General features: G+C 66.4%; 35 protein-coding genes, 3 tRNA genes and 1 pseudogene. 25 read left to right on the top strand and 14 right to left on the bottom strand.

What is annotated here, in order from left to right; all coding sequences use genetic code 11:
* Positions 1–1,603 (top strand): apolipoprotein N-acyltransferase (lnt, locus tag WA983_RS01240; RefSeq protein ID WP_424311504.1); only part of this gene is annotated, 1,603 nt, incomplete at its 5' end.
* A gap of 38 nt (positions 1,604–1,641) precedes the next feature.
* Here the strand turns inward: lnt and WA983_RS01245 are convergent.
* The 4 genes from WA983_RS01245 to WA983_RS01260 all read right to left on the bottom strand — a co-directional run bounded on the left by WA983_RS01245 (position 1,642) and on the right by WA983_RS01260 (position 5,078).
* Positions 1,642–4,539, bottom strand: a complete 2,898-nt coding sequence (locus WA983_RS01245; RefSeq protein WP_424251795.1) for an EAL domain-containing protein — start codon at positions 4,537–4,539, stop codon at positions 1,642–1,644.
* Positions 4,540–4,807: 268 nt separating this feature from the next.
* A tRNA-Asp gene (locus WA983_RS01250) sits at positions 4,808–4,884 on the bottom strand.
* A 20-nt stretch (positions 4,885–4,904) separates the two neighbouring features.
* Positions 4,905–4,980 (bottom strand) — tRNA-Glu (locus WA983_RS01255).
* Between the two features lie 22 nt (positions 4,981–5,002).
* A tRNA-Ala gene (locus WA983_RS01260) sits at positions 5,003–5,078 on the bottom strand.
* 331 nt (positions 5,079–5,409) lie between these two features.
* Between WA983_RS01260 and bioB the strand changes: the two genes are divergently transcribed.
* Positions 5,410–6,396 (top strand): biotin synthase BioB, encoded by a 987-nt coding sequence (gene bioB, locus WA983_RS01265; protein ID WP_424248361.1) that lies wholly within the window; start codon positions 5,410–5,412, stop codon positions 6,394–6,396.
* Positions 6,384–7,301: an EamA/RhaT family transporter gene (locus WA983_RS01270; RefSeq protein ID WP_424248362.1), complete on the top strand. Its 918-nt coding sequence runs from the start codon at positions 6,384–6,386 to the stop codon at positions 7,299–7,301. Before bioB ends, WA983_RS01270 begins: the two co-directional genes overlap by 13 nt.
* Here the strand turns inward: WA983_RS01270 and WA983_RS01275 are convergent.
* Entirely contained in the window at positions 7,269–8,639 is a 1,371-nt protein-coding gene (locus WA983_RS01275) for an MFS transporter (RefSeq protein ID WP_424248363.1), read from the bottom strand. The two genes, WA983_RS01270 and WA983_RS01275, sit on opposite strands and share 33 nt — an antisense overlap.
* A gap of 163 nt (positions 8,640–8,802) precedes the next feature.
* On the opposite strand from WA983_RS01275, the gene moaC reads away from it, so the two are divergent.
* From moaC to glp, 4 genes are all read left to right on the top strand, one after another.
* On the top strand, positions 8,803–9,297 hold the full coding sequence (gene moaC / locus WA983_RS01280) for a cyclic pyranopterin monophosphate synthase MoaC (RefSeq protein ID WP_424248365.1): 495 nt from the start codon (positions 8,803–8,805) through the stop codon (positions 9,295–9,297).
* Entirely contained in the window at positions 9,278–9,529 is a 252-nt protein-coding gene (locus WA983_RS01285) for a MoaD/ThiS family protein (RefSeq protein WP_424248367.1), read from the top strand. Before moaC ends, WA983_RS01285 begins: the two co-directional genes overlap by 20 nt.
* Before the next feature lie 18 nt (positions 9,530–9,547).
* Positions 9,548–10,018 (top strand): molybdenum cofactor biosynthesis protein MoaE, encoded by a 471-nt coding sequence (locus WA983_RS01290; RefSeq protein ID WP_424248369.1) that lies wholly within the window; start codon positions 9,548–9,550, stop codon positions 10,016–10,018.
* Between the two features lie 127 nt (positions 10,019–10,145).
* Positions 10,146–11,354, top strand: coding sequence for a gephyrin-like molybdotransferase Glp (glp, locus tag WA983_RS01295; RefSeq protein ID WP_424248371.1), 1,209 nt, complete (start codon positions 10,146–10,148; stop codon positions 11,352–11,354).
* Positions 11,355–11,533: 179 nt separating this feature from the next.
* Here the strand turns inward: glp and moaA are convergent, their stop codons facing one another.
* From moaA to WA983_RS01315, 4 genes and pseudogenes are all read right to left on the bottom strand, one after another.
* Positions 11,534–12,613, bottom strand: a complete 1,080-nt coding sequence (gene moaA, locus WA983_RS01300; protein WP_424311505.1) for a GTP 3',8-cyclase MoaA — start codon at positions 12,611–12,613, stop codon at positions 11,534–11,536.
* 43 nt (positions 12,614–12,656) lie between these two features.
* Positions 12,657–13,118 (bottom strand): universal stress protein, encoded by a 462-nt coding sequence (locus WA983_RS01305; RefSeq protein ID WP_376811725.1) that lies wholly within the window; start codon positions 13,116–13,118, stop codon positions 12,657–12,659.
* 71 nt (positions 13,119–13,189) lie between these two features.
* Positions 13,190–13,552 (bottom strand): TIGR01244 family sulfur transferase, encoded by a 363-nt coding sequence (locus tag WA983_RS01310; protein ID WP_424247754.1) that lies wholly within the window; start codon positions 13,550–13,552, stop codon positions 13,190–13,192.
* A gap of 66 nt (positions 13,553–13,618) precedes the next feature.
* Positions 13,619–14,440 (bottom strand): annotated as a pseudogene (locus tag WA983_RS01315) (ChbG/HpnK family deacetylase); the annotation flags it as partial.
* Here WA983_RS01315 and WA983_RS01320 point away from each other — a divergent pair.
* Entirely contained in the window at positions 14,400–14,792 is a 393-nt protein-coding gene (locus tag WA983_RS01320; RefSeq protein WP_424248238.1) for a GtrA family protein, read from the top strand. The pseudogene WA983_RS01315 and the gene WA983_RS01320 overlap by 41 nt on opposite strands.
* Here WA983_RS01320 and WA983_RS01325 read toward each other — a convergent pair.
* Both WA983_RS01325 and WA983_RS01330 read right to left on the bottom strand, forming a co-directional pair.
* Positions 14,752–16,398, bottom strand: a complete 1,647-nt coding sequence (locus WA983_RS01325) for an ArnT family glycosyltransferase (protein ID WP_424248240.1) — start codon at positions 16,396–16,398, stop codon at positions 14,752–14,754. The two genes, WA983_RS01320 and WA983_RS01325, sit on opposite strands and share 41 nt — an antisense overlap.
* Positions 16,395–17,480: a glycosyltransferase family 2 protein gene (locus WA983_RS01330; RefSeq protein WP_424248242.1), complete on the bottom strand. Its 1,086-nt coding sequence runs from the start codon at positions 17,478–17,480 to the stop codon at positions 16,395–16,397. The genes WA983_RS01325 and WA983_RS01330 overlap by 4 nt, the downstream gene beginning before the upstream one ends.
* A gap of 200 nt (positions 17,481–17,680) precedes the next feature.
* Here WA983_RS01330 and WA983_RS01335 point away from each other — a divergent pair, with 200 nt between their 5' ends.
* From WA983_RS01335 to WA983_RS01345, 3 genes are read left to right on the top strand one after another with little or no spacing between them, the layout of a single operon-like run.
* Complete coding sequence (locus WA983_RS01335) at positions 17,681–18,103, top strand: group III truncated hemoglobin (RefSeq protein WP_424248244.1); 423 nt, start codon at positions 17,681–17,683, stop codon at positions 18,101–18,103.
* A complete protein-coding gene (locus tag WA983_RS01340; protein ID WP_424248245.1) occupies positions 18,081–19,385 on the top strand; it encodes an NnrS family protein in 1,305 nt (434 codons plus the stop codon). Before WA983_RS01335 ends, WA983_RS01340 begins: the two co-directional genes overlap by 23 nt.
* Before the next feature lie 25 nt (positions 19,386–19,410).
* Positions 19,411–19,860, top strand: coding sequence for an RrF2 family transcriptional regulator (locus WA983_RS01345; RefSeq protein ID WP_424248247.1), 450 nt, complete (start codon positions 19,411–19,413; stop codon positions 19,858–19,860).
* A 55-nt stretch (positions 19,861–19,915) separates the two neighbouring features.
* Here the strand turns inward: WA983_RS01345 and serA are convergent, their stop codons facing one another.
* On the bottom strand, positions 19,916–21,115 hold the full coding sequence (serA, locus tag WA983_RS01350) for a phosphoglycerate dehydrogenase (protein WP_424248249.1): 1,200 nt from the start codon (positions 21,113–21,115) through the stop codon (positions 19,916–19,918).
* A gap of 284 nt (positions 21,116–21,399) precedes the next feature.
* Between serA and WA983_RS01355 the strand changes: the two genes are divergently transcribed.
* From WA983_RS01355 to WA983_RS01390, 8 genes are all read left to right on the top strand, one after another.
* Positions 21,400–22,338, top strand: coding sequence for a helix-turn-helix domain-containing protein (locus tag WA983_RS01355; RefSeq protein WP_424248251.1), 939 nt, complete (start codon positions 21,400–21,402; stop codon positions 22,336–22,338).
* A gap of 175 nt (positions 22,339–22,513) precedes the next feature.
* Positions 22,514–23,026, top strand: coding sequence for a TRAP transporter small permease subunit (locus tag WA983_RS01360; RefSeq protein WP_424248253.1), 513 nt, complete (start codon positions 22,514–22,516; stop codon positions 23,024–23,026).
* Positions 23,023–24,351: a TRAP transporter large permease gene (locus WA983_RS01365; RefSeq protein ID WP_424248255.1), complete on the top strand. Its 1,329-nt coding sequence runs from the start codon at positions 23,023–23,025 to the stop codon at positions 24,349–24,351. The genes WA983_RS01360 and WA983_RS01365 overlap by 4 nt, the downstream gene beginning before the upstream one ends.
* A gap of 76 nt (positions 24,352–24,427) precedes the next feature.
* The gene (locus WA983_RS01370) at positions 24,428–25,474 is read left to right on the top strand and encodes a TRAP transporter substrate-binding protein (protein WP_424248257.1); all 1,047 of its coding nucleotides are present in this window, start codon (positions 24,428–24,430) and stop codon (positions 25,472–25,474) included.
* 75 nt (positions 25,475–25,549) lie between these two features.
* The gene (locus WA983_RS01375; protein WP_424248258.1) at positions 25,550–26,932 is read left to right on the top strand and encodes a glutamine synthetase family protein; all 1,383 of its coding nucleotides are present in this window, start codon (positions 25,550–25,552) and stop codon (positions 26,930–26,932) included.
* A gap of 39 nt (positions 26,933–26,971) precedes the next feature.
* Positions 26,972–28,357: an aldehyde dehydrogenase family protein gene (locus WA983_RS01380; RefSeq protein ID WP_424248259.1), complete on the top strand. Its 1,386-nt coding sequence runs from the start codon at positions 26,972–26,974 to the stop codon at positions 28,355–28,357.
* Between the two features lie 24 nt (positions 28,358–28,381).
* Complete coding sequence (locus tag WA983_RS01385) at positions 28,382–29,545, top strand: iron-containing alcohol dehydrogenase (protein ID WP_424248279.1); 1,164 nt, start codon at positions 28,382–28,384, stop codon at positions 29,543–29,545.
* Between the two features lie 19 nt (positions 29,546–29,564).
* The gene (locus WA983_RS01390; protein ID WP_424248261.1) at positions 29,565–31,025 is read left to right on the top strand and encodes a M81 family metallopeptidase; all 1,461 of its coding nucleotides are present in this window, start codon (positions 29,565–29,567) and stop codon (positions 31,023–31,025) included.
* Between the two features lie 29 nt (positions 31,026–31,054).
* Here WA983_RS01390 and hisN read toward each other — a convergent pair whose 3' ends face one another.
* Positions 31,055–31,855 (bottom strand): histidinol-phosphatase, encoded by an 801-nt coding sequence (hisN, locus tag WA983_RS01395; RefSeq protein ID WP_424248263.1) that lies wholly within the window; start codon positions 31,853–31,855, stop codon positions 31,055–31,057.
* Positions 31,856–32,240: 385 nt separating this feature from the next.
* On the opposite strand from hisN, the gene WA983_RS01400 reads away from it, so the two are divergent.
* The 6 genes from WA983_RS01400 (at position 32,241) to ovoA (ending at position 39,987) form a co-directional block, all read left to right on the top strand.
* Positions 32,241–33,260 (top strand): ABC transporter substrate-binding protein, encoded by a 1,020-nt coding sequence (locus WA983_RS01400; protein WP_424248265.1) that lies wholly within the window; start codon positions 32,241–32,243, stop codon positions 33,258–33,260.
* Positions 33,261–33,324: 64 nt separating this feature from the next.
* Positions 33,325–34,335 (top strand): ABC transporter ATP-binding protein, encoded by a 1,011-nt coding sequence (locus tag WA983_RS01405; RefSeq protein WP_424248267.1) that lies wholly within the window; start codon positions 33,325–33,327, stop codon positions 34,333–34,335.
* 31 nt (positions 34,336–34,366) lie between these two features.
* On the top strand, positions 34,367–36,064 hold the full coding sequence (locus tag WA983_RS01410; RefSeq protein WP_424248269.1) for an ABC transporter permease subunit: 1,698 nt from the start codon (positions 34,367–34,369) through the stop codon (positions 36,062–36,064).
* A 1-nt stretch (position 36,065) separates the two neighbouring features.
* On the top strand, positions 36,066–36,830 hold the full coding sequence (locus WA983_RS01415) for a DeoR/GlpR family DNA-binding transcription regulator (RefSeq protein ID WP_424248271.1): 765 nt from the start codon (positions 36,066–36,068) through the stop codon (positions 36,828–36,830).
* A gap of 175 nt (positions 36,831–37,005) precedes the next feature.
* Positions 37,006–37,719: a ferredoxin--NADP reductase gene (locus tag WA983_RS01420; protein WP_424248273.1), complete on the top strand. Its 714-nt coding sequence runs from the start codon at positions 37,006–37,008 to the stop codon at positions 37,717–37,719.
* A gap of 108 nt (positions 37,720–37,827) precedes the next feature.
* On the top strand, positions 37,828–39,987 hold the full coding sequence (ovoA, locus tag WA983_RS01425) for a 5-histidylcysteine sulfoxide synthase (RefSeq protein ID WP_424248275.1): 2,160 nt from the start codon (positions 37,828–37,830) through the stop codon (positions 39,985–39,987).
* A 97-nt stretch (positions 39,988–40,084) separates the two neighbouring features.
* On the opposite strand, the gene WA983_RS01430 is transcribed toward ovoA, so the two are convergent.
* Positions 40,085–42,112: a TonB-dependent copper receptor gene (locus WA983_RS01430; RefSeq protein WP_424311506.1), complete on the bottom strand. Its 2,028-nt coding sequence runs from the start codon at positions 42,110–42,112 to the stop codon at positions 40,085–40,087.
* Positions 42,113–42,167: the final 55 nt, after the last annotated feature.

The raw sequence follows: 42,167 nt of genomic DNA on the forward strand, positions 1-42,167 counted from the left end.
CGCCTGGCGCGCGCCCCTGGCGGCGCTGCTGGCCGGCAGCCTGCAGGCACTCTGCTTCGCGCCCGGCCCTCTGCCGGCCTGGTGTCTGCCTTTCGTCCAGATCGCCACACTGGCCGTCCTGGCCGCCCTGACCTTCGGCGCCACCCGCCCACGCCAGGCGGCAGGCCTGGGCTGGCTGTTCGGCCTGGCTCAGTTCGGCATCGGCGTCTACTGGCTGACCATCAGCATGCACACATTCGGCGGCCTGCCTCTGCCGCTGGCCATCGCCGCCCTGCTGCTATTCGCGGCGGCCATGGCAGCCTATGCAGCGGGAGCCTGCGCCCTGACCGCCTGGCTGTGCGCCGGTCACAACCACCCCGAACGGCGCGCGCCACGCCAGATCCTGAACGCCGTCGCCTGGGCTTCAGCCTGGACACTGGCAGAATGGCTGCGCGGCACGCTGTTCACCGGTTTCACCTGGCTGAACGCCGGCTACGCACATGCCGAAGGCATGTTCGCCGCCTGGGCGCCCTTCACGGGGGTCTACGGCCTGGCCTGGCTGGCGGCATTCGCCGCCGCCGCCGTCGCACTGATGGCCCGCGCCAAGGACACCACCTACGATCGCAGCGCGGCCGCCGTGGTCGGTCTGGCGCTGCTGACCGGACTGCTGGGTATTGCATGGGGCTACATCCACTGGGCCCGCCCCCTGGGCGAGCCCCTGATGATGCGCCTGGTCCAACCGGCCACGCCCCAGTCCGACAAATTCCAGCCTGAACTCTTCCTGCCCACTCAGACCCGCATCCAGCAACTGGCCGCGCTGGCGCCCAAGAGCGAGGCGGACCGCCCCGCCGTGGTCATCCTGCCGGAAACCGTGCTGCCGCTCTTCCAGGACCAGGTGCCCGAGCCCGTCTGGCAGTCATGGCAGGCCGCCGCCGAGACGATGCAGGCCACCTTCGTGCTGGGCGTGCCGCTGCACCTCGCCGCCCCGACTGGCGAACGCCATACCAACGGCGCCATCGCCCTGCGCCCACAGCGCGCGGGCGCATCGACCGCCGGCCCCGCCTGGCATTACGACAAGCATCATCTGGTGCCCTTTGGCGAATTCATTCCGCCCGGCTTTCATTGGTTCGTGCGCGCGCTGAACATTCCCCTGGGCGACTTCGACCGAGGTCCGGCGCGCCAGCCGCCGCTGGCAGTCGGTGGTCAGTTCCTGGCCATCGACATCTGCTACGAAGATGCCTTCGGCGAGGAAATCGCCGCCACGGTGGCGCCTGACGACCCCGCCGCGCCGGGGGCCAGCATCCTGGTGAACCTGAGCAATCTGGCCTGGTTCGGCAATAGCTGGGCGCTGCGCCAGCATCTGTGGATCGCCCGCATGCGGGCCCTGGAAACGGCGCGCCCCGTCGTGCGCGCCACCAATACCGGCGCCACCGCCGTCATCGACGCCCGTGGCCAGGTGCTGGGCGCCCTCGATCCGGGCCGCCCGGGCGTGCTGGACGCCGAAGTCCAGGGCACCCAGGGGCTGACGCCCTACGTGCGCTGGGGCAATCTGCCGATCCTGATCTGGACGCTGCTGGGCCTGCTGCTGGCCGTCCGGGCGCGGCACCGTCCGGACCCGGCGTGATCGGCGGCCCAGACTGAAACCCTGAAGAGGACAGGAGGCTACGAGCGGCCTTCGCTGTCGGCCTGACCCCGCAGCCGCTGCTCGAACGCGGCCTCATCCAGGGGCTCGTCGAACCAGTAGCCCTGACCCTCGTCGCAGCCCGCCGCACGCAGCAATTCATATTGAGCCTGCCGGGTGATGCCTTCGGCGGTCACCCTCAAGCCCAGCCGATGAGCCAGCGTGATGATGGCTTCGCTGACCATGGAGGCGGATTCGCCGTCCAGCAACCGTTCGGTCGTCGCGCGCTCGAGCTTGAGGGTCTCGAACGGCAGTTCGTGCACCGCCAGCAAGGCCGGCATGCCGATCGACACGGCCCCGACACTGAAACGCAGCCCGGAGTCATGCAGACGCCGCAAGCGGTCCTGCACCTGGGGGTCTTCGGTCATCAGCATCTGCTCGCTGAGTTCCAGCACCAGGCAGTCGGGTGGCAGGTTCAGCGCATCGAACAAGCTGAATACCGCATCCAGGCCGGCGTCCTCCAGGCCAAGCTGGCCGGGCGACACATTGATCGTCAGGCGCAGATCCGGTGCCAGACTCTGACGCCAGCGGGCCAACTGGCGAATCGCCTCGCGGAACACCCAGTCGCCCAGCGGCCGGATCAGCAGGCGCTCCTCGGCGAAGGGAATGAAATCCGCAGGCGCGATCACACCGAATTCCGGATGCCGCCAGCGCAGCAGAACCTCGGCCTGAACGATGCGCCCCGTCCGGAAGGCATGGATGGGCTGGAACAAAAGGAAGAACTGCTCCTCCTCGATGGCCTGCGGCAGGGCGTACATCAAGTCGCGTTGCATGTGCGCGCGTTCACGCATGCTGCGGTCGAAATAGTGGAAGCAGTTCCGGCCGGAGTCCTTGGCGACGTACATGGCCATGTCCACGTGGCGCATCAAGGCCTCGGCATCCTCGGCGTCCTGAGGATACAGCGCCACCCCCAGGCTGGCCGAGATCCGCAGGGGGTCGCCACCCAGACGGTAAGGCTCTGTGATCCGGTCGAGAATGCTGCCGCACAGCGCGTCGATCTGCGTCTTGTCGGGCGTGTCCCCCAGGATGACGACGAACTCGTCCCCGCCCAGACGCGCCACGAAACTGGTCTCCGGGGCCGCGCAGGCCTGCAGGCGCCGGGCGACCTCGACCAGCAAGCGGTCACCCGTCGCATGACCCATGGAATCGTTAATTTCCTTGAACAGATCCAGGTCCAGGAACATCAGCGCCAGGGACTGCCCCGACAGATCGGCGGACTGGACAGCGGCCTGCAGGCGTTCGTTGAAATATTGTCGATTCGGCAGGCCCGTCAGGGGGTCGTGGTGCGCCTGGTTCCAGATCTGGGTCTCGACCTGCTTCTTCTGGGTCACGTCGCCAAGCATCGCCACCCGGCAATTGACCGAACCGTCGTGGTTCCAGGCGGTGTCCATGACCACGCGCTCGGCGTAGTCCTCGCCCGATTTGCGCTGGCTCCAGTATTCGCCTTCCCAGCGTCCCTGGGTATTGATGGCATGCCACATCTCATCGTAAAAATCGCGGTTGTGGCGGCCCGGGCGCAGCAGAGGCAGCAGTTCACCGGCGATCTCGTCAGGCCAGAAACCCGTCATCCGGGAATAGGCGGGATTGACGTCGATGACCACGCCGGCCGAATCGGTGATGGCGATGGCTTCGCTGCTGTTCTCGTACGCGATGGCGGCCAGTTGGGCCGAAGATTCGGCCTGCTTGCGCTCGGTGATGTCCTGGACGATGCCGATGATGGAGACTTGTTCACCCACCCGCACGGTCGAACTGAACACCTCGATGTCGATCTCCGAGCCGTTCTTGCGGCGGCCATGGCGTTCGAAACGCAGCGTGCCGTCCCGCCGGCTCTGGCTGGCCTTGATCGATTCAGCCATCAGGAAACGCTCGCGCGGCACCACGATGCTCAGCAGCGTCATGGTGTCGATCATCTCGCGCGGTTCGTAGCCGAAGATCTCGGCCATCTTGTGGCTGACGAACGTGAAGCGCTCGTTTTCGACCAGGAAGATCCCCACGATCGAATTCGACGTCAGGCCCTGGAAAATGGTGTTGGCCCGCAGCAGCCCGGCCTGATCCTCGCGCATCTTGGCCAGCAGGTCGTGGACCTGCCGGATGCCGTCGTTGAAATCCCGCGCCACCTGGCCGAGTTCGCCTCGCCCCCGGTAAGCGATCCGGGTGTCGTAATGCCCCCGGACCAGTTCGCGGCTCGCGATCCGCAATTCACGCAGCGGTTGGACCAGATGACGGCGCAGCATCAGGTACAGGCCCAGCAACAGGATCAGATCCAGCAAGGCCAGCCCGCCGCTGATCAACAACGCGCGGTCTTTGCCCTGGCGCAACAAGGGCAGCAGGACATCGGCGCAGGCGTCCAGCGTACCGAGCATGGTTTCGGCATCGTCGGCCAGCCACTGGCGCTGGACGGCCTGCGGCAGTTCCTGCCCCTCGGACGGGTGTTCGTCGCGCACGTAGGTGCCCAGCAACGCAGTCTGCAGCCGGCCACGCAGCGTGGCCCAATCCCGCCGAATCCGGGGCAGAAAGTCGCGCGCGGCCGAGTGCGTCAGCCCGGGAATCTCGCGGCCGCCGACGACGCCTCCCTGGTCCAACGCCTGCAAAGCGCGGTCCATGACATCCATTTCCTGGCTGATCTGGCCGGCTTGCACCACGGCACCATCGGACATCCGCATCGCCCGGACCGCCAGTTGCTGGCTGACGGCCCGCATGCGGTCCAGCGTGACGACCTGATCGAGCGCGCTTTCGTAACGCGACAGCAGGGAATTCACGGCAATGGCGTTGCCCAGCACGAAGACCAGCATGAACAGGGAGAAGACAGCCGCTACCGTCCCAGCCCCGAAAAGGCTCTGGGCCGCCGGCCAGACTGCGCGTGATGTATGAGGGCTCATGCCTTCCCTGTGAAATGAATGACGGCGGTGGCCTGTGTGCGGCCGGGGTCACCATTCTCTAGCATGTTACTGGATGCAGGGGAAAGAACAATCCGCTAACAAACGGAATCCTCGGGCGGATATCGGGGTTTTGACGATTGGGGAAAAAGCCCCCACGCCGCGCCTTCGCGCTTGCCGCCCCTTCCCACGGGGCGGGCCTTGGAGCGGCCCGGCGGCAAAAGAAAAAAGCCTGATGGCTCATTGAGCGATCAGGCTTTTTTTGAATCCTTGGCGGAGCGGACGGGGCTCGAACCCGCGACCCCCGGCGTGACAGGCCGGTATTCTAACCAACTGAACTACCGCTCCGCAGCGGTGCCAGAAAATCCTGGCGTCCCCTAGGGGATTCGAACCCCTGTACTCACCGTGAAAGGGTGATGTCCTAGGCCTCTAGACGAAGGGGACAGGACATTCGACAACGAAAGTTTGGTGGAGGTAAGCGGGATCGAACCGCTGACCTCTTGCATGCCATGCAAGCGCTCTCCCAGCTGAGCTATACCCCCAAACAAGGTCTTCGTTAACGAAGAAACGAGATTATGCACGAATTTTTTTTGGCGTGCAAGCGACGTGAAGATTTTTCGTTTTTGCCACGATTTTTCAGCCCGGCCCCAGACAGTCCGGCAATCCGACACCTCCTGAATCACAACTCTTTACATCTCCGCTTCCGGACCAAGATCGCGGCCGAAGCCCGTGGCGCTTGCCTCGCCAGCCCGGAGTACGCGTCAAAATCGCCTTACTACCGCCAATTTTCGCGCCGATCGCAAGGCGTTCGCGCTTGCCGGACAGCGGCCCGAACACCTACGATCCGGGCTGTTCTCGACTCTGGAGCCTGCCATGCATGCCCGCGTCCTTCACGAAACCCTGACGCCCTCCTGGTCGGTCCAGGCGATCCTGGACCTGTTCGCCCTGCCCTTCAACGATCTGCTGCTGCGGGCACAGACCGTACACCGGGCGCACCACCCGGCCAACGCCGTACAGCAATCCAGCCTGCTGTCGATCAAGACCGGCGCCTGTCCCGAGGACTGCGCCTACTGCCCGCAATCCTCGCGCTACACCACCGGGGTGGAAGCGGCGCCGCTGATGCCGCTGGACCAGGTGCTGGCGGCGGCGCGCAAGGCCAGGGACGCGGGCGCGCAGCGCTTTTGCATGGGCGCTGCCTGGCGTTCGCCGACCGAGCGCCAACTGGATCAGGTAATCGAACACGTGCAGGCCGTGAAGGCGCTGGGCCTGGAAACCTGCGTCACCCTGGGCATGCTGAAGGACGGTCAGGCCGAACGCCTGAAGGCCGCCGGCCTGGACTACTACAACCACAATCTGGACACCGCGCCGGAACACTATGGCGAAATCATCCGCACCCGCACGTTCCAGGACCGGCTGGATACGCTGCATCGCGTACGCGATGCCGGGCTGAAGGTGTGTTGCGGCGGCATCGTCGGCATGGGGGAATCGCGTGAGATCCGCGCCGGCCTGATCGCCGCCCTGGCCCGTCTGGCCCCCTATCCGGAATCCGTGCCCGTCAATCAATTGGTCAAAGCGCCGGGCACGCCCCTGGCCGACGCGCCCGACCTGGACCCGATTGAATTCGTGCGGACGATCGCGGTCACCCGCATCGTCATGCCCCGCGCCGTGGTGCGACTGTCGGCGGGCCGCGAAAGCATGCACGACAGCACCCAGGCCCTGTGCTTCATGGCCGGCGCCAACTCGATCTTCCACGGCGAGCGCCTGCTGACCACGCCGAACCCGCAGGCGCAGGCCGATGCACGGCTGTTCGAACGCCTGGGACTGGTGCCGATGCCGGAGGCCGAAGCATGCACACCCTGATACTCAGCATCTCCTTCAGCGTCGCCGTCTCGATCTTCCTGAAGCTGGCCCGTGGCGGCGGCATCCGCGTCGACCAGGCCATCGCGGTCAACTACGCCACGGCCGTGGCGCTCAGCCTGTGGCTGCTGCGCCCCCCCCTGGACACCTTGTTCGAGCGCCCGCCTGCCGCCTGGCTGATCCTGGGCCTGCTGGGCATCCTGCTGCCCAGCGTGTTCCTGGTGATGGCGGCCGCCGTACGCCAGGCGGGAATCGTGCGCAGCGACACGGCCCAGCGCCTGTCGCTGATTCTGCCGATTCTGGCGGCCTTCCTGGTGTTCCACGAGGCCGTGTCGGGCCGCAAGGCCCTGGGCATCGCCCTGGCGCTGTGCGCCCTGGCCTGCCTGCTGGCGCGCCCCCGGCACACCGGAACCGGCTCGCCGTCGGGCACAAGCCCGTCGGCCAGCGCCGTGGCCACGTCCGCAGCCGACGACGAAGCGCGGGGATCAGCGGCGCGCGGCTGGCTGACGCTGCTGGGCGTCTGGGCGGGCTACGGCTGCATCGACATCCTGTTCAAGCAGATGGCGCGCATGGGTGCGGGTTTCACGGGCAGCCTGTTGCTGAGCTTCACCCTGGCCGGCCTGCTGATCGGCCTGTGGCTGCTGGCTCGGCGCACCCGCTGGCACGCCCGCAGCCTGGCATCCGGCATCCTGCTGGGCGGGCTGAACTTCGGCAACATCTACTTTTACATTCGTGCACACCAGACTTTCCCGGATAACCCCACCCTGGTGTTCGCCGCCATGAACATCGGCGTGATCTCGATCGGGACGCTGGTGGGCGCGGGTCTGTTCCGCGAACGCCTGAGCGCCGTGAACCTGCTGGGGATCGGCCTGGCCCTAGGCGCGATCGTGCTGCTGTTCCCCCGCTGAGGGCGCTGCAGCCACGTCCGGTACCTGCCCGGAGTCTGAATCCGCCCCGGGCGCCGGGGCGGCCAGAGGATCATCGATGACCGGATCGTGCGAAATGTCACGCTGCGGATCGACGCGCGGGTCCAGCACCGCCATTACGTTGGAGTTCTGCAAAGTGTCGGTCATGGGCACGAACTGGGTGGGCGCGTCCTCGCTGCGGTGCGTACCCTTGACACGGCGTTCGCGAATGAAAATCACCAGCAGCGCGGCGCAGGCCGACACGAAGACGAAATACACGTCCGGCCCCCAGACCCGCATCAGCCCCCCCGCCGCCAGCGGTCCCAGACAGGCCCCCAGGCCATAGACCATATACAGCAGCGCGCTCAGGCCCACCCGGCGTTCGGGATCGACGTTGTCGTTGGCAAACGCCGCCCCCATGGGGTAGAGCGTGAACTGGACGATGCCCAGCACGCCGGAAAAAGCCACCAGGGCCGGATAGGGGAAATCGAACCAGCCCCACAGCGGCACCCCCAGGCACAGCAGGAGCAGCGCGCCGATCCGGATCAGACGCACCCGGCTCATGTGGTCGGCCAGCCAGCCCAGGGGCCACTGGCACACCAGGCCGGCGGCCACGGACACGGCCAGAAACACCCCGACCTGACGATTGTCCATGCCATGCTGCAGGCCGTAGACGGGGGCCAGGCCGTAGAACGCGCCCGTCAGCATGCCGGCCAGAAACAGTACCGTCAGCGACAGCGGCACCCGCGCCACATAGTATTTCAGCGCCAGGGGGGCCGGCACCTGCAGGGCCGGGTGCAGGCGCCGCGTCAGCGTCACCGGAATCAGGCTGAGCACGCTGCAGATCGCCACGAACACCAGCGGTCTGGAATCCAGTTCCGGGAACTGCCCCAGGGCCAACTGACCCAGCACGGTGCCCAGGCAGGACGCGACCATGTAGAAGCCGAACACGGTCCCCCGCGAGGTGTTCTCGGTCTGCTCGTTGAGCCAGCTTTCGATGGCGATGAACAGGCTGACCATGGCGACGCCCGCAACGAAACGCAGCGCCAGCCAGACCCACAAGTCATCGATCAGGATCATCACCAGGACGGTGACGGTGACCATCGCCGCGCAGGCCGCGTAGGCGCGGATGTGGCCTACGCCGATGATCAGCCGGTGCCCGATCCGGGCGCCCAGCACCAGCCCCAGATAGTACGCGGCGATCATCGCCCCGACCCAGACCTCGGACACGGACAGGGCCGTCAGCCTCAGGCCCAGGTAGGTATTGAACAGCCCCGAGCTGAGCAACAGAATCAGCGTCGCCAGATACAGGGAGAAGAATGCGCCGATCGTCTTGGCCATGCAAAAAATTCCGGTCGGAGGCAGCCGTGTCCTCCGCAAACTGAGAATGCCCTGACCCGGCCCATGTGCACGGGGTACCCGGGAGCCGATCAGGGCATGAACTGAAATCATAGCAGTGGCGCAGGGCATGTCGTCCGGCGGGCTCCTCGTTTATCATAGGCCCATGAGCCAGACAGACCTCTCCCCCACCCTCAGCCACCTGGATGAAAACGGCCAGGTCCGCATGGTCGACGTCGGGGCCAAGGCCTCGACCGACCGCACCGCCGTGGCCGAGGGCCGGGTGCGCCTGAACGCCCATGCCTGGGGCCTGCTGTCGGCCCAGGCCAACGCCAAGGGCGAGGTCCTGAACACTGCCCGCATCGCCGGCATCCTGGCGGCCAAGCGCTGTGCCGAACTCATCCCCCTGTGCCACAGCCTGCCGCTCAGCTTCGTCGGGGTGGACTTTTCCGCCGACGACGCCAGCCGCACGCTGACGATCCGCGCCACCAGCCGCACCCACCACCAGACCGGGGTCGAAATGGAGGCCATGATGGCCTGCTCCGTTGCCGCCCTGACGGTCTACGACATGTGCAAGGCCGCCGACAAAGGCATCATCATCGAGCAGGTTCGCCTGCTGAGCAAAACCGGAGGCAAAAGTGGTGACTGGCGCAACGATTGAAGTCCTGTATTTCGCCCAGGTCGCCGAACACATGGGTCTGCGGCGCGAGACCCTGCCCCTGGACGCACCTGTCCAGGCGGGCGCCTGGCTGGACGCTCTCGCAGCGCGCTGCCCCGCGTTGGGACCGGCGGCCCGCCTGAAACTCGCCATCAACCAGGAACACGCCGGGCGCGCCGCCACGATCCACCCGGGCGACGAGGTCGCCGTGTTCGAACCCGTCACCGGCGGCTAGAGCCGGTCCGCACACATCATGATCCGCATCCAGACCGAACGCTTCGACACTGCCGAATTGACCGCGCTGCTGCAAGCGCGTGCGGACGGCCGTGCCGGCGCCCTGGTGCATTTCCTGGGCATGGTGCGCGACTACAGCCCCGAGGCCGGGTCGCGCAGCCTGTTCCTGGAGCATTACCCGGGCATGTGCGAACGCGAGATCCAGACGCTGTGCGACCATGCGAAACAACGCTGGGACATCCTCGACACGGTGGTGGTCCACCGGGTCGGCGAACTGCCGCTGGGCGACCCCATTGTCTTCGTCGGCGTGGCCGCCGCCCACCGGGGCCAGGCCTTCCAGGCCTGCGAATACATCATCGACGCCCTGAAGACCCGCGCACCTTTCTGGAAACGCGAGACCCTGGCCGACGGCCACGCCTTCTGGGTCGAACAGCGGACCGCCGACGCCGAAAAAACCGCCCGGTGGGACACGCCCCCGGACACACCATGAAAGCCGACCGGTGTCCTGCCTGCCCGGCTCCACCGGCGCCAGCCGGCCGGCCTGGGAAAACAACCTGCTGTCCCAGTTCGACAGCCGCCAGCGCCTACCGCGCACAGCCGCATACGGAAACCTGATCATGCTCGATTTCGATACCGCCCAGGCCCGCCTGGCGGCGCGCGGACGCGGCCCCACGGGCCGCGAAACCGTCCTCCTCGACGCACTGCCCGGCCGTGTGCTGGCCACTGACATCGACGCCGCCCTGGACCTGCCGCCCGCCGACAACAGCGCCATGGACGGCTATGCGCTGCGCGCGGCCGACGCGGCGACACCCGGCGCGACACTGCCGGTCCAGCAGCGCTGCTTTGCCGGCCAGACCCCCGATCCCCTGCTGCCCGGCCAGGCCATCCGGCTGTTCACCGGCAGCGTGATTCCGGCGGGCGCGGACACCGTCGTCATGCAGGAAGACTGCCGCGAAGAAGACGGCCGGGTCACCATCCTGACACCGCCCCCGACCGGGCAGCACATCCGCCGTCGGGGCGAGGACATGAGCGCGGGGCGGCTGGTCCTCAACCAGGGCACCCTCCTGAAAGCCGGCCACATCGCCATCCTGGCATCCCAGGGTCATGACCGCGCGTCCGTCTTTCCCCGCCTGACAGTCGGCATCCTGACCACGGGCGACGAACTCGTTCCCCCGGGCCAGCCCCTGCCGCCGGCCGCCATCTACAATTCCAACGCACCGATGCTGGCCAGCCTGTGTGTCGGGCTGGGCACTGCCACGCCCGTCCTGCGCCATGCCCGCGACGACGCGGAAGCCACCCGCCGGGCGCTGGCCGAACTGAACGAGATCTGCGATCTGGTGCTCAGCGTGGGCGGCGCCTCGGTCGGCGAAAAGGACCTGGTCAAGCCTGCCATCGAGGACCTGGGCGGCACGCTGGACCTGTGGCGGGTGCGTATGAAGCCGGGCAAACCGGTGGCGCTGGCCGAACTCAAGGGCCGTCCGCTGGTCTGCCTGCCCGGCAATCCGGCGTCGGCTTTCGCCGTGTTCACGCTGCTGGTCAGCCCCTTGATCCGGGGCCTGCAAGGCCGCCGCGACGCCTTGCCGCCGATCCGGCGCGGGATCCTGGACATGATCCACCCCGTCGGCGGCGATCGCGATGACTTTCTGCGCATCCAGACCACACAGGGTGCCGCCGGACTGCCCCGCCTGACACCGCATCCGCAGCAAAGCTCAGGCGCGATGAGCAGTCTGGCCTGGGCACACGGCCTGGCCCGCATTCCGGCGGACACGCGGCTGGAAGCCGGCGCAGAAGTTGACTGGATGGCGCTGTCCGACTGGTTATCCTGACGCCCGGGCTCGGATTCGGTCCCGGATCAAGACACCCCTCCACCTCGCGCCTTGCAAGGCGCTCGGATTCGATCGGCACGGAGCATCTTCAGCCGTAGCATCCCTCCACCTCGCGCCTTGCAAGGCGCTCGGATTCGATCGGCACATGAAGGCCCGCAGGGGCCTTCATGTGTCCGATCTCATCCACCTATATAACTCATCTCGATTTTGTGGTCGCGGTGGGCCTCGCCGCGGAGTTCGGAATAACGGTCGTCGCGCGCCTGCCAGACACCTGCCAGACGCCGCGCCAACGCCGCATCGTCAGCCCCGGCGCGCAGCAGGCTGCGGATGTCGTGGCCCTGTTCGGCGAACAGACAGGTGAACAGCCGCCCTTCGGGCGACAGACGCAACCGCGTACAGTCCCCGCAGAAAGGCTGGGACACGCTGGTGATCAGGCCGATCTCGCCGGCACCATCGTCGTACGCCCAGCGGGCGGCGACCTCGCCCCGGTAGCGGGCCTGGACCGGCCGCAGCGGGAATTCGTCGCCGATGATCCGGACGATTTCAGCGCCGGTGACGACCTCGTCCATGCGCCAGCCGTTGGTGCTGCCGACGTCCATATATTCGATGTAGCGCAGCGTATGGCCCGTGCCCCGGAAGTGCCGCGCCATCGGCAGGATCTGGCCATCGTTCATGCCCCGGCGCACGACCATATTGACCTTGACGGGGGCCAGCCCCGCAGCAGCCGCGGCCTCGATGCCCTCCAGCACGGTGGCGACCGGAACCCCGCTGTCGCTCATGCGTTCAAACAAGACGTCGTCCAGTGCGTCCAGGCTGACCGTCACCCGCGTCAGGCCCGCATCGGCCAGAGCGCGGGCCTTGCGAGCCAGCAGCGTGCCGTTGGTGGTCAGGGTCAGGTCCGGCGCTGCGCCGTCCGGCGTGCGCAAGTCGGCCAGCATCCCGACCAGGATTTCGATCTGCTTGCGCAATAGCGGTTCACCGCCCGTCAGGCGGATCTTGCGCACCCCACCTGCCACCGCGATCCGGGCGAATCGGGTGATTTCCTCGAAGGTCAGCAAGTCGCCATGGGGCAGGAAGGCGTGATCCGCGCCGAACAATTCACGCGGCATGCAGTAGGTGCAGCGGAAATTGCAGCGGTCCGTGACGGAAATCCGCAGATCACGCAAAGGCCGCCCCCGGCCGTCGCGCACCGGCTCGCCCGGCGCGCGAACCACGTCCCGGCCCACCGAAGCGGGCCGGTGATGGATCACGCTGGGCATGGCATCAGGGCCTGTTCATACGCATCAGAAAATCGCGCGGGATCTAGTCGTTTTCCTTGACCCGGTAGACCAGGGTGGCGACCTTGGCCAGGCCCAGGACCTTGACCGTGACGCTGCCCAGCAGCAAACGCGACAGGCCGCTGCGGCCGTGGCTGCCGATGAAGATCAGGTCGCAGCCTTCGGACTGGGCGGCATGCACGATCCCGTCGGCAACGTTGAAATTGGACACGGCCAGGGGCGTGGCCTTGACGCCGGCGGTCTCGGCCCGGTCGAGCACGGCCTGGAGGTATTTCTTGGACTGCTCGGAAGCGGTGCGATCGTAGTCTTCGTCCGTGATGGCATAGGCGGCGGCCATGCCATCGAAGCCAACCGTGGCGGCAAACGGCTGGGTCACGTGCAGCGCGACGACCTCGGCGCCAATGGTCCGGGCGAAGCAGACGCCTTTGTTGGCAGCCTGGGCGGAAAGCTTGGAGCCATCCGTGGGAATCAGGATTTTCTTGAACATGCTCGGATCATCCAAAAACACTAATAGGAAACCCCAGCATAACCGCTGGTCCCCCGAAAGGACAGTCGGGATCAGCCCTGGGATTGATCTGTGCCATATTCCTGGGCTGCCAGGAACAGATTCGTGCAGCGCGTGCCCGAACGGCAGAAGGCCAGCACCGGTGCAGGCAGGTCCTGCAGCAGGCCGGCGAACTCGGCCACGTCGGCCGCCGTCATGGCGCCGCTGACCACGGGCTGGTAGCGCGCCTGCAAACCGGCGTCCCGGGCTGCCTGCAGCACGTCGTCGGACCGGGGCTGCTCGGGGCCGCCTTCGCCGTCCGGCCGATTGATGATGACGGATTTGAACCCCGCATCCGCCAGGGCCTGCATGTCGGCGGGCTGCAACTGGGGGGCGACGGAGAAATCCGGGGTCAGGGTCTGGTAGGTAAAGTTCATATGGGCTCCTCGGGACGGCCGGCTGTCCCTTCCTTCTATAGTCAGGTGATGTTCCGCCAGCAACCGCCCCATCAGAGGGCCCGCCAGCACTTCGTGTTCGGCCTGGCGCTGCGCCGACAGGGCGTCGGCGCCTTCTGTGCCCAGCGCGGGATGGCACATCAGTACGTCACCGTCGCGGCACGACGCCAGCCAGCGGCGCATCCAGCGCTCGTAAGCCGGGACGCCACCCTGGAAATCATACACGCCCAGAAAGCCCGGATTGAACGCATGGCCACGCGCCCGCGCCCGCTGCCGCAAGCCGGCCGCGCCCAGCCCGGCGATGACGGCGGCCTTGAAGCGCAAGCGCGGCGGCAGGCCCGCCATGCGGGGCCGCCCGACGTCGCGTATCCAGGGTCGGCCGTTGCGGGGTTCGGGCAGGGATTCGAGCAACGCATCGCGAATGCACGGCAATTGATGCACGTGCTGGTGACCGTCGACGTAATCAGGCGCCCGGCCCATGATGTCCTGGAACAGCGCCAACTGCCGCCGCACGGTCTCGCGCACGGCGTCGGCGGGCAAGCGCCCCAGCCAGGCCGTGCGGATCAGCGTCCCCAAGGGCAGGCACAGGCCCGGCTGGCCAAAGGATTCCGTGAAATTCAGGTGCAGGCCGACCTGCAGACCGGATGTCCGCAGCGCCGGTACATCCTGACGCGCGGCCGGGCCGTCGACCAGCAGGCTGGTGGCCGACAGACGGCCGCGTCCGGCCAGCGACAGAATGCCGGCGTTCACCGCCGGGTTCATCCCGAAATCATCGGCGCACAATACAATGCGCCGGTACTGATGCCCTGATGCGTGTGAATCCGGATCCATGTTCAAGAAGCTCGCTGCCCAGATCGGCTGGTTCGTCATTGTAGGCTGCGCGGCGGCCGCCACCCACTGGGCGGTCGCCGTGGCCTGCGTGGCCCTGGGGGGCCTGGCACCGCTGGTGGCCAACGTCGCCGGCTGGCTGGTGGCCTTTGGTGTGTCCTTCGCAGGCCACTACCGCCTGACCTTCCGCCACCACCAGGCGCCGCTGCGGCGCGCGGCGGCGCGGTTCTTTCTGGTGTCGGCACTGGGCTTTGCCGTCAACGAAGCCGCCTACGCCACGCTGCTGCGCCTGACGGCGATCCGCTACGACGTGCTGCTGGCCCTGGTGCTGATCGGCATCGCCGGGATGACCTTCATTCTGGGGCGCTACTGGGCGTTTCGCCGCAGCCATTGACGGTTTCGGCAGCCGGGACGCGCCACAGCCCCATCCTGGACGTGCGCGCCAGGGGGTCACGGTCCTTCAGCGCCGGATAGCGGTCGGCCTCGTCCAGCCAGGCCAGCATCCAGGTCGTCGCATGGCCCGGATCGCACAGATAGGATTGCAGTTGTGACGGCAGCCACAGCCGGTCGGCTCCCTTGTCGGACGTGAAGCTGGCCGCATCTGCCAGTTCACGGCGCCAGTCATCGCCCCGCATGACGTCCGGGTCGTCCCAGTGCGCGACGGCCACGACCGGGCCGCGCCAGCCGGCGTACATCGGCACGTCGTAGGCATACTGATCCAACATCACCAACTGGTCGCCGGGCGTCGCCTCGACGGCCAGGACATGGGCCAGGCTTTTCGTGCTGCGCTGCGGGAACAGCACCAGCGCCGCCACGGCCAGCAGACACAAGCCACCGGCAATCAGGGCGTGGCGCACCAGACTGCGGCCGGCCCCCGGGGCGGTGGATTCTTCACGCTGCTCGAAGGTTTCCTGGATGAACCAGGCCAGCGGCGGCAGCACGGCGATCACATAGCCCACCAGTTTCGAGGTGGGAATCGAAAAGAACACCAGCACCACGGCCAGCCAGGACAGCATCAGGCCGCGCAGCACCCGGCGGTCGACCTGCTCGACCCGATGGGCGGGCGGCACAAAGGCCGGCTGCAGCGGTCCCCGGGGCTGGAACCAGCGCCACAACTGGATCGACCATGGCAGTGTCAGGCCCAGCACCACCGGCACGTAGAACCAGAAGGGATGCGGATTGTTGAAGCCGGATTCCAGGAAGCGCTGGAAGTGCTGATAGACGATGTAATAGTCGAAGAAGCCGGGATGGCGCGTTTCCATGACCACCATCCAGGGCAGGGTCAAGGCCAGGAACAGCAGAATGCCCGGCCACCACAGCAGGCGCCCCATCGCACGGTAGCGGCGCCGGCCCAGCAGCCAGAAGAACAGCACCCCGCCCGGCAGCACGACACCGATCAGGCCCTTGGCCAGAAAGCCGGCCGCCGCAGCGACGTACATGGCGGTCAGTGCCCCCGCATCCGGACGCTGCTGTTCACGGCGGAACACGGCGTCGGCGCCCGCCATCACGGTCAGCCCCATCAAGGCGGCCACCAGCATGTCCAGGTTGGCGTAGTGCGCCGCGCCGAACAGAAACGGCTGCACCGTCAGGATCAGGGCCGCGCGACCTGCGGTACGGCCACTGACATAGCGGCGCAGAAACACGTAGAAGACCGTCACCAGCGCCGTGGCGGCCAGCACCGAGCACAGCCGCCCGGCCCAGGCGTTGTCGCCAAACACCGCCAATGACCCCGCCGTCAGCCAGTAGAACAGCGGCGGCTTGTGAAAGAAGGGCATGCCGTCCAGGCGCGGCGTCAGGTAGTCCCCCGAAGCCAGCATGTGCCAGGCCACCCCGACGTAACGGCCTTCGTCAGGCAGCAGCAGCGGGTACATCCAGGTCGTGGCCGCCAGCCAGAGAAAGGCGAACAGCGCCACCCAGGGCCAGGCGCGCCGCGTCTGCAGGCGCTGCCAGACGGATTCGCCGGCATCCACCAGCCGCGTGCAGAAAACAGGGGCTTTCATGCCTTGCGTCCTTCTGATGAAAGCGATCCATCGGCCGTCGGGGCGGCAGCCGCGTCAGCCTGCGCATAGCGCGGCGGCGGGACGTCCAGACCGGGACGGTCAGGCCCGGTGCCCTGGCCGGGGTCCGGAATGACGCTGCCCAGCCCCGTCCCCGCGCGTTCGCGCAGCAGGTAGACGGGTCGGCCCTTGACCTCGGTGAAGATGCGGGCGATGTATTCGCCCACCACCCCCAGCGACATCAGATTGACCCCGGCGAAAAACAGGATCACGGTGATCAGGGTGGCCCAGCCGCGCACCGCATCGCCATAGAGCAGATGCCACACGATGATGAGCAGACCGTACATGAAGGCCAGCAACGCGATGCAGGCGCCCATCAGGCTGAGCAGGCGCAACGGCCAGGTGGTGAAGGCCGTCAGCCCGTCCACGGCGAAGCGCAGCAGCTTCAACGGCCGGAAACGGCTGACGCCGTGCAGCCGCTGAGGCGGCGTGTAAGCCATGGCCTCGGACTGAAAACCGACCCAGGCGAACAGGCCCTTCATGAAGCGGTCGCGCTCTGGCAGTTGCTTCAGGGCGTCGACCACGGCCCGATCCATCAGGCGGAAGTCACCCGCGTTGGGCGGCACGCCCAGGCCGTCGGACGTTCGCATCAGGGCGTAGAACAGCCGGGTGCCGACCCGCTTGAACCAGGTCTCGTCGTCGCGCGTGGCACGCACGGCGTAGATCATGTGCACCCCGGCGCGCCAGCGCGCCAGCATGGCGGGGATCATGTCCGGCGGGTGCTGCATGTCGGCGTCCAGGCAGACCACGGCATCGCCGCGCGCGGCCTCCAGGCCGGCGGTCAGGGCGGCTTCCTTGCCGAAATTGCGCGACAGGCGCAGATAGACGATTTCCGGATGCAGGCTGGTCCAGTGGCGCATCAGGTCCGGCGTGCCATCGGTGCTGCCGTCGTCGACGACGATGATTTCCGGCGTGCAACCCTCCTGGCGCGACAACATGGCCAGCAACTCCGGCAGCAGCACGCCCAGATTGGCCTGTTCGTTCAGGCAAGGAATGACGCAGGACAGAGTGACGGGTTCGGGCATGATAGAGGAGCGCCGATGAGACGCGTGCGACGAAAGCCAGGAGAACGAATGAAGGTTTCGATGATAACTGAACGCCAGGGCCAACGGGCACCCCGCCGCTGGCCGACCGGTTCTTATTTTTGAAGGAATACAGCGACCTTTTGCGATTCGCCATTAAGATAACTACAATATGAATCTTTAAAACCTCACCCAGCCGCCGCATGGAAGACACGCCCGCCTGCACCGAGGACGAAATCACGACCCTCGTCCACCATTTCTACCGCCGCGTCCGCCAGGACGCGGTCCTGGGGCCGATCTTCGACGCCCACATCGACGACTGGGACGAACACCTGGAACGCATGGTGCGCTTCTGGTCGTCGCTGCTGCTGCGCACCGGCACCTACAGTGGCACGCCGATGCCGCGTCATATCGCCCTGCCGGGCCTGGAAGGCCCGATGTTCGTGCGCTGGCTGGACCTGTTTCGCGACACACTGGGCGAATTCGACAATCCGGCCTTCGTCGCCCAGGCCGAGGATTTCGCCCAACGCATCGCCCGCAGTCTCTGGTACGGCTATCAGATCAGCCGCCAACCCGACCAACCCGTGACGGAGTTCGACGCCCATGTCCCGCCTGCTCAACATTGAGGAACCGGCCGCCGCCCCGTCGCGGCCGTCCATGACGGCCTTTCTGGCCCTGGGGTTCCGGCCGCTGTACCTGGCCGGCGCCGCCTGGGCGCTGATCTCCATCGCCTTGTGGATCTTCGCCCCGCAGGTGCTGAACGGCCCCCTGCCCCAGGTCTACTGGCACGCCCACGAAATGCTGTGGGGCTTCATCATCACCATCGCGGTCGGCTTCCTGCTCACCGCCAGCGCCACCTGGACCGGCTTCAATCCTCTCGCCGGCCGCGCCCTGGGCGGGCTGTGCCTGCTGTGGCTCGTCGCCCGCGTCGGCTTCCTGACGGGCGGACTGGCGGGCTTCTGGATCGCTACCGCAGCCGAAGTGCTGTTCTTCCTGGTCGCCGCGATCAGTCTGCTGCGCGTCATGGTCAAAGGCCGCAGCCGCCGCAACTACGGCCTGCCGGTGCTCATGCTGGCGCTGGGCGCTGCCGACCTGCTGTACCTGCTGGCGGCCCTGCGCGGCGACTACGTGCTGCTGATGCAGCGCTTCGACCTGGGCCTGATCGGCATGGCGGTGATCGCCCTGCTGATCGCCCGCCGCGTCATTCCCTTCTTTTCCATGCGCATGGTCCAGGGCCTGCAGATCCCCATGCTGACCCGCTCCGGCCATGTCCAGATGGTCTTCAGCGCCCTGGCGCTGGTGGCCGGGGTGCTGATGCAGATCGTGCCGCCTGCCGCCGGCGGGCCGGCCTTCCTGCCGCTGCTCATGGCCTTCAGCCTGGCGCTGACCGGGCTGATCAGCCTGGGCCAGTTGCTGGCCTGGAAGCCGCTGGCGGTGCTGCGCAAGCCCATGCTGTGGATTCTGTATCTGGGCTACGCCTTCATCGGCATCGGCTTGCTGGTCGCGGCGGTTCAAGTCAGCGGCCTGCTCGATCCCGCCCTGCTGCGCGGCCTGCTGGCACGCAGCGCCACCCACGTCCATCTGATCGGCATGGCCGGCTTCTGCATCCTGATCATCGGCATGCTGACCCGCACGGCGCTGGGTCACCTGGGGCGTCCGCTGGCCCTGGACCGCAGCATGCTGGCCAGCTACTGGCTGATGATTGCCGCCGTCGTCTTCCGGCTGGCGGCGCTGTGGCCTTCGACCGCCAGTCAGCCCCTGCTGCATCTGGCCGCCTGCGCCTGGATCCTGTGCCTGGGCCTGTATCTGTGGCGCTTCGCACCGATGCTGATCCGCCCCCGGCCGGACAAGCCTGCGCCCACCGTCGCGCCGCCCCAGGCCGCCGCCCAGCCGACCCAGGCGCGCTGATGCCGACCCCGATCCAGGACATGCCATGCGCCTGACCAACATGAGCGACTACGCGGTGCGGCTGCTGATCCACCTGGGCCGCCACCGCGATCGCCTCTGCACGATCGCCGAGATCGCCCAGGTCTACGGGATTTCCGAACCGCACCTGATGAAGATCACGCACCGCCTGGCCCAGCGCGGCTGGATCCGCACGGTGCGCGGCAAGCATGGCGGCATGGAACTGGCCCACGAACCCGGCGACATCCGCCTGGGGGCGCTGATCCGCGACATGGAAAACGACCTGGCGCTGGTCGAGTGCATGGGCGCCGACAACCACTGCATCCTGAGCGGCTGCTGCGGCCTGACCCCCATCGTCGCGGGCGCACTGAAGGCCTTCATGGACCATCTGGACGCCCATACCCTGGCCGACGTGATCCCGCCCGCGACGCCCGGCGTGATTCGCATCACGCCGGAACGCAAGCCCGCTCGGGCTTAGTGGGCGCGACCCTTTTGCCGCCGGGCCGTCCCAAGGCAAAAAGCGCCCCCTCGGATCACACCCGATCGCAGCGAATCGTGATCGGGTGGCGCCGCAGACCCTCGATGACCTGATCGGTGGCCTCGCCGTCGACGTCGGTGATGGCATAGCCGATCTTGCCGCGCGTCTGCAGTTGCTGGCTGACGATGTTCAGGCCGTATTCGCCCATCAGGTTGCTGAGCGCGCCCATGGCGCCCGGCACGTTCTGGTGGATGTGGATGATGCGCGCCGCGCCCGCCTGCTCGTGGTAGGCGATTTCCGGAAAATTGACGGCACCCTTGGTCGTGCCGCTGCTGATGAAACGCTTGAGCTTTTCGGCGACCTCGCGGCCGATGTTTTCCTGGGATTCCTGGGTGCTGCCGCCGATGTGCGGCGTCAGGATCACGTTCTGCAGGCCGCGCAGGGGGCTGTCCAGCGCTTCGTCGCGGCTCTTGGGTTCGGTGGGGAACACGTCGATGGCGGCGCCCGACAGGTGGCCGGATTTCAGCGCGCGCTGCAGCGCGGGGATGTCCACCACCGTGCCGCGCGAGGCATTGATCAGGATGCTGCCCGGACGCATGGCGGCGATGGCGTCGGCGTCGAGCAGGTTGGTCGTGTCCTTGCCGCCGGGCACGTGCAAGGTCACCACATCGGCCTGGGCCAGGAATTTCTTCAGCGAGGACGTGGCGTGGGCGTTGCCCAGGGGCAGCTTGGCCTCGATGTCGTGGTAGATCACCCGCATGCCGAAGGACTCGGCCAGAATGCCGACCTGCGAACCGATATTGCCGTAGCCGACGATCCCCAACGTCTTGCCGCGCGCCTCGTAGGCGCCATCGGCGGTCTTGTCCCAGAAGCCTTCGTGCACGCGGGCGTTCTTTTCAGGGATGCGGCGCAGCAACAGAATGGCCTCGCCCAATACCAGTTCGGCCACCGAGCGGGTATTGGAGAACGGCGCGTTGAATACCGGAACCCCCTTCAAGGCGGCGGTTTCCAGATCCACCTGGTTGGTGCCGATGCAGAAGCAGCCGATGGCGCGCAGATCCGGCAGATCACTCAGCACGGCCTGGTCGAGATGGGTCCGGGAACGGATGCCGACCGCGTACGCGCCCTGAAGCGCCTCGCGCAGGGCATCGCCCGAGAGCGCCCCCGCGTGCGAGACGACATCGTCGAACCCCGCTGCGACGAAGACTTCCCGGGCGCTGGCGTGTATGTTTTCGAACAGGACTATGCGTGGCATCTTGACCCTTTCCCAAGCAATGAAAAATGGCCCCCCACGCTGCGCCTGCGGCTTGCTGCCCCCGAGGGGGGCGCTTTTCATCTTGGGGCGGCCCGACGATGAAAACGTCCATTGTGCAATATTTCAAGCTTCACGTCAGGGTCATCCCTAATCGAAGCAGGGTCAAACCCCCCGATTTTTCCAGGTATGCTTTTCGGGTTCAGTAGCCTCTGTGCCCTTTTCAGGAGAACCCGGTGGCGCCCCCGACCTCTGAGCCCGCTGTCCCGCCCAGGAAACCGCGTCTGTTGCGGCGGGAACGCGTTGCGCACGATGCCGAGGACCATGCACACAACCTGAGCCAATGGGAACAAAGCTACAGCCAGTTCTCGTCGGGGCGCTTCGAGGGGCGCCTGACCGAACTCTGGCTGCCCGGCCTGCAGATTTTCCAGGAAACGGCCAACCAGGCCCTGCGCCAGTCCTGCGCCGCCTGGAACGACGCGCTGTGGTTCGGCCTGCCCGCCCCCGGCGTGCCGGCCTCGCGCCTGGATGCCCAGCCAGTCCAGGGCGACACCCTGCTGTTTCGCCAGGGCGGCTGTGAATTCGAACTGAGCACGCCCGAACACTGCCAGCTTTTTGGCATCGTCATCGACAGGACGCTGTTCGACGAGCACTTCCCCTACGCCGACGCCATGCGCCTGCCCGGTCAGGGCGGCACTCTGGGCGTGCCGCCCGAGCATTTCCAGCGCATCCTCGGCACGCTGCGCCAGGCGCTGTTTCCGCCCGACACGCGGCCCCCTTCCACCCCCGAGCAGATCCTCGATCTGCAGGAAACCGTGCTGGATCAACTGGGCACCGCCCTGGCGCACGGCAGCGCTCCGCCCCGGGGGGCCCATTATTCCCGCATCCGCCACAGCCACCAGGTGGTCGGCCAGGCCTGCGAACTGGTGCTGGCACAACCCAGCCAGCGTCTGTCGATCGCCGACCTCTGCCGCCAGATGCACGTCAGCCGCCGCACGCTGCAATATTGTTTCCAAGAGGTAGCCGGCCTGTCGCCGCTTACCTACCTGCGCATCCTCAAGCTGAACCAGGTCCGCCGCAGACTGCGCAGCACCGACGACCTGGCCAACCGGGTCACCCAGGCCGCCACGACCTGGGGCTTCGAGCACCTGGGCCAGTTCTCCCGCGATTACCGCCGACTGTTCGGCGAACTGCCGTCCAGCACCCTGCGCCATCCGGCCGACTGAGCCCTCGACGCACTAGGGACATCCCTGATTTTGCCGAAATCCGATAAAGCGGTGCCGAAAACCGATGTCCGGCTGCCGCTTTTGGATAGCCGCGCGCGCGCCGCCGGCGCACCATCCTCTCAAAGAACCCCGGCAGAGTCCAAGCACCGGACCGACCGCCGACCAGGAGGAGCGCGTGCCCCACTTCATCAGGCTCTATGTACGCTGGGTGGACCGGATCAACCGGTTCATCGGGCGCTTCGCCATGTACTTCGTGCTGATCATGATGATCGGCTTTCTGTATGCAGCCGTCGTCCGTGTGGGTTTCAACATCTACACCAACTGGATGATGGAAAGCGCCCAGTTCCTGCTGTCGGCCTACTACCTGCTGGGCGGGGGCTATTCGATGCAGCTCAACGCCCACGTCCGCATGGATCTGTTCTATTCACGCTGGTCGCCGCGCACGCGGGCCACGGTGGACATGATCACGATCTGGATGGTGATCGTCTTCCTCGTCTTCCTGCTGCTGGGCGGCATTTCCAGTTCTGAATACGCCCTGGTCCACCATCAGCGCAACTACACCGCCTGGGCGCCGCCGCTGGCCCCCATCAAGATCATCATGACCTTCGGCATCTTCATGATGCTGCTGCAAACCATCGCCACGTTCTTTCGAGATCTGGCCGCCGCCTGCGGCAAGGAGATCGAATGAGCCACGAACTGATCACCCTGACCATGTTTTCCTCGCTGCTGATCCTGATGTCCACAGGGCAGCGGGTCTACGGCGTGGTGGGTTTCATCGGCGCCACGGCGGCCTACTTCCTGTGGGGCGGCAACGACATCGAAATGCCGTTCAACGCCACCTTCACGGTCCTGAACTGGTTTGCCCTGCTGACCCTGCCCCTGTTCGTCTTCATGGGTTTCATGCTGTCGGAATCGGGCCTGGCCGACAGGCTCTACCGCATGTTCCACGTCTGGATGGGCTCCATGCCCGGCGGCCTGGGCATCGGCACCATCGGCCTGATGGTGATGATTTCCGCCATGAACGGGCTGAGCGTGGCCGGCATGGCCATCGGCGCCAGCGTGGCCCTGCCCCAGATGATGCGGCGCGGCTACGACAAAGTCATGATCACCGGCGTGATCCAGGCGGGCAGTTCGCTGGGCATCCTGATCCCGCCCAGCATCGTGCTGGTGCTGTACGCCATGATCGCCCGCCAGCCCGTGCTGCAACTGTGGCTGGGCGGCATTCTGCCCGGCCTGCTGATGGCACTGCTGTTCACGGTGTACATCTACGTACGCTGCCGGATCAGCCCGGAACTGGGCCCGCCGCTGTCCGAAGAAGAGCGCCGCGCCGCCGAACCCGAAAAATGGCGTCTGCTGGCCGAAGGCATCCTGCCGCTGGTGATCTTCGCCGTCATGATGGGCTGCTTCATCACCGGCGTCACCAGCCTGGTCGAGACCTCGGCCCTGGGTGCCGGACTGGCCACCCTGGCGGCCGCCCTCAAGCGCCGCCTGAGCAAAGCCGTCATGGAGTCCTGCCTGCGCCAGACGCTCAGCGTGAGCTGCATGTTCATGTGGATCATCCTGGCGGCGCTGTGCTTCGGCGCGGTCTACGACGGACTGGGCGCCATCAAGGCCATCGAGAAACTGCTGCTGAACGACCTGGAACTGAGCCGCTGGACCATCCTGATCATCATGATGCTGTCCTTCATCGTGCTGGGCATGTTCCTGGACGACACCGCCATGCTGGTGATCGTCGCGCCGCTCTACATCCCGCTGATCAAGGTCCTGGGCTTCAGCCCGATCTGGTTCGGCATCCTCTACACCATCACCTGCCAGCTGGCCTACATCATTCCACCCTTTGGCTACAACCTGTTCCTGATGCGGGCCATGGCGCCGCCTGAAATCACCATCGTCGACATCTACAAATCCATCGTGCCCTTCGCGCTGCTGATGATGATCACCCTGGCGATCATCATGATCTTCCCGCAGATCGCGCTGTGGCTGCCTGACCTGTATTCCAACCGCGCCCGATAGGCCCTGGCGCCCATCGGATCACACAACACGGGCAGCGGCGCGCGGGTCGCCCGCCCGACACCGGAGGACAGCACCCATGACACAACGACGACAGTTTCTGAAACTGGCCGGAGGCGCGGCCCTGGGGGCCGGCGCGATCGCCGCGCCCACCATCGGACGCGCCCAGGCGCCCATCAAGTGGCGCCTGCAGACCTACGCGGGTCCGGCGCTGGCCGACCACGTGATCAAACCGTCCATCGACGCCTTCAACAAGGCCGCCAACGGCCAGATGGAAATCGAACTCTACACGGCCGACCAACTGGTGCCGCAGGGCGAGCTGTTTCGCGCCGTGCAGAAAGGCACGATCGACGCCGCGCAAAGCGACGACGATTCCATGGCCGCACCGGTGGACGTCGCCATCTTCGCGGCGTACTTCCCCCTGGCCTCGCGCTACGGCCTGGACGTGCCCGCCCTGTGGAACTGGTACGGCCTGAACAAGATCTGGGAAGAAGCCTACGCCGAGGTCAAGAACGTCACCTGGCTCGGCACCGGGGCCTGGGACCCCTGCAACATGGCCACCACCAAGCCCATCCGTTCGCTGGACGACCTGAAGGGCCTGCGGCTGTACACCTTCCCCACCGGCGGGCGTTTCCTGTCGCGCCTGGGCGTGGTCCCCGTCACCCTGCCCTACGAGGACGTGCAGGTCGCTCTGCAAACGGGTGAACTGGACGGCGTGTGCTGGTCGGGCATCACCGAGGTCTACACGGTCGGCTGGGCGGACGTCACCAAATACTATCTGACCAACAACATCTCGGGCGCCTGGGCGGGCTCCTACATCGCCAACACTGAAAAGTGGCAGGCCGTGCCCGAACACCTGAAGACCCTGTTCCGCCTGTGCATGGACAGTTCCCACTACTACCGCCAGCACTGGTACTGGTGGGGTGAGGCCCACTACCGCACCCAGGGCGGCAAGCTGGAACTGACCAGCATCCCCGACGCCGAATGGAAGAAGGTCGAGGCCGAGGCCCAGAAGTTCTGGGACGAGATCGCGGCACAAAGCCCACGCAGCGCCAAGATCGTAGAGATCCTGAAGCAATACACAGGGGTCATGGAAAAAGCCGGATCTCCGTACCGGAGCGCCTGACCCTGATTTTGCGGCAATGCGCCGGGCCCGGCGGGCCCGGTTCCACACTCAATCCCGTGCCCCCATAGGTGCATCATGCAAGAACGATCCATCCAGACCATCGACGAGGCCATCACCCTGGTCGAGCGTAGCAGTCTGACCCACATCAAGCTGGGGCTGTCCGACATCGACGGCATCATCCGCGGCAAGTACATGCGCAAGGACAAGTTCATCAGTTCGCTGAAGAACGGCTTTGCCTTCTGCGACGTCGTGATGGGCTGGGATTCCAACGACGAACTCTACGACAACACCGCCTTCACCGGCTGGCACACCGCCTACCCCGACGCGGCCGTCCGCATCGACCCCCGATCCTGCCGCCGCCTGCCGCTGGAGCGCAACGCCCAGGGCGAGGACATGCTGTTCTTCATCGCCGACCTGGACGGTCCGGCGGCCGGCGTCTGCCCGCGCCGCCTGCTGCACCGCATGATCGACCGCGCCACCGCACTGGGCTTCGACGCCCACGCTGCGCTGGAATACGAATTCTTCATGTTCGATGAAACGCCCGATTCCGTGCGCGAAAAGCAGTACCGCAATCTGAAGAGCTGGACGCCCGGCAATTGCGGCTATTCGGTGCTGCGCAGCACCGTGCACTCGGACTTCTACCAGGAATTGCTGGATCTGTGCGAACGCATGGACCTGCCCATCGAAAGCCTGCACAACGAAACCGGCCCCGGCGTGCTGGAGGCCGCCCTGGCGGTGGACGACATCGGCGAGGCCGCCGACAAAGCCTTTCTGTTCAAGACTTTCACCAAGGCCCTGGCCGAGCAGCAGGGCCTGATGGCGACCTTCATGGCCAAGTGGTCGCACCATCACTCAGGCCAGAGCGGCCACATCCACCTGTCCCTGACGGACAAGGCAAGCGGCGCCAACGTCTTCCACGACCCCAAGGCCGAACACACCATGAGCGCGACCCTGCGCCATTTCGCCGCCGGCCAGCAGCGCTACATGCCTGAATTCATGGCGATGTATGCGCAGACCGTCAACAGCTACACGCGTCTGGTGCCGGGCTACTGGGCGCCGCTGGAAGCCAGCCTGGGCATCGAAAACCGCACCACGGCGCTGCGCATCATTCCGGGCGGCCCGAAATCCCAACGTGTCGAGGTCCGCATCGGTTCGGCCGACGCCAACCCCTACATCGCGCTGGCGGCCGCCCTGGGCTCGGGGCTGCTGGGCATCGAGCAGAAGCTGGAACCGACCTTTACCTCGGGCAACGCCTACACGCAGAAATTTCCGGACGACATCAAATTCCCCTCTACGCTATGGGAATCCGCCCAGCGCCTGCGCGCCTCCACGGCCGCACGCGGGCTGTTCGGCGACGCCTTCGTGGACCAGATGGCGGCCACCCGTGAATGGGAAGAACGCAAGTTCCGCGAATACGTCACCGACTGGGAACTCCAGCGGTATTTCGAACTCATCTGAACCTGGGTATCACCCAAACCGCAGCAGCGAGCGATCACCATGAGCGAACTCATCACCATCAGTCCCATCGACGGCCGGGAACTCCTGCGCCGCCCCCACGCCACCCGTGCGGACGCCGAGCGCATCGCGCAGGCCGCGCGGCAAGCCCAGCAAGCCTGGGCGCAGCGCCCGCTGAACGAGCGCATCACCATTCTGTCCGCCGCCATCGACGTCGTGCTGTCGCGCACGGACGCCTTTGCCGACGCCATCACGCGCCAGATGGGCCGCCCCATCAGCCAGGCGCCGGGCGAATTGCGCGGCTTTGCCGAACGCGGCCGCTACATGCTGTCGATCGCCGAAGAAGCCCTGGCACCCATCGTGCCGCCCGCCAAGGAATCGTTCGAACGCTCGATCGAACGCGAGCCGATCGGCGTCGTCCTGACCGTCGCGCCCTGGAACTATCCCCTGCTGACGGCGGTCAACAGCATCATTCCCGCTCTGGCGGCGGGCAACGCCATGATCCTGAAGCACTCCGACCAGACGCCGCTGTGCGCCGAACAACTGGTGGCGGCCTTCACGGACGCGGGTGTGCCGGCCGGCGTGTTCCAGTACATCCACGCCACCCATGACATCATCCGCGACCTGATCCAGTCTCCCGCCATCGATCACGTGGTCTTCACAGGCTCGGTGCGCGGCGGCGGCGCCATGGAAGAAGCCGCCGTCGGACGCTTCATCGGACGCGGTCTGGAACTGGGCGGCAGCGACCCGGCCTACGTACGCGCCGACGCCGACCTGGCCCATGCGGTGGAGACGCTGGTGGACGGCGCCTTCTTCAATTCCGGACAGTCCTGCTGCGGCATCCAGCGCATCTACGTGCACGAATCGCTCCACCAGGAATTCGTGGACCGCGCGGTCGAGCTGACCCGGCAGTACCGCCTGGGTGATCCCCTGGACCCCGAGACCAATCTGGGACCGGTCGTGCGTGCCCGGGCCGCTGACGAAGTCCGCGCCGTCATCGCCGAATCCGTCCGCATGGGTGCCCGCAACCGCATCGACCCGGCGCACTTCCCCCAGGCGCGCGCCGAAGGCACCTACCTGGCGCCCGCGATCCTGACGAACGTCGACCACACCATGCCCATCATGAACGAGGAATGTTTCGGTCCCGTCGTCGGCATCATGCCCGTCGCCTCGGACGCAGAGGCCGTGACGCTGATGAACGATTCCAACTACGGCCTGACCGCCTCGGTCTTCACGCGCGACCTCGATGCCGCACGTGCGCTGGGCCGCCAGATCCAGACCGGCACTTTCTTCATGAACCGCTGCGACTACCTGGACCCGGCCCTGGCCTGGACCGGCGTCAAGAACACCGGACACGGCATTTCCCTGTCCATCCTGGGTTACCACGCGCTCACCCGGGTCAAGTCCTATCACCTCCGTCTTCTGTAGGAACTCTGCGCCATGAACGCACCTATCTCCTCGCTCACCGCCAACTGGAACTACCCGACCGCCGTCAAGGCCGGCCCCGGGCGCATCCGCGAACTGCCGAAGCATTGCCAGGACATGGGCATGAAGCGCCCGCTGCTGGTGACCGATCCCGGGCTGGCGCCGCTGCCCATCGTCACCGGCGCGGTCCAGGCCTGCCAGGACGCCGGTCTGGACTGCGGCCTGTTTTCCGGCATCAAGGGCAACCCGACCGGCCGCAATGTAGAGGACGGCGTGGCCGCCTTCCGTGCCGGCAAGCACGACGGCGTGATCGCCTTCGGCGGCGGCTCGGCGCTGGACGCGGCCAAGGCCATCGCCCTGATGGTCGGCCAGTCCCGCCCGCTCTGGGACTTCGAGGACGTCGGCGACAATTACCTGCGCGTCAACGTCCAGGGCATGGCCCCGGTCATCGCGGTGCCGACCACGGCCGGCACCGGCTCTGAAGTCGGCCGCGCCTCGGTCATCACCGACGACGAGGCCCACGTCAAGCGCATCATCTTTCACGCCCGCATGCTGCCCGCCCTGGTGATTCTGGACGCCGAGCTGACCGCCGCCCTGCCGTCCCGTCTGACGGCCGCGACCGGCATGGACGCCCTGTCGCACAATCTGGAAGCCCTGTGCTCGCCCTTCCATCACCCGATGGCCACCGGCATCGGCATGGAAGGCAGCCGCCTGGTGCACCAGTATCTGCGCCGCGCAGTCGAAAACGGCCAGGATATCGAAGCACGTCACCAGATGCTGGTCGCCTCCAGCATGGGCGCCACGGCCTTCCAGAAAGGCCTGGGCGCCATGCACGCCCTGGCCCATCCGCTGGGCGCGCTCTACGACGCCCACCACGGCATGCTGAACGCCATTCTCATGCCCTACGTCCTGAAGGCCAATGAATCCGTGGTCTCCGACACGATGACGCGTCTGGCGCGCTACCTGGACTTGCCCAAGCCCGGCTTTGGCGCGGTGCTGGACTGGGTGCTGGCGCTGCGCGAATCCATCGGCATCCCGCATACCCTGGCCGCCATCGGCATCCCGGACGCCGCCGTGGGCACCGTCGGCGCGCTGGCCGTGCAGGACGGATCGGCAGCCACCAATCCGATTCCTTTCACCGCGCAGGAATACGACCGCATTCTGCGCGACGCGATCGGCGGCACCCTGTAATCCTGTCGGGAGAAACGTCATGGCCCGGATCGGCGTGCTCGGCTTTCTGCACGAGACCAATACCTTCGCCCCGGACATCACGGGGCTGGACCGTTTCGAGGAGGCCGACGCCTGGCCGGGCCTGACCGAGGGCGACGCTCTCTTCGAGGCCACCCGGGACATGAACCTGGCGGTCAGCGGCTTCATCGCCGCGATGCAGGCCGCCGGGCACGAGATCGTCCCGCTGCTCTGGTGCTCGGCCAACCCGTCCGGCCCGGTCGCGGACGCGGCTTTCGAGACGATCACCGCCCGCATCGAAACGCATCTGCAGGGCCTGCCCCTGGACGGCCTGTTCCTGGATCTGCACGGCTCGATGGTCACCCAGAGCCTGGACGACGCCGAGGGCGAACTGCTGCGTCGCCTGCGTGCGGTCACAGGGCCGGCACTGCCTTATGTGGCGGCGCTGGATTTCCACGCCATCATCACCCAGGCCATGGTGGACCAGACCCAGGCCATGGTCGCCTATCACAGCTATCCCCACGTGGACATGGCCGAGACCGGCGCACGCGCGGCGCGGATGATGCAGCGCCTGCTGGCCGGCGAGACCTTCTTTGCCGCCTGGCGCAAACTGGATTTCCTGGTGTCCATGCCCTGGCAGAGCACGCTGGGCGACGAACCGGCCGGGGCGCTGATGGCCGCCGCCCGCGCTCTTGAAACCGAGGATTGCCCGGAAGTTCAATTCATCCCCGGTTTTCCCCTGTCGGACACGCCCGAATCCGGACCCGGCGTGCTGGCCTACGCCCGTGTGCCCGCGCGCGCGACCCATGCTGTCCAGATGCTGGTCCAGGCGATCGAGGCCCGGCGGACCGCGTTCAGCGGCCGGCTGTACGCCCCCGACGAGGCCCTGGACGCTCTGGCGGGCCGGGACACGGGGCGCACCATCCTGGCGGACACCCAGGACAACCCGGGCGGTGGCGGCGCCGGCGACACCACGGGTGTGCTGCGCGCCTTGCTGCGCCGGCACACACGACACGCCTGCGTGGCCGTGCTGTGCGACGCGGACTTCGCCCGCGCCGCCCACGCGCTGGGGGTGGGCGCCCGCATCGACCTGCCCCTGGGAGGACGCGGCTTTCCGGGAGACGAACCTGCGGCAGGGCCGTTCGAAATCCTGGCCCTGGGTGACGGCCGCCTCGTGGGCACGGGCCCGTTCTACCTGGGGTGCCGCATGGATTTAGGTCCGATGGTGCGCGTGCGCCGCGAGGGTGTGGAAATTCTGGTGTCCAGCCGCAAGCAGCAGGCCGCCGACCAGGCGATGTTCCGCCACCTGGGCGCCGACCCCAGGGACTATCGGATTCTGGTGTTGAAAAGCTCGGTCCACTTCCGCGCCGACTTTGCGGCGCTGGCCGACGAGATCCTGATGATCAAGGCGCCCGGCGCCAACACGGCCGATCTGCATGATCTGAGGTTCAAGCGCCTGCGGCCCGGCGTAGAGATCCGGTGACCGGCCCTGACGGCCGGCCCCGGCCGCCATCAGGCCTGCGCCGCCAGAATCTCCAGGGCCTGACGATGCAGGTCGGCGTTGGCCGCCGCCAGCACCCGGCCGTCGGATTTCGGGCTCAGGGCCTGGCCCTGCCAATCCGTGATGACACCGCCCGCTTCCTCGATCACCGGCGCCAGCGCCAGGTAGTCATACGGCATCAGGCCGGCTTCGGCCACCAGATCGATCATGCCGCTGGCCAGCAGGGCATAGGCGTAGCAATCGCCACCAAAGCGCCGCAGGTGGACCGCCGCGCTCAGGCGCTCGAACGCGCGGGCGTCCGCGCCCGCGAAGATGTCCGGCGTGGTGGCCTGCAGAATGGCGTCCTTCAGGTGCGTCACCGTGCGCGTGCGGCAGCGTTCGCCATTCAACCAGCTGCCGCGCCCGCGCACCCCGACCCAGCGCTCCCCCGTGCTGGGGATGTCGATGATGCCGAACAGGGGGCGTTGTTCGTGCAGAACGGCCAGCAGGCAGCCCCACAGAGGGTTGCCGGTGATGAAGCTGCGGGTGCCGTCGATCGGGTCGATCGACCAGACGACCGGCGCTTCGCCGGCCTGGATACCGAATTCCTCACCCAGCAGGCCGTGATCCGGATAGCGGCGAGTGATTTCCGCGCGCAGAAATTCCTCGACCCCGCGATCGGCCACGGTGACCGGGCTGGCGTCCGCTTTGGTTTCGATCGGCGGCCGATGGCGGAACCATCGCAGCGCAATCGAGCGGGCCTGGCCGACCAGATCCTGAGCGAAATCGAGGACCTCGTCGGTCCATGCCGGTACGGTGTTTGGAATCGACATCGCGCGCTCCCGTGGTGGTCGACTGGGGATATGGACCTGATGAAAAACCTGATGAAAAAGTATTCTGAAGGCTCTTGCATGATTTTGCAAATTTCCACAAAATAACAAATCAAGGGAACCTCTGAACAGGCCGAGCGGTAAGCGGGCACTGTGGATCGGGATGGGATGCAAGGCGCGAAACGCAGCGATAGCCGGTGCTATCGCGAGGATGAGCAACACAGCAGACCGCCCGAATCCGCAGATGCACGCGGCGCCGAGGACTTGTTCAAAGGTTCCCCAGGCGCCCCGGATCACTGGCACGACCGCATCACGCCACTCCCGCGGCCGCCGCGAATTCACATCATCCGGCACAGACCGGTTTTCACCACGACAGCAGGAGACACGCATGCAACATTCCACACAAAAGGCTTTTGCCGCAGCGTTCGCGCTCGCTGGTGCCGGCCTGATTCACACCGCCGTCCAGGCCAAACCCCTGACCATCTACACCGCCCTGGAGGACGACGAAGTCACCGAATACATGGCGGCGGCCAAGACCGCCATGCCCGATGTCGAATTCCACGTGCTGCGCCTGTCCACCGGCGACATGGCCGCCCGGCTGCTGGCCGAGGCCAAGAACCCGCGCACCGACGTGATCTGGGGCTTCGCCGTCACCAATATGCTGGATCCCCGCATCCACGACACGCTGCTGAAGTACGAGCCTGCTGCGGCCCAGCAACTGGCGCCGATCTATCGCAGCAAGGACGGCACCTGGTTCGCCGCCACCGGCTACATGGCGGCGTTCTGCGTCAACACCGACCGCCTCAAGGCCAAGAACCTGCCAATGCCCGCATCCTGGGAAGACCTGACCAAGCCGGTCTACAAGGGCGAACTCGTCATGCCCAGCCCGGCCGCCTCGGGGACGGGCTGGCTGCAGATCGCCGCCATCCTGCAAGGGCTGGGCCAGGACAAGGGCTGGGATCTGATCAAGCGCCTGAACGTCAACATGGCCCAGTACACCAGCTCGGGTTCCAAGCCCTGCAAGATGGCGCGCACCGGTGAATACGCCATCGGCATCTCCTTCGCCTTCCCCGCCATGCAATCCATCGAGGCCGGCTTTCCGGTCAAGATGGTGATCCCGTCCGACTGGGAAGGCTACGAGCTGGAAGCCTCCGGCATCCTGTCGAGCACCCAGAACCCGGACGACGCCAAACGCTTCCTGGACTGGACGCTGTCCCCGACAGCCGCCGCCCTGTACAAGAAGTACAAGGAAATCGTCACCATCCCCGGCGTCGAGCCTTCCGAGCAGCTGAGGAAAGCCGGCCTGCCGCAGGACGTGTCCAAGATCCTGTTCCCGATCAACTTTGAAAAGTCGGCCGCCGACCGGGCGGAAACGCTCAAGACCTGGCAGCAGGTCACCGCTCGCTAACCCCCCCCTGCGGGCCGTGCCGCACGCCGCGCGGCCGGCCCCGCCCGTTGCACCCGGAGGCTGCATGAGTCTGGAACTCTCCCACGTCCGCAAATCGTTCGACAGTTTTCAGGCGCTCAAGGACATCAACCTGAGCGTCGGGCCGCACGATTTCGTCTGTCTGCTCGGCCCCAGCGGCTGCGGCAAGACGACGCTGCTGAGAATCATTGCAGGGCTCCTGCAAGCCGACGAGGGCGAAATCCGGTTCTCAGGTCAGGATCTCAGCCAGATGCCGCCGCGCAGCCGCAATTTCGGCATCGTCTTCCAGTCCTATTCCCTGTTCCCGAACATGACCGTGCGCGAGAACATCGGCTACGGGCTGCGCATCCGCCGCGAGCCCGCCGACCGCATTGCCGCACGCGTCGACGAACTGCTGCAACTGATCCGCATCCCGGACATGGCCGAGCGTTTCCCCTGGCAGCTCTCGGGCGGCCAGCAGCAGCGTGTGGCCATCGCCCGCGCGCTGGCCGTCAATCCACGCCTGATCCTGCTGGACGAGCCCTTGTCCGCACTGGATGCACGCGTGCGCAACGAAATGCGCCATGAAATCCGCGAAGTCCAGCGCCGACTGAAGATCCCGACCATCATGGTGACGCACGACCAGGAAGAAGCCCTGATGCTGGCCGACGTGATCGTCTGCATGAACAACGGCGTCATCGAACAGGTCGGGTCTCCCCAGGCGCTTTACCACGCGCCCAAGACCCGCTTCGTGGCCGACTTCATCGGCCTGAGCAATCTGCTGCCGCCGGACTGGGTACGCCCGCATGCGCCCGGCGTGCTGGAGGCACTCCCGCCGCCCGCCAACGAATCGGACTGGCTGCTGTGCGTGCGCCCCGAACACATCCGCCTCGAAGCCGACGCCGATGGCCCGGCCACCGTCCGCTCCGTGACTTTCCTGGGCAATCTGTGCCGCATGACGCTGCACTGGGGCGGCATGGACCTGCAGGTCGAACAGCACGCCGCGTCCGCACACCGAGAAGGCGACCGGGTCCGCCCGGTGATCAACCCCGCACACGGCTGCTGGGTCGCGGCCTGAGCCGCGCCCCCACTGACTCAAGGAGACCGGCATGTCCCAGTCCCCCACGGCGGCTTCACCCCTCGGCCCCTGGTTTCCGAGCCTGTCCGGCACCCCGGAACAATGGCTGACCCGGGTCTGCGTCATCATCCCGACCCTGGCGCTGATCCTGTTCTTCGGCTACCCCCTGCTGACGATCTTCTGGCAGAGCTTCGTCCAGGGGGACGGCACGCTGGGCCTGGACAACTACACCGCCATTCCTTCCACACCGGGACTGGTGACGGCCGGGCTCAACAGCCTGTCGATCAGCCTGAGCACCACTCTGGTCTGCCTCCTGCTGGGCTTTCCCATCGCCTACGCGCTCGAACGCAGCCGCATCCGCTTCAAGGCCTGGATCCGGCTCAGCCTGCTGCTGCCGCTGCTGGCGCCTTCGCTGGTGCAGGGCCTGGGATTGCTGTTCCTGCTGGGCCGCAACGGTCTGGTCTTTCAATGGACGGGCATCGAACAGAACATCTACGGCTACTGGGGACTGCTGATTTCGGACGTGTTCTACGCCCTGCCGCAAGCCATCATGATCATCCAGGCGGCCCTGCGCAACGCCGACGCCCGCTACTACGACGCCGCCACCGTGATGGGCGCCACGCCAAGCCAGCAGTTCTTCCACATCACACTGCCCAACTGCAAATTCGGTCTGCTGAGCGCAGCCTTCGTGGTTTTCACCATCACGATCACCGACTTCGGCAACGCCGCCGTGATTGCCGGGGACTACCGCGTCCTGGCGACGGAAATCTTCAGCCAGGTCTCGGGACAGCAGAACTTCGGCATGGGCTCGGTGGTGGGCATCATCCTGCTGCTGCCCGCCCTGGTGTCGGTCTACATCGAACGGGTGGCGTCCCAGAAACAATTCGGCGGCAGTTCCGACAGCCGGATTCCGCTGCAACCGGTCGCGGCGCGCTGGCGCGACGCCGTCCTGGGCCTGATCACCCATGCCACGGCCCTGGCCATCTGGGCCATCATCGTCGTGGTCATCTTCGCCAGCTTCGTCAAGCTGTGGCCCTACAACATGACGCTGACGCTGGCGAACTTCAACGTCAACATCGCCAGCGGCTACCAGCCGATCTGGACCACGCTGTATGTCTCCGTGGCAGCCGCCCTGATCGGCATCGTGCTGCTGTTCCTGCTGGCCTACGGCGTGCGCAACCTGCAGGGCCGGCTGGCCAAGGCCATCTACCTGATGGCCGTCCTGCCCGTCGGGGTGCCGGGGCTGGTGCTGGGCCTGTCGTACATCTTCACCTTCAACGATCCGCGCTATCCCCTGCACTGGCTGTACGGCAGCGCGCTGCTGATCGCCCTGTGCAATTTCTACCACTATCACACCCAGGGCTTCCTGACGATGGCCACCGGCATGCGCATGGTGCCCCAGGCCCTGGAAGAAGCCGCCGCCTGCCTCGGCGGCAAGGTCCGCCACGTCATGGGAGACGCCATCCTGCCGGTGATCGCGCCGACCGTGCTGGCCGTGTTCTTCTTCCTGTTCATGCGCTCGATGGTGACGCTGTCGGCAGTCATTTTCCTGGTCACCCCGCAGCTCAACGTCGCCGCCGTGTCCGTCATGCACCTGAACGAGGCGGGTTTCGTGTCCCAGGCAGCAGCCTTTTCCACTATCATCATCGCGGTCGTCGCGGTCGCCATGCTGCTGATGCGGGCGCTGGTTTACTATTTCCGCCCCAACCTCTCCACCGATACAGTCTGATATGTGGTCCGAAGCGCGCCACCAGAAAATCCGCCTGCTGCTGCAACGCCACGGGCGGATCACGACCGAGGACGCCATCCGGGAACTGGGCGTCTCCCGGGAAACCGTCCGCCGGGATTTCCTGGAACTGGAAGCGCTGGGCCTGTTGCAGCGCGTGCATGGCGGGGCTGTCCACCTGAGCGACGAGCCTCCCATCGACAAGCGCAACACCATTCACATCGCGGCCAAGAAGGCCATCGTCCGCGCGGTCGCCCAGCGGCTGCGCACACCGGCCACCCTGTTCATGGATGCCGGCAGCACCACGACTCTGCTGGCCCGCGAACTGGTGCAACTCAGCGGCCTGACCCTGATCACGAATTCGCTGAGTGCGGCGGCCTGCTTCACCGAGTCGCCCGTCAACCCGGACAATCAGATCATCATCCTGCCAGGGGTGCTGAACACCGCCTTGTCCTCGACCTCGGGCGCCTCGACCATCCTGCAGATCCAGACCTTCCACGCCGACATTGCCCTGTTGTCGCCGGTGGCGGTCAACGCCCGCCAGGGCGCGGCCAGCTTTCTGCACGACGAGGCGCTGATCGCCCGCGCCATGTCCGAAGGCGCCGCCCAGACCTGGATTCTGGCGGATCACAGCAAGGTCGGTGCCGCCAGCCGGGAAACCTACTGCCCGGCCGAGCGCATCGACCGGCTGTTCTGCAACAGCCAGGCGCGTCAGACCGAAGGCTTCGAGGCCCTGCAAGCCAAGGTCGGCGAGGTGGTTCTGGCCTGAGTGGTCCCTATGGCCTCCATGGCCTGAGCGCTCCCGGATCGATGGGATTGCACCGCACGCGCTCGCGCACGCCCGTAGCCAGCACTTCCGGCGTGAAACGGACTATCGTTTTCGTGCATCCAAGAGGATCATGGAGCAAAACTCGCCCATCGAGGGCGGCTCAAGGGAGAACACCATGGCGATCTGGCCCAGCGCGTTGCTGCGCATCGACAACATCGCACGCGATACCATCGCGGTCCATTTTCGAAAACCCGACGATTTCCAGTTCCAACCTGGACAGACGATTTCGCTGACGCTGCCGTCCGAGGCGCCAGACGCCCCGGTGCTACGGCATACTTTCTCGCTGGTCAGCGCCCCGCACGAGCCCGAACTGTGCATCGCCACCCGCGTGCGCGCCACCCCGTTCAAGCAGGCCCTGGCGGGGCTGCAGCCCGGTGCCGAACTGCGGTTCAGCGGCCCTTATGGCAAGCTGACCCCACCTGCCGAGACAGCCCGGCCTCTGGTCCTGATCGCCGGCGGCATCGGCATCACCCCCTGCATCAGCCTGCTGCGCGACGCCACGCACCAAGGCTCAGGCCGACCCATCCGGCTGCTCTACTCCAATCATTCCCCGGAACAAGCCGCCTTTCTGGAGGAATTGCGCACTCTCGCGCAACGCAACCCGCACCTGCGCCTGCTGGCGACCCTGACCGGCCCGGCCGACGGCGCCTGGGACGGACTGCGCGGCCGGATCGACGTGGCCATGCTGCGGCAGGCCCTCCAGGGGCTGGACGCACCTCTGTGCTACGTGACAGGTGCCCCCCTCATGGTGGAAGAGATCCGTGCGCGCCTGGCCGAGGCGGGCGTCCCCGACGATGCCATTCTCGACGAGAGCTTCCACGGCTATTGACACCTCGGCACCCGGGCCCACGGTCTCGCGCGCGGCGAGGCCGTGGTAGTCTAAATCACTGATCCGTCCCATCCATGCCCGCCGCAAGGCCGAATCTGCAGGAACCCGATGATGCACTCTCCCGCCTCGCCCCTGTCCCCCAACGATGACGCCCGAACCGCGCCCGACGCACTGTTTGCACGTACCCCCGACCTGGCCGAGCCGGACACCGACCGCCTGCGCGCCTCCATCCGGCGCTATTTCCTGGACACGTTCGACCGCTACGAATCCCTGTTTCAGTGCCTGGCCAATGACGAGGCCTATGTCGTCAAGCCGATCCCCCTGCGTCATCCGCTGATCTTTTACTTCGGCCACACCGCGACCTTCTTCGTCAACAAGCTGCTGCTCACGCGCCTAATCGACCAGCGTCTGGACCACCGGCTGGAATCGACCTTCGCCGTCGGCGTGGACGAGATGAGCTGGGACGACCTGGACGAGGCCCACTACGACTGGCCCTCCGTGGCCGAAGTCCGCACCTACCGCAACCGCGTACGCGCCCTGGTCCTGGACCTGATCGACCATGCCCCGCTGCAATCGCCGATCGATTGGCGCAACCCCTGGTGGGCCATCATCATGGGCATCGAGCACGAACGCATCCACCTGGAAACGTCCTCGGTCCTGATCCGCCAGCACGCACTGAAATACGTGCGTGCCGTGCCGGACTGGGCGCCCATCCCCGCCACCGGCGGCGAGCCGCCCCAAAACAGTCTCGCGCGCGTGCCCGCCGGCACCGTCCGTGTGGGCAAGGCCTTCAACGATCCGCAATACGGCTGGGACAACGAATACGGCGAGCACACGGCCCAAGTGGAATCCTTCGAGGCAGGGCGCTTCCTGGTCAGCAACCACGAATATCTGGCCTTCGTCGAAGCCGGCGGCTACCGCAATCACCGCGACTGGACGGAGGAAGGCCGCCAGTGGCTGGCCTACAGCCAGGCGGAACACCCGACATTCTGGGTCAAGAAGACCCAGGGCTGGTCTCTGCGCCTGATGACCAGTGAAATTCCCATGCCCTGGTCCTGGCCGGTCGAGGTCAATTACCTGGAAGCCAAAGCCTTTTGCAACTGGAAAGCCGCCGAAACCGGCCAGCCGGTACGCCTGCCGACCGAAGACGAATGGTACCGGCTCTACGACGCTGCCGGCCTGAGCGATCCCGGCGACTCGCCCTGTGCCGCCAATCTGCACCTGGACCACGGCGCCTCGTCCTGCCCGGTGAACACCTGGCGTCACGGCGACTGGTACGACGTGGTGGGCAACGTCTGGCAATGGACCGAGACCCCCACTTATCCCTTCGACGGCTTCGACGTCCACCCGATCTACGACGATTTCACGACGCCGACCTTCGACGGACGCCACAACCTGATCAAGGGCGGTTCCTGGATCGCCTGCGGCAACGAGGCCGTGCGCGCCTCGCGCTACGCCTTCCGGCGGCATTTCTTCCAGCATGCGGGTTTTCGCACCATCGTGTCCCACGCGCCCGCCGAAGCCCCGGCCGCCTACTACGAAACCGACAAGCTGATGTCGGAATACGCCGAATTCCACTACGGCGACTCGTATTTCAATGTGCCCAATTTCTCGCAGGCCCTGGCGCAGCGGGCTATCGAAGCCCTGGGTGACCGGCCGCGCCGCCGCGCGCTGGACCTGGGCTGCGCCTCCGGGCGGGCCACCTTCGAACTGGCCCGCGCCTTCGAACGGGTCACCGGGGTGGATTTCTCGGCACGCTTCATCAACCAGGGCGTGCAACTGATCCAGACGGGCCAGTTGCGCTACACCCTGGCCGACGAGGGCGAGCTGGTGTCCTACAAGACCCGCACCCTGGCCGAACTGGGCCTGAGCGATGCGCTCGAACGGGTGGAATTCTTCCAGGGCGATGCCTGCAACCTGAAGCCGCAGTACACGGACTACGACCTGGTCCTGGCCGCCAACCTGATCGACCGCCTGTACGATCCGGCCCGCTTTCTGGACCGGATCCACGAGCGCATCGTCCCGGGCGGCCTGTTGCTGATCGCCTCGCCCTACACCTGGCTGGAAGAACACACGCCGCGCGCCGCCTGGCTGGGCGGCTTCAAGCGAGACGCGGAAAACCACACCACGCTGGACGGCCTGAAGGAACACCTGACGCCGCACTTCCGTCTGCTGTCCGAGCCGCAGGACGTACCCTTCGTCATCCGCGAAACACGGCGTAAATTCCAGCACACCTTGTCGCAACTGACGATCTGGGAGCGGCGGTAGGGCATCAGGGGGCAGCGCCGGACCCAGGCCGGGAACGGCGCGGCAGCCGCCATCCCCGGCATCCCGCACGGCAGGTGCGGGATGCCGCCCGTCCCGATCAATCCAGCGCGAACTGCGCCTTCAGCCAGAAGACCCGGCCCGGCTCGTTGATCCGGGTGTCCACGAAGGACGTGTTGCCGGGAATGTCCACGCCCGACTTGGACAGGTGCTCGGCGTAGGTCTTGTTCAGGACGTTGTCCACGCCGGCGGTCAGCAGCACGGTCTTGTTCGGACGCCAGCCGGCGTTCAGCGACAGCACGCCGAAACCGCCCGTGGCGCCGAGGTCCTTGCCGGCAATGCCGCCCATGCCTTCGTCGTAGCGGTCCTGCGCGGCCACCAGACGCCAGAGGATCCCTGCGGAATACGGTCCCTGCGCATAGTTCAGCCCCAGGCGGGCTTCCAGCGGCGGCTGCTGTGCCAGAGCCGTGCCATCCGTGCGGTTCCTGCCGTACACGTAGGACAGGCTGGCTACGCCCTGCCAGGACGGGTGGAACTGCCAGGAGGCGTCCAACTCGCCGCCCATGACCGTGGCGTCGATATTGCGGGTCCGGCTGCGGTTCCAGTCGATGAGGATGTAGTCGTTCACCCGGCTGTAGAAGGCCGAGGCCGACAGCGCGAAGGGGCCGCTGCGCCAGTTCGTGCCGATGTCGAGCTGGTTCAGCTTTTCCGGCTTGGTGGACAGGAAGGCGCTGTTGGTACCGTCGGAGCCGCCCTTCATCAGTTCCCAGTAATCGGGGAAGCGTTCCGAATGACCGAACCCGGCGTACCAGGTGCTGTTCTCGCCATAATCGCGCTCATAACGCAGGAAGCCGCTGTTCAAAGCGTGATCGCTCTTCCTCCCGCCGGTGACCGATTTCGCGGGCGAACGCTTGTCGCGGGCCTCGACCCAATCGACCCGCAGACCGCCCACCACCCGGTCGGCATCGGTGAGGAACCAGGTGCTCTCGCCAAAGACGCCATGCTGCTCGAAGCGCATGTCTTCGACCCGTGCCGCCGCACGGTAGGCGGCATCGGCGGCATCGGCCGAAGCCTGCATCCCGCTGCCCCGCGCGCGATGCACGTCCTGCTTGGCATCGGCGCCGACGACCAGTTCCCAGGACTCGGCCGGGCGCAGCGTGGCGCTCAGCCGACCACCCGTGGTGCGGCGGTCCGGATTGTTGGCCATGTAGGGGTTCTTCTTGCCCGTCGGCACGTCGCGCAGGGTGTAGTTGTCCATGACGTGGTCCACGTAGTTGTAGTAGACCCGGCCTTCGATTTCATCGACCAGGCCGCCCATGCGCTTGCGCTCGAACATCAGGGACACGTTCTCGCGCTTGAACTTCGAGCCGTCCATGCCGCGGTCGGCATAGGCGGCGCGGCCGTCGCTCAGGGCGGCGGACAGCTCGATGCGCGTCTTGTCATCCGGCGTCAGGCCGACGGCGGCATGGCTGCTCCAGCGCAAGTATTCGGAATGCACGCGGTTGCCGTCGCCGTCCTCATAATCATCGGCCTGGGCGCGCGTGCCGCCGGCGCGCACGTATCCCTGCGGCCCACCGACCAGCACGTCGGCCATCTGATCGTTGCGCCCGAAACTGCCCAGCGTCAGACTGCCATCGGCCTTCCAGCCAAAGGATTCCATGCGCTTCACGTCGCGCTCGAACAGCACCACACCGGCCGACTGGCCCGCGCCGTAGCGCACGCTCTGCGGTCCCTTGAGGACGGTGACGCGATCATAGGATTCGGGATAGACGTAGGCCGTGGGCGGGTCCATGCGTCCGCCGCAGCCGCCGTAGATTTCCTGACCGTCGAGCAGGATGCCCAGGCGCGAGCCGGAAAAGCCGCGCAGCACCGGATCGCCGTCCGTACCGCCCTTGCGGATCACGGAGAACCCGGGGATGCTCTTGAGAAAATCCGCGCCGTCATGGGCAGGCACGGGCTGGCGCGGGGCCTTCGGATCTGTACGCACCACCAGGGGCTCGTCTGCGGCCGGCGCGGTGACGACCACGGGGGACAGCGCCCGCACGGGTTGGGACAGCACGGCCTGCGGCAGGCCGAGCGACATCAGGGCGGCCGGGATCCCGGCCACCCATAAGGTTTCCTTCTTCATTGAGGTCTCGATATGCAAAAAAACTGAAAATATCCAGGGCCGCCCTGCCCGGCAT

The sequence above is a fragment of the Castellaniella sp. genome (genome assembly GCF_049650445.1).
Classification (GTDB): Bacteria; Pseudomonadota; Gammaproteobacteria; order Burkholderiales; family Burkholderiaceae_B; genus Castellaniella.

What these genes read in the sequence shown, in the direction of transcription:
- WA983_RS01245 (WP_424251795.1), bottom strand. Translation starts at nt 4,539, where the DNA reads ATGAGCCCTCATACATCACGCGCAGTCTGGCCGGCGGCCCAGAGCCTT.
- bioB (WP_424248361.1), top strand. Translation starts at nt 5,410, where the DNA reads ATGCATGCCCGCGTCCTTCACGAAACCCTGACGCCCTCCTGGTCGGTC.
- WA983_RS01270 (WP_424248362.1), top strand. Translation starts at nt 6,384, where the DNA reads ATGCACACCCTGATACTCAGCATCTCCTTCAGCGTCGCCGTCTCGATC.
- WA983_RS01275 (WP_424248363.1), bottom strand. Translation starts at nt 8,639, where the DNA reads ATGGCCAAGACGATCGGCGCATTCTTCTCCCTGTATCTGGCGACGCTG.
- moaC (WP_424248365.1), top strand. Translation starts at nt 8,803, where the DNA reads ATGAGCCAGACAGACCTCTCCCCCACCCTCAGCCACCTGGATGAAAAC.
- WA983_RS01290 (WP_424248369.1), top strand. Translation starts at nt 9,548, where the DNA reads ATGATCCGCATCCAGACCGAACGCTTCGACACTGCCGAATTGACCGCG.
- glp (WP_424248371.1), top strand. Translation starts at nt 10,146, where the DNA reads ATGCTCGATTTCGATACCGCCCAGGCCCGCCTGGCGGCGCGCGGACGC.
- moaA (WP_424311505.1), bottom strand. Translation starts at nt 12,613, where the DNA reads ATGCCCAGCGTGATCCATCACCGGCCCGCTTCGGTGGGCCGGGACGTG.
- WA983_RS01305 (WP_376811725.1), bottom strand. Translation starts at nt 13,118, where the DNA reads ATGTTCAAGAAAATCCTGATTCCCACGGATGGCTCCAAGCTTTCCGCC.
- WA983_RS01310 (WP_424247754.1), bottom strand. Translation starts at nt 13,552, where the DNA reads ATGAACTTTACCTACCAGACCCTGACCCCGGATTTCTCCGTCGCCCCC.
- WA983_RS01320 (WP_424248238.1), top strand. Translation starts at nt 14,400, where the DNA reads ATGTTCAAGAAGCTCGCTGCCCAGATCGGCTGGTTCGTCATTGTAGGC.
- WA983_RS01325 (WP_424248240.1), bottom strand. Translation starts at nt 16,398, where the DNA reads ATGAAAGCCCCTGTTTTCTGCACGCGGCTGGTGGATGCCGGCGAATCC.
- WA983_RS01330 (WP_424248242.1), bottom strand. Translation starts at nt 17,480, where the DNA reads ATGCCCGAACCCGTCACTCTGTCCTGCGTCATTCCTTGCCTGAACGAA.
- WA983_RS01335 (WP_424248244.1), top strand. Translation starts at nt 17,681, where the DNA reads ATGGAAGACACGCCCGCCTGCACCGAGGACGAAATCACGACCCTCGTC.
- WA983_RS01340 (WP_424248245.1), top strand. Translation starts at nt 18,081, where the DNA reads ATGTCCCGCCTGCTCAACATTGAGGAACCGGCCGCCGCCCCGTCGCGG.
- WA983_RS01345 (WP_424248247.1), top strand. Translation starts at nt 19,411, where the DNA reads ATGCGCCTGACCAACATGAGCGACTACGCGGTGCGGCTGCTGATCCAC.
- serA (WP_424248249.1), bottom strand. Translation starts at nt 21,115, where the DNA reads ATGCCACGCATAGTCCTGTTCGAAAACATACACGCCAGCGCCCGGGAA.
- WA983_RS01365 (WP_424248255.1), top strand. Translation starts at nt 23,023, where the DNA reads ATGAGCCACGAACTGATCACCCTGACCATGTTTTCCTCGCTGCTGATC.
- WA983_RS01370 (WP_424248257.1), top strand. Translation starts at nt 24,428, where the DNA reads ATGACACAACGACGACAGTTTCTGAAACTGGCCGGAGGCGCGGCCCTG.
- WA983_RS01375 (WP_424248258.1), top strand. Translation starts at nt 25,550, where the DNA reads ATGCAAGAACGATCCATCCAGACCATCGACGAGGCCATCACCCTGGTC.
- WA983_RS01380 (WP_424248259.1), top strand. Translation starts at nt 26,972, where the DNA reads ATGAGCGAACTCATCACCATCAGTCCCATCGACGGCCGGGAACTCCTG.
- WA983_RS01390 (WP_424248261.1), top strand. Translation starts at nt 29,565, where the DNA reads ATGGCCCGGATCGGCGTGCTCGGCTTTCTGCACGAGACCAATACCTTC.
- hisN (WP_424248263.1), bottom strand. Translation starts at nt 31,855, where the DNA reads ATGTCGATTCCAAACACCGTACCGGCATGGACCGACGAGGTCCTCGAT.
- WA983_RS01400 (WP_424248265.1), top strand. Translation starts at nt 32,241, where the DNA reads ATGCAACATTCCACACAAAAGGCTTTTGCCGCAGCGTTCGCGCTCGCT.
- WA983_RS01405 (WP_424248267.1), top strand. Translation starts at nt 33,325, where the DNA reads ATGAGTCTGGAACTCTCCCACGTCCGCAAATCGTTCGACAGTTTTCAG.
- WA983_RS01410 (WP_424248269.1), top strand. Translation starts at nt 34,367, where the DNA reads ATGTCCCAGTCCCCCACGGCGGCTTCACCCCTCGGCCCCTGGTTTCCG.
- WA983_RS01415 (WP_424248271.1), top strand. Translation starts at nt 36,066, where the DNA reads ATGTGGTCCGAAGCGCGCCACCAGAAAATCCGCCTGCTGCTGCAACGC.
- WA983_RS01420 (WP_424248273.1), top strand. Translation starts at nt 37,006, where the DNA reads ATGGCGATCTGGCCCAGCGCGTTGCTGCGCATCGACAACATCGCACGC.
- ovoA (WP_424248275.1), top strand. Translation starts at nt 37,828, where the DNA reads ATGATGCACTCTCCCGCCTCGCCCCTGTCCCCCAACGATGACGCCCGA.
- WA983_RS01430 (WP_424311506.1), bottom strand. Translation starts at nt 42,112, where the DNA reads ATGAAGAAGGAAACCTTATGGGTGGCCGGGATCCCGGCCGCCCTGATG.